38 protein-coding genes (3 of these 38 only partly in view) are annotated in these 57,671 nt (G+C 52.9%); 6 read left to right on the top strand and 32 right to left on the bottom strand.

Features of this window, described 5'->3' with window-relative positions; all coding sequences use genetic code 11:
- A protein-coding gene (locus tag L6H70_RS28915; RefSeq protein ID WP_423802795.1) for a cyclic lactone autoinducer peptide crosses the window boundary here: on the bottom strand, nt 1-18 show its beginning. 153 nt of this gene lie to the left of the window's left edge; only the first 18 of its 171 coding nucleotides appear in the window; the start codon lies at nt 16-18; the stop codon falls past the left edge of the window.
- On the bottom strand, nt 1-628 hold the 5' portion of the coding sequence (locus L6H70_RS11680) for an accessory gene regulator B family protein (RefSeq protein ID WP_236332930.1). Its footprint begins 11 nt before the window's first position; 628 of the gene's 639 nt are visible here — the first part of the coding sequence; it begins with the start codon at nt 626-628; its stop codon lies beyond the left edge, outside the window. The genes L6H70_RS28915 and L6H70_RS11680 overlap by 29 nt, the downstream gene beginning before the upstream one ends.
- Nucleotides 629-869: 241 nt before the next feature.
- Complete coding sequence (locus L6H70_RS11685; RefSeq protein ID WP_236332932.1) at nt 870-1,544, bottom strand: 4'-phosphopantetheinyl transferase family protein; 675 nt, start codon at nt 1,542-1,544, stop codon at nt 870-872.
- A 12-nt stretch (nt 1,545-1,556) separates the two neighbouring features.
- Nucleotides 1,557-2,210, bottom strand: a complete 654-nt coding sequence (locus L6H70_RS11690) for a hypothetical protein (RefSeq protein ID WP_236332934.1) — start codon at nt 2,208-2,210, stop codon at nt 1,557-1,559.
- Nucleotides 2,191-3,798 carry a non-ribosomal peptide synthetase gene (locus L6H70_RS11695; RefSeq protein WP_236332936.1) on the bottom strand — a complete coding sequence of 536 codons (1,608 nt, stop codon included), beginning with the start codon at nt 3,796-3,798 and terminating at the stop codon, nt 2,191-2,193. Before L6H70_RS11695 ends, L6H70_RS11690 begins: the two co-directional genes overlap by 20 nt.
- Nucleotides 3,795-4,538: a thioesterase II family protein gene (locus tag L6H70_RS11700; protein WP_236332938.1), complete on the bottom strand. Its 744-nt coding sequence runs from the start codon at nt 4,536-4,538 to the stop codon at nt 3,795-3,797. Before L6H70_RS11700 ends, L6H70_RS11695 begins: the two co-directional genes overlap by 4 nt.
- Nucleotides 4,535-5,770 carry a beta-ketoacyl synthase N-terminal-like domain-containing protein gene (locus L6H70_RS11705; protein WP_236332939.1) on the bottom strand — a complete coding sequence of 412 codons (1,236 nt, stop codon included), beginning with the start codon at nt 5,768-5,770 and terminating at the stop codon, nt 4,535-4,537. Before L6H70_RS11705 ends, L6H70_RS11700 begins: the two co-directional genes overlap by 4 nt.
- Entirely contained in the window at nt 5,763-10,256 is a 4,494-nt protein-coding gene (locus L6H70_RS11710; RefSeq protein WP_236332941.1) for a beta-ketoacyl synthase N-terminal-like domain-containing protein, read from the bottom strand. Before L6H70_RS11710 ends, L6H70_RS11705 begins: the two co-directional genes overlap by 8 nt.
- A gap of 38 nt (nt 10,257-10,294) precedes the next feature.
- Nucleotides 10,295-14,041 (bottom strand): SDR family NAD(P)-dependent oxidoreductase, encoded by a 3,747-nt coding sequence (locus L6H70_RS11715; RefSeq protein WP_236332943.1) that lies wholly within the window; start codon nt 14,039-14,041, stop codon nt 10,295-10,297.
- Between the two features lie 42 nt (nt 14,042-14,083).
- A complete protein-coding gene (locus L6H70_RS11720) occupies nt 14,084-15,244 on the bottom strand; it encodes an ACP S-malonyltransferase (protein WP_236332945.1) in 1,161 nt (386 codons plus the stop codon).
- Nucleotides 15,245-16,735, bottom strand: coding sequence for a condensation domain-containing protein (locus tag L6H70_RS11725; RefSeq protein WP_236332947.1), 1,491 nt, complete (start codon nt 16,733-16,735; stop codon nt 15,245-15,247). It lies immediately after the preceding gene.
- Entirely contained in the window at nt 16,719-18,299 is a 1,581-nt protein-coding gene (locus L6H70_RS11730; RefSeq protein WP_236332949.1) for a non-ribosomal peptide synthetase, read from the bottom strand. The genes L6H70_RS11725 and L6H70_RS11730 overlap by 17 nt, the downstream gene beginning before the upstream one ends.
- A gap of 10 nt (nt 18,300-18,309) precedes the next feature.
- Complete coding sequence (locus tag L6H70_RS11735; RefSeq protein WP_236332951.1) at nt 18,310-19,479, bottom strand: condensation domain-containing protein; 1,170 nt, start codon at nt 19,477-19,479, stop codon at nt 18,310-18,312.
- Nucleotides 19,472-22,069, bottom strand: coding sequence for a condensation domain-containing protein (locus tag L6H70_RS11740; protein WP_236332953.1), 2,598 nt, complete (start codon nt 22,067-22,069; stop codon nt 19,472-19,474). The genes L6H70_RS11735 and L6H70_RS11740 overlap by 8 nt, the downstream gene beginning before the upstream one ends.
- 32 nt (nt 22,070-22,101) lie before the next feature.
- Complete coding sequence (locus L6H70_RS11745; RefSeq protein ID WP_236332954.1) at nt 22,102-23,208, bottom strand: ABC transporter permease; 1,107 nt, start codon at nt 23,206-23,208, stop codon at nt 22,102-22,104.
- A 1-nt stretch (nt 23,209) separates the two neighbouring features.
- On the bottom strand, nt 23,210-24,361 hold the full coding sequence (locus tag L6H70_RS11750; RefSeq protein WP_279306745.1) for an ABC transporter permease: 1,152 nt from the start codon (nt 24,359-24,361) through the stop codon (nt 23,210-23,212).
- 2 nt (nt 24,362-24,363) lie between these two features.
- Nucleotides 24,364-25,281, bottom strand: coding sequence for an ABC transporter ATP-binding protein (locus tag L6H70_RS11755; RefSeq protein WP_236332958.1), 918 nt, complete (start codon nt 25,279-25,281; stop codon nt 24,364-24,366).
- Between the two features lie 233 nt (nt 25,282-25,514).
- Nucleotides 25,515-26,264 (bottom strand): BofC C-terminal domain-containing protein, encoded by a 750-nt coding sequence (locus L6H70_RS11760; protein WP_236332960.1) that lies wholly within the window; start codon nt 26,262-26,264, stop codon nt 25,515-25,517.
- A 101-nt stretch (nt 26,265-26,365) separates the two neighbouring features.
- Nucleotides 26,366-27,607 (bottom strand): serpin family protein, encoded by a 1,242-nt coding sequence (locus tag L6H70_RS11765; protein WP_236332962.1) that lies wholly within the window; start codon nt 27,605-27,607, stop codon nt 26,366-26,368.
- Between the two features lie 1,217 nt (nt 27,608-28,824).
- Between L6H70_RS11765 and L6H70_RS11770 the strand changes: the two genes are divergently transcribed.
- Nucleotides 28,825-29,070: a hypothetical protein gene (locus tag L6H70_RS11770; RefSeq protein WP_236332964.1), complete on the top strand. Its 246-nt coding sequence runs from the start codon at nt 28,825-28,827 to the stop codon at nt 29,068-29,070.
- 37 nt (nt 29,071-29,107) lie between these two features.
- Nucleotides 29,108-29,317 carry a hypothetical protein gene (locus L6H70_RS11775; RefSeq protein WP_236332966.1) on the top strand — a complete coding sequence of 70 codons (210 nt, stop codon included), beginning with the start codon at nt 29,108-29,110 and terminating at the stop codon, nt 29,315-29,317.
- Between the two features lie 564 nt (nt 29,318-29,881).
- On the opposite strand, the gene L6H70_RS11780 is transcribed toward L6H70_RS11775, so the two are convergent.
- The 3 genes from L6H70_RS11780 to L6H70_RS11790 all read right to left on the bottom strand — a co-directional run bounded on the left by L6H70_RS11780 (nt 29,882) and on the right by L6H70_RS11790 (nt 34,238).
- Nucleotides 29,882-32,008: a CocE/NonD family hydrolase gene (locus L6H70_RS11780; protein WP_236332968.1), complete on the bottom strand. Its 2,127-nt coding sequence runs from the start codon at nt 32,006-32,008 to the stop codon at nt 29,882-29,884.
- Between the two features lie 14 nt (nt 32,009-32,022).
- On the bottom strand, nt 32,023-33,183 hold the full coding sequence (locus tag L6H70_RS11785) for a dipeptidase (RefSeq protein WP_236332971.1): 1,161 nt from the start codon (nt 33,181-33,183) through the stop codon (nt 32,023-32,025).
- An 80-nt stretch (nt 33,184-33,263) separates the two neighbouring features.
- A complete protein-coding gene (locus L6H70_RS11790) occupies nt 33,264-34,238 on the bottom strand; it encodes an ornithine cyclodeaminase family protein (RefSeq protein ID WP_236332973.1) in 975 nt (324 codons plus the stop codon).
- A gap of 179 nt (nt 34,239-34,417) precedes the next feature.
- On the opposite strand from L6H70_RS11790, the gene fabV reads away from it, so the two are divergent.
- The 3 genes from fabV (at nt 34,418) to L6H70_RS11805 (ending at nt 37,913) form a co-directional block, all read left to right on the top strand.
- Entirely contained in the window at nt 34,418-35,608 is a 1,191-nt protein-coding gene (gene fabV, locus L6H70_RS11795; protein ID WP_236332975.1) for an enoyl-ACP reductase FabV, read from the top strand.
- Nucleotides 35,609-35,819: 211 nt separating this feature from the next.
- A complete protein-coding gene (locus L6H70_RS11800; RefSeq protein ID WP_236332977.1) occupies nt 35,820-36,956 on the top strand; it encodes a glycoside hydrolase family 88 protein in 1,137 nt (378 codons plus the stop codon).
- Between the two features lie 96 nt (nt 36,957-37,052).
- Complete coding sequence (locus tag L6H70_RS11805) at nt 37,053-37,913, top strand: AraC family transcriptional regulator (protein ID WP_236332979.1); 861 nt, start codon at nt 37,053-37,055, stop codon at nt 37,911-37,913.
- 91 nt (nt 37,914-38,004) lie between these two features.
- Here L6H70_RS11805 and L6H70_RS11810 read toward each other — a convergent pair whose 3' ends face one another.
- From L6H70_RS11810 to L6H70_RS11850, 9 genes are all read right to left on the bottom strand, one after another.
- Complete coding sequence (locus L6H70_RS11810) at nt 38,005-40,398, bottom strand: GH36-type glycosyl hydrolase domain-containing protein (RefSeq protein WP_236332982.1); 2,394 nt, start codon at nt 40,396-40,398, stop codon at nt 38,005-38,007.
- A 33-nt stretch (nt 40,399-40,431) separates the two neighbouring features.
- Nucleotides 40,432-44,544, bottom strand: a complete 4,113-nt coding sequence (locus tag L6H70_RS11815; RefSeq protein ID WP_236332984.1) for a glycoside hydrolase family 2 protein — start codon at nt 44,542-44,544, stop codon at nt 40,432-40,434.
- A complete protein-coding gene (locus L6H70_RS11820; RefSeq protein WP_236332986.1) occupies nt 44,537-45,217 on the bottom strand; it encodes a hypothetical protein in 681 nt (226 codons plus the stop codon). The genes L6H70_RS11815 and L6H70_RS11820 overlap by 8 nt, the downstream gene beginning before the upstream one ends.
- A 203-nt stretch (nt 45,218-45,420) precedes the next feature.
- Nucleotides 45,421-49,203, bottom strand: coding sequence for an Ig-like domain-containing protein (locus tag L6H70_RS11825; RefSeq protein WP_236332988.1), 3,783 nt, complete (start codon nt 49,201-49,203; stop codon nt 45,421-45,423).
- Nucleotides 49,204-49,541: 338 nt separating this feature from the next.
- Nucleotides 49,542-51,095 carry an ABC transporter substrate-binding protein gene (locus L6H70_RS11830; protein ID WP_236332990.1) on the bottom strand — a complete coding sequence of 518 codons (1,554 nt, stop codon included), beginning with the start codon at nt 51,093-51,095 and terminating at the stop codon, nt 49,542-49,544.
- Nucleotides 51,096-51,131: 36 nt separating this feature from the next.
- Complete coding sequence (locus L6H70_RS11835; protein WP_236333270.1) at nt 51,132-52,016, bottom strand: carbohydrate ABC transporter permease; 885 nt, start codon at nt 52,014-52,016, stop codon at nt 51,132-51,134.
- A 15-nt stretch (nt 52,017-52,031) separates the two neighbouring features.
- Nucleotides 52,032-53,018 (bottom strand): ABC transporter permease, encoded by a 987-nt coding sequence (locus tag L6H70_RS11840; RefSeq protein ID WP_236332992.1) that lies wholly within the window; start codon nt 53,016-53,018, stop codon nt 52,032-52,034.
- A gap of 243 nt (nt 53,019-53,261) precedes the next feature.
- Nucleotides 53,262-55,571, bottom strand: a complete 2,310-nt coding sequence (locus L6H70_RS11845; RefSeq protein WP_236332995.1) for a helix-turn-helix domain-containing protein — start codon at nt 55,569-55,571, stop codon at nt 53,262-53,264.
- A 101-nt stretch (nt 55,572-55,672) separates the two neighbouring features.
- On the bottom strand, nt 55,673-56,395 hold the full coding sequence (locus tag L6H70_RS11850) for a GDSL-type esterase/lipase family protein (protein WP_236332997.1): 723 nt from the start codon (nt 56,393-56,395) through the stop codon (nt 55,673-55,675).
- Nucleotides 56,396-56,526: 131 nt separating this feature from the next.
- Between L6H70_RS11850 and L6H70_RS11855 the strand changes: the two genes are divergently transcribed.
- The gene (locus tag L6H70_RS11855) at nt 56,527-57,417 is read left to right on the top strand and encodes a helix-turn-helix domain-containing protein (protein ID WP_236332999.1); all 891 of its coding nucleotides are present in this window, start codon (nt 56,527-56,529) and stop codon (nt 57,415-57,417) included.
- Here the strand turns inward: L6H70_RS11855 and L6H70_RS11860 are convergent.
- Nucleotides 57,407-57,671, bottom strand: partial view of an AraC family transcriptional regulator gene (locus L6H70_RS11860; protein WP_236333001.1) — the 3' portion only. Its footprint extends 644 nt past the window's final position; the window shows 265 of its 909 coding nt (coding positions 645-909); its start codon lies off the right edge, out of view — the gene reads right to left on this strand; the stop codon is at nt 57,407-57,409. The two genes, L6H70_RS11855 and L6H70_RS11860, sit on opposite strands and share 11 nt — an antisense overlap.

Consider the following 57,671-nt stretch of genomic DNA (forward strand, 5'->3'; position numbering starts at 1 on the left):
TTGCGTCATAGTTTTCATAATTATTGTAGCTCCTTTTCAATAGTTTATAGGTTATTGGCAAGATCATAAGTACTTGAAGCAGGATTCCCGTCAGCACCAGAGCCTTAATGGTCGGACTAGGAATAGCTAGGGCGATAAGCACAATCAGCAGACTGGACTTTGTTGTTGTCTTTCTTAATTTCTCTCTTCTTTCCTTGCCCAGCAGCGGAAATTTATCTGTATCCGCCGGTGCATACCGGTAAAGCAGTAATGTAGCTAGTAAACCAATGATTCCTACCTGTATGTTGTTGAACCTTATGTATTGTTCGCATAGATACGGTATACCTACGAACATAGCAGTACTTGATATACTGCAAATCATGCTGCTGCTCGCATGGAGGCCAAATGCTGTTTTGCGGATTGCGAAGTAGGCACCGTGCATGATTAATGTCTGCCAGAGCAGATGGAACAGGATGGCCGCTCCGTAAACCAGAACGAGCTTATTCAGATTAATCAGCAGCATTTCAAATCCCAGCTTCATTTTCAGATAATCAATGTATTCTCCCTCACGCTCCTTGTTCAGTCTTCGGGCCATTCTGCAGGCCAGCGATTCGGTAAATCCCATCTTTACTGCTTCTTCAGCTTCCATCTTATTTGGTCACCTCTCTTGTCCTTAATATTAAACATTTTTCTGAGAGATTTACGGTTCATACCCAGGATGAGACTTAGATGTACCAAATGCTGGCATAAATGCAGCGGCATGTCCTAAATGTACCGAAATTATACGTACCTGTGAAAACGAATACAGCGCTCTCTATGAAAAACGCCGCCGTACATCCAGAGAGTCCGGATGCGCGGCGGCGAATTGGCGGGTGGAACATATAATCTGCTCAAGTGTCAATCAGAACCTTCAGTACCTCTTGTACCTCAATCTTTTGCGGAACGACCAGGCTGCAGATTTCCTGCTCGCTTTTCATGAAGGAATAGCCGACCAGAAACGGGAAATGTTTGAACTGAATCCGGAATACTTCCGTGCCGAACATACTCTCCGGTCTGATGGAGGAGATTTCATAAATGGCATAGTCGGCAAGCAGCCCCATTTTGAATGCCTTACCCAGTGCTTCCTTGCAGCTGAAGAACATATAGGCGAAGCGGGCGGGGGATTCATATCCGGACATGAGCTCTTTTTCGCTGCCGCTCAGCATCTCTTCAATCGGCACATCCAGCCGGATGGTTTCCATATCGATGCCCACAATATTATCCTTGGAGTAGACGACCGAGAGCACATACCGCTTGGAATGGCTGAGCCCCACCTCAACCAGCTGGTCTTTAATAATCGGGAAGCGCAGGCTGCCATACTCCACCGTTATTCCGCTAAGCTCACCTTTGAAGGAATCCGACTGGTCCGCCAGGTTTTTTTTGATCGCATAACGCCCGTACAGAAATTCCTTGCGCCGGCTCTCATTGCAGATATTGCAGTACATCACGTACTCGGTGGAGCTTAATATTTTGTGAACCTCGAAGGTGTGCTGCTCCTTCATATCGATCAAGTGCGGACTAATCATGGCCTCATCCCCTTATCGTTCGCCGGCCTTAGATTTGCGGTGCCAATAATGAAACAAGAGCAGGTCCGCAACAAATCCGGCATTGATCAGCAGTATAAAGCTTAAGTAGATGCTCTGTGTAATGGAATGGACCGGATATTTGAGCAGGATGCCTGCGGTAATCAGCAGACTTGCCAGTGCGCTCAGCGGGACAACGCCCGAACTCCGGTAGTGGATCTTGCGGTACAGCCCGAGCATCAGCATCAGAATTCCCGGCAGAATCAGCGTTTCCCGCAGCTCGCCGACATTTGGCATCGCCTCCCCGAAGGTGTACACCGGAAAACGGATGCAGAGCAGAAGACCTGAAATGATCAGCAGTGAATCAATCCATTTGCGGTGTCTGCTGAGGGCGATGGCGTACCAGGCGCCAAAAACATTCAAATAAGAAAGACTAATCAGAACCAGCACGGCCGCTACACTCAGAACGAACCAATACGTGTCATCCGGAATGAATTGGTCCTCACCCACAAAGCGCAGGAACAAGAAGAAATAGATCCCGACCACCAGCAGCTTGAGTCCCCAATAGGTCTTCATTCCCGCTGTAAACTTTCTGCGAAAGGCGGTGTTGCCGCCCTGGAGATTAAAGCCGTATTTTCGGTATAGAAAATCATAGATAGTTCGCTGCATAATGTTCCTCTCCCAGCATATTGGATAGTTGTTCAATGGACGGGTGTTCAAAGACGTCGAAGAAGCTGATATCTGCATTAAACTGCTGGTTAATCTCCCGGGCAATCTCCCAGACGGTGACGGAATCCACGCCCTGCTCAAAAATGTTGGTCTGCTCATTTAAGGCCGCACCGGGCAAATACTGCTGCAGGATCAGCGAGAGCTTTTTATTTTTGCTGAGGAAATGGTTCTCGTATAAGGTCTTGGTGTCCGTCTTCCCGTTCGCGGTCAGCGGAATTTCATGGACATAGACGATCTTGGACGGAATCATGTAGATCGGCAGCAGCTGCTTCAGCACCTGGGCGATGTTCTCGGAACGGGTCGTGACCGCCAGATAGATTTTTTTGTCCCGGACAAAAGCATGGCAGTTCTGAATCCCCTGGGCACGGACGGTATATTCGATCTCCTGCAGATCTATCCGGTATCCGTTGATTTTGACCTGGGTATCCTTGCGGCCGAGATAGACAATTTTGCCCTCCGCATTCACCCGGACGAGATCGCCTGTCTTATAAACCTCCTGGCCCTGCCACTGGATAAAAGCTTCCTTCGTCTTCTCCGAATTGCCGAGATAACCAAGCGCGACCCCGAGTCCGCTGGCATAAAGCTCCCCTTCTGCGGCGCTCTGCCCTTGCTCATCCACAATATGAGTCAACGTTCCATGAATCGCTGTACCGATGGCAATCTCCTGCATTACACTTCCCTGCTCCATGACATCCAGGGTAGTAAACACGGTGTTCTCTGTGGGGCCATAGCCGTTTACTACAGTGGTATGCTTAAGCACTTCATTGACATGGGATAAGCTGAGCTGCTCTCCGCCGACAATTACACGGGAGAGACTCTTGAACATTTCCGGCTTCTTGTCCACCCAGAAGTTGAACAGGGAGCAGGTAATCCACATCACGTCAATGCCCTGGCTGATCCGTTTTTCCACATGATAGATATTCAGAATCTCCGTCTTCGATAATAAGGAAATGGTCATACCGGACAGCAGTCCGCCCCAGATCTCAATAATCGATGCGTCGAATTCCAGCGGACTGATATGGGAAATGATCTTGTCCGGGGCAAGGCCCAGGCGCTCATCCCCCAGCAGGCGGAGGACACCGCGGTCCGGAATGCCGACCGCTTTGGGCGTGGAGGTTGTGCCTGAGGTGAAGACAATGTAGCAGAGCTGCTCCGGAGTACGTGCGGGAAAGTCCCATACCTCTCTCAGACCGGGAACCGGCTGCAACACTTCATTAATTGTAGCTTTAACCTGGATCGTTTCGCGCATGGACTGCTTGCGGCCTTCCGGATAGTCCTTGTTGATCACGGTATAAGCGGCTCCCGCCTTCAATACCGCCACCATAGCGGCAATCGCCTCAATGCTGCGCTCCAGCTCGATCGCTACCACATCATGAGCCTGAACGCCCTTCACCTGCAGCTGCTGCAGATAGATATTAGACAACGCGTTTAAGTCTCCATAGGTGATGGAGCGGCTGCTCTCCGCAATCGCCACCTTGTCCCTATATTTCCGCATGTTCTCCCCTAAAATGCCGAGAATATTGTTCATTGTCCGCTTCCTCCTTTGAATGGGCTTGTCTGGCCGGATGTGATGAAACCGATGATATGGTGATATACCTGCTGCTGGAATTCGTAGTAAAAGAAATGCCCGCCCGGGTAGGTATGATACGGAATCTCCCGTTCCGACAGGTCGCTCCAGTCCTGCATGGCGGTGACGGAGTGATCCTCAAGCCCCTGAAACACAGCAATCTGGATAGCGGGATCGAATCTGCGGCAGCGGTACTGATTATCCAGGTTGTAACGGTTAACCGCTGTAATATCACTGCGGAGAGCCGGCAGAAACAGCTGGCGCATCTGCTGGGAGGCAAACTGCCCTTCCTTGATCAGGCCATAGATGCGGCAGCGTTCCAGCAGCGTATCATCGTCCGGCTCCTCTTCATCCACCGCTTCAATCCGGTGGGGCGGGGTGGCCGCCATGAACAGCAGCTTGATTACCGGGTACCCGGACTCTAGTAAGGCATGCGCCAGTTCATAAGCAATCAGGGAACCCATGCTGTAGCCCAGCAGAATCAGTTCTTCCTGCGGGTCCAGAGATTTCTTCAGCAGGGAGAACAGATCTGCAGTGATGTCCCGGATCGAGCTGGAGGGCTTCTCGGAGAACCTTCTGCCGTGACCGGGATATTCCAGGGACTGGACAGCAAGCTCCGGGCAACTGGCGTGAAGCTGCTTCTGCAGTTCCGCGAATACATTGACATGGGCACCGGCGTAAGGCAGGAGAATCAGCTTCACTGGCCGGCACCTCCCCGGGAGTTCACGCTCTCTGCATCCAGCTGCAGCAGCAGATTGTAGCAGTTGCCGTGCATCGAATACGATACGGCCGAGTACAGCCTGTAGTCTCCAGGACTGATACTCCACTGCTCTGCGCTGATTCTGCCGATAAAAGCATTCGGGCGGACGACTTCCCGGCCCTGCAGTAAAGTCTGCATGCGCTGCGAATCCAGCAAGCGGCAGGCGCCGGTCAAGCCATAGTAGCCTACGATATAATGGACTCCCTCCTTCAGGAATCCGCCTTTGAGGTTCCTGTAGGATTTCTGGAGCGTCTTCAGGCAGGAGAATTCTGCCGTGTCATCGATCTCATTGCCCCGGCCGTACAGCTCCAGAAAAACATCTGCTTCCGGATCAACTCCGGCATTCTCCAGGGAGCGGCTTACCAACTTCTTGATTGCGGTGCGGTTGACAACGGGGTTGCCCATCGTTCCGGCAGTGATATCCTTAATTTCTGCAAGAATGGTATCGCCGTCACTAAGCGCGAGCTCCCGCTCCTTCAGCAGGAAGGCAGCCCCGCCTTCCGAGAAGTACCGGCCTGAGGCCCCGTCCTCAAAAGGTTCGGTGTAGCGTTCAGCGCCTATTCCGAACTGGGACAGCTCATACGGGACCGGAAAGGTAACCGCGCTTGATCCGCCGGTAAGGGCGATGTCGAACTCCCCTTTTCGGATTTTGGTATAGGCGCTGTACATCGAGCTGATCCCCGAAGTAGAGGCTTCACTGATGAGCTCAACGGCAGGAGGACGGCCCAACTGGAGCAGCTTAAGATAGCCAAGCGGATCAATAAGCTTCACCGCATCTCGAAATGCCTCGCCCTCCACTCGCATTAATGCGAATTTGGAGAGGCTGTCTGTCTGGGCGGTTCCTACCGAGACAAGCAGATTGTTCTTTGGACCCAGCACATTCCGGTCCGCAAGCGTCTGCAGCAGGGAGAGTGTGATCCGTTCGCTGGACAGCAGGAATCTGCTGTCCGGCCCGGAGATATGCTCCAGCATGAAGTGCTCCTCTACGGAGGGATAGAACACCCCGTCGAAGGAGGCGGCCTCACCCGGCTCCTGATTATAGGTTCGTTCAAGCTCATGCACACGGCTCTGCCAGGTCGCATTCTTTCGGCGCATCAGTTCTTCCGCACTGTCCGATTCCCGGCCCGGGTAATCATAGATTGCATCAACGATAACTACTCGGCGTTCATTCATTGGCTTCCTCCAGCAGATCTCTGACGTATTGGCTGAGCTGCGTGATGGTCGGGTAGATGAACACATCCGCCACTTCCATATCAATCTTGAACTGTTCTGCCACCGGACCATAGATGCCGAAGGCCTTGAGCGAATCGCCGCCCAAATCTGTGAAGCTCTTATTCACATCAATGTCATTGCGGTCCAGCACCGAAGCAAACACAACCGTGACGAACTTCTCTACTTCATCCTGGCTGTCGCAGCCTGTAATCGTTAAGGCGGAGTACTCCTTAATCTGAATCTTGGCAGCCTCCTCCGCCATAGCATCCGGAGCTGCAGCTGCGGCGCTGCTGCCTGCATACTGCTGCGGCAGGCGGATATATTCGGCTAAGAATTCCGCCGTCTTGGCTTTGTTGAACTCACCGGCGATAACCCTGCCGAGCTTCTTATCCAGCGAGAGTCTGATATATTCCCTTCCGACCGGCGAAGAGAGTGACTTCATCAATAAATGCTCGTCTGCTGCGGCCAGATCGCCGAATTGCAGCGCCATACCGGTATCTTTCCAGCCCGGCCACAATACTGTGGTTGCCGCTTCATCCCAGAAGCCTTCAAGGAAGGCATTAGCGAAGGTGTACGAGAATTGGCCTGCCGATCCGGCAATCGTGGTCATGGAGGAGCTGGCAAGGAAGAACTTCAATGGCTGGCCTTGCAGATATTTGCGCAGCAGCAGGGTCCCTGTTACTTTTGGAGCTACAATATTTAAGAATTCCTGTTCAGACTTCGTGAAGAGCATGCCCTCTTCCGGAACCCCTGCCAGATGAACAACCCCTGCTATGCTTCCTGCTCCGGCCAGGCTGCCTACAACCTGCTTGACCTGTTCTTCGTCTGATACATCGCAGCTGTGGAAGGACACGTTAGCGCCTTTGCCCAGCACCTGGTTCATCCGGTTCAGCCTGCTGCTTTCTTCGGCTGTCAGCGATGACTTGGCCTGCAAGGCGGAATAGGAATCCTTGCGTCCAAGGATGGCAATGTGCAGCTTCGGCTGGCGTTCCAGCAGAACATCGATGTATTCCATCCCGATGCCGCCGTAGCCTCCGGTTACAATCACACAGTCTTCTTCATTCAGCTGAAGGTTTGCATCCGCCGGGGTCTTCGCCTCGACCAGCGCTTCCTCATACAACTGGTTATGATCAACCAGCATTTTCTTGCCATCCAGCTCTTCTATCTCCGCGATACTGAGGATCTTTCCAAGATCGAATTCCGCCAGGTTCAGCATTTGCGTCTTGAAGCCGGTATTCTCCAGGCCCAGAATTCTTCCTGAGCTCAGCAGGGAATAGTTCAGCGGATTAAGCGTGGTGTCAGCCGTATCCAGAGCGAAGCCGTTATCAGCCAGGATCAGCACTTTGCCCTTGCGCTTGACCAGCGAATTGGCCTGCTTGGCAAAGTCAAAGTAATGCAGCATTTCCTGCTGGGTGACGCTGGTATCCGGCAGGGACTCCCCAAACCAGGGAGCATAGATCACGAAATCGTATTTCTCTGCAGGCTTGAAGGCTTTGAGCGTTCTGTAATCCTGCAGGTCTACACCTTCACGCTGTTCAGCGGCGGCAAGCTCAAGCGCCTGCCCGTTGCCGACGACCAGAACGGTCTTCCCGGCAGCTGCAGAAGCCGCTGTCTCCGGTACACGGTAAGCCGAAGGCATCCAGGTCACTTCATGCAGGTAAGGCTTGAAATAGGCGTTGGCAAAAGCCTTCATAACGTATTTGTCCAGGTAAGCTATGGACTCGCCAAGCTCGTTGTAGACGGAGATATTGGCCGTAATGACATCATGATCTCCGGCCGGGTCGTAGAGCAGCTCTGTCCTGGAATATATCCGGCCGGTGAACGCTTTGCCGGTAAAGGTGAATTTACCGTAGGACAGCGGAAGGTAGCTTTTGCCGCGGGCTTGGGCACGCTCATACACCATCGCGCCAAGAATGCCGTCAAGCAGGGAAGGATGCAGGTAGAATTTCTGCAAGTCACCGGCAAATTGCTCATGAAGCGTCAGGGACAGCAGGATCTCGGAGGCGGCTGGACGGGCCAGGCGGAAATTCTGCTTGGCGAAATCCCAGCGGCCTTTAAAGAAGTTATTCTCTTCGGAGCCGAAGTCCGCGGTTAGCAGCTGCTGTTCGAACATGCTGTTCACGTCTACAGCCTGCTGCGCAGCCTCAAGCTCCGCCTGTCTGATGGTAAAGGAGGCATGCGTCACATAGTTGTTCATGTCCTGATTTTCGTAGGAGAAGACTTCGATCTCCAGCTGCTTAGCGGAACTCTTGCCGACGTGGATCTGGAACTCTCTGCGTTTCTCCTCCAGCTGAATCAGATTTTTGAAATAGAGCTTCTCCAGCTGGAACGCCGGGGTTCCGAAATATAGGGCAGCCAGCTCAGCGGCGAGCTGTGTATAGGTGGTTCCGGAGAAGGTCCGCTGGCCGCCGATCCGGTGATCGTCGACAAACCAGTCATCCGGTGACAGCTGAACGGTGTAGACATCGGAATGCGCAGTTTTCAGCGTCTGTTTGCGGATCAGTGTGGATTGCACGGGCAGGCTGGGCCCGGAATTCTCGTAGGTGTTGTGCTTTTTAACATTGGCCCACAGCACCTGCCGTTTGAATTCATAAGTCGGCAAGGAGAGCGTAACTGCATCCTGATAAGGATACATTTCCAGTGCCAGGTCATAACCTTCCAGATATAACTGGATCAGTTCGCCTGTCATGTACTGGTCGTAGCCGGTTTTGAGCCGGTGCTGCATCAGCTTCCTCATATCACCGGTTATCTCCTGAATTTCGCCTTGAACGATTCCTTCCGCAGGCTGTCCGCTGGCCAGAACACCAATGGCTGCACGCAGCTTGCCGGTGAATTCTGCGAAGGATGTTGCTTCGAACCCGATACCATTCTTAAAATGATTCCGTTTGTGAATCAGCGTATAGGAGATGTTGTGCAGGCTGAAGGCTTCCAGTCTGCCTGCCTGGCGCACGAATTTATTCAGGACTGCAATCAGCTGCTCTGCGGTTTGGGCTGAGAAAACGAAGGGATAAGGTGCTGATGACTTCACCGGCTCGCGGCGTGTCTCATATTCCTCCAGTACAATATGGGCATTGGTTCCGCTGAATCCGAAAGAGCTGATCCCTCCGCGGCGGGGATATTTGCCTCTTTCCCATTTCCGGACTTTTGTGGGGATATAGAAAGGGCTGTCGACAAACTTGATATACTCATTGGGTGATTCAAAGGACTGGTTGGGGAAAATCTCCTGGTTCCGCAAGGCCAGCGACATCTTGATCAGTCCGCCTACACCGGCTGCACCTACGGTGTGCCCGATATTCTCCTTAAGGCTGGTAAGGGCGCAGAAGCCCTTTTTGTCCGCATGCTGCTTGTAGGCGTCAGTAAGTCCTCTGACTTCAATCGGGTCGCCCAGCTTGGTGCCGGTGCCATGGGCATCAATGTATTCTACAGTTTCGGGAGAGATGGAGCTGCGTTCATAAGTCTCCAGCAGCAGGTCTTTCTGGGCATGCGGATTGGGAGCGGTCAGCCCGTTCGATTTGCCGTCGCTGTTGATCATGCTTCCCCGGATAATGGAATAGATATTGTCGTTGTCTTCGATTGCATTCTTCAGCCGCTTGAGGATGACAATCCCCACCCCTTCGCCGAAGATCGTCCCCTGCGACTCCGCATCGAACACCTTCAGGAATGAACGGGAGGTCTCTACATTGCTGTACTGGTCCAGCACACTACCCTGGCGGGGGAACAGGCCAAGCGCGATACCGCCGACAATCGCTGTATCAATTTCCTTGTCACGCAGCGTCTTCACCGCCAGATGGGCAGCCACCAGCGAGGAAGAGCAGGCGGTATCAATGACAAAGGAGCCGCCCGACATGTTGTAGATATAATTGAGGCGGCTGGCCAGTATGCCCTCCCAGCAGCCGGAGTTTACATAGTTTGAATCCTCCTCGATCTCTGAGCGGTAATTAGCGGTAATGGACTTGTCCTTCCCGATATAAATCGCTGTTTTGCTGTCCTTGATGGCGTTCAGCTTGATTCCCGCATCTTCAAGTGCCAGGTAGGAATGCTTCATCACTAGACGGTGGGTCGGGTCAATATATTTGGCCTCCTCCGGGGAAATACCGAAGAACTCCGGATCAAAGGTATCAATATCCTCTAGGTAAGCGCCCTTCTCCCGGCAGAGCCGCTGCAGGAACTCCTCCGGGGTCGTCTTCAGGTGGTCAGCACCCTTCTGCAGATAGTCATGATCCTTCGGAATGTACTGAATCCGGTTCTCCGGGAACTCCTTAAAGCCCCTCATCCCGTGCTTGACCGCCTGATAGAACTCAAAGGTATCCTTCACATTGCTGTATTCGCAGGAGATGCCCACGATCGCGATATCATCGGGAATAATCTCCTCCAGCAGGGCCTTGCCGGCCGCCGAATCCAAATTTCCTTTTTTGACCTGATCAAATATATATTCGCCTGCTCTCATTGCGTTCGCCTCTTTCAATGTTTTTGGACTTCTATCGCTTATGCCTTCTGGAATCTCAAGAAATCCAGCAGGTCGGCGGCATCCGGTGCAGCTTCAGACATCATCTGCTGCACCGGCACATGTATGGCCTGTTCCATGAGCTCTGCCTGCCCGTTGATGGTCGGAATGGAGAACAGGGTGGTCACATCAAAGCTTCCCGGGAAAGTACGGTTAAGTTCATCACATAGCTGCACGATTGTTATGGAGTCTCCCCCCTGCTCAAAAAAACTGAGCTGCGGGTCGTAGCAATCCTCGCCCAGCGTCCGCTTCCAGGCTTCGGTGACACCTTGCACGGCTGTGGATGTGGCGGCTGACAGAGTGGCTTGCGGCTGCGGGCTGCGGATACCGGAGACCTGCTCCGCTCTGCCGAACAGCGAGGAGTAGTCCTCGGCTGCAGTCTTCAGCTTCAGCATGGAAGCTTGACGAACTCCCGAATGGACGAACAGATCGATCAGCTTCACGCCATCCCCGCTATGCAGCTTCTCAAAGTAGTAATCCGCCTTGCCGGCTGACATGCCGACATCCTCCCAACCGGTCAGATTCAGGGTCCGGATATTGCCGCCGTCCACTGCCAGCCCGGACTGGTACGCGTTCGCCGCGCAATATTCCGTCTGCCCCATGGCACCGATCAGACCGGCGACGGAAGCAAAGTGGATGATCTCCCGGGCATGGGGGAAGTATTTGCCGAGGAGGAAGGAGCCGTTGATTTTGCTGCGTGTCCGCCCGCAGAACTCCGCTTTGGACTTATTGGCGAACAGTCCTCTTGCCGGTTCTCCGGCAAAATTGAGCACATAATCCACATGCTGTCCTTCCCCCGCGGCCAAAGCCTGCACCTGATGCTCATCGCTAACATCGAAAGCGAGATAGCTTAGATTAGCAGGGTGAGATTCACCCTTCCATTCCGGGCTGCGTCCAGCGGCAATAATGCGTGTGTCAGGATAGGCGGCAGCCACATACTTGGCGTATTCTCTTCCGATGCCTGAAGCTCCGCCGATGATCAGGAGTGTCCGGCCGGCCAGCTTGCCGGGTTCGTCTGCCTTCAGCTTAAGGCTCTTGAAGCGGAGCGTCCGGAAAGCACCGGCTCTATGCACAATCAAATCCTCGTCATGATAGGTATAGCGGCTGAGCTCCATGGATTCTTGGCCAAGGGGGCTGTCGATCAGTCTGATCTTGAAATTCAGCTCCAAGCGGAGAGCGTAGATCCCCATAGCGACACTGCGGCTCAAGGCGTTCATTTCATCCCGGCCGAACAGCCCGGTGCTGATGTAATGAAACTGCTTCAGACGGTTCCCGCGGTTAAGCTCCACAAGCCAGCACCCGAGATCATAGGTCTCTTCTGCTACGGAGGACTCGTCCCTGTAGGGCTTATCCCACATAAAAATGCTCTGGGCTGCTTCCGCAGCCGGCAGCAGCAGCTGCAGTTCAGAAATTTCCCCGAAGTAATGAACCGGCTCCTCAGGCTGCAATACTCCCTGCCAGGACTGATGCATAATCAGCAGCGGCGTCTGCGGCTCTTCCCGCTCCTTGAATACCGTTTCGATATAATGCTCCTGCTTGAAGTAATCCCCGCGGGGCTCCCCGCCGGTCGTCAGCGCATTTTTGACCTTGTAGTTTCTAACCGTAAGAACCGCTCTGCCTAAACCGTCGTACAAATTAATGTCCAAAGATAATATAATATTTCCGATGTTATCCGAGGTTTTCTCCCGTATCCTCAGATCTGAATAGAAGTCACTTCCGGAAAGCTCGCCGCTGCCGAAATCAATTTCACTCCAGAGCCAAGGGAACAGAATATCATTCGGCTCCGCGATCCGGTTCAGGGCATTGAACGCCGGGTCCAACAGGGACGGATAGAAGCTGTACAATCCAAATTCCCGCTCATATCCGGCAGGTGCCTTCAGCTTCACCAAGGCGCGGCCTTGGTCACTGCTCACCCAGAGCTTGTCCACTGTAGCCCATCTGCCGGAGACCTGCAGACCGCTGCCCCCGCCATCTCCCACCTGGCTGGTGACGGCAATTTCCTGCAGCTCCGTATCCTGGTCCAGCTCCATAGCGGCAAGCCCGCCTTCGCACTTGTGCACCAGCTCGAACTGAAGCCAGTTCCGGTGTTCTCCTGTAATAGAATAAGAAACCGTACCGCGAAGGGTTATTTTATCCAGGATAAGGGTGATCGTAAATGGCTCCTGACGTACCGAGAGAGGGGCCAGAATATGCAGATTCCGGATATTGAACTGTGCCAGTTCATAGGCGGTAGAGCGCAGGCCCTGGGTAAGGATTTCGAAAATTGCAGTGCCTACCATTAGATGACTGCCGCCAAAGGTGTGCTCCCTGATCTCCCAGCACTGCTGCAGACTCAGCGGAAATTGAACGATCAGCGTATGCTCCGTATCCAGCCGTTGAAGGGGATTGCTGACCGAGAAGGAGTTTCTGTCCAGCGGGAACCAATAGGGCTGCAGCTGCAGTTCCAATGCGTTCCCCTTGCCTACTCTATTGCCTTCGTAGCCTTCCAGGATGACATGGGCATTCGTCCCTGTCATGCCGAAAGAGCTGACCCCGGCCAATGAACGCGGAGGGAGCGGACTGCTTTTGTCCGGGACATAGAATACCGAATGTTCGAACTCAATTTCTCCATTGGGAATTCTGAAATCGGGATGCGGCAGCAGGACACTGCGCTGCAGGCTCATCACGGATTTAATCAGTGAAAATAATCCGGAGGCCACATCCAAATGGCCGAAATTCGATTTGCAGGCCGTAAGAGCAACCGATTGCCTGCTCACGCCATGCTCCAGGAAAAAGGGATTCAGGCTTTCGAATTCGATGCTGTCCCCAATCGCCGTGCCTGTTCCGTGGGCTTCGATGAAGGCCAGCCGGTCCAGTCGGTCTGCCAAGGGGCTCCATGCTTCTTCAATCAGACTCTCCTGGGCCAGCGGGTTCGGGGAGGACATGTTGACGGTATGCCCGTCATTATTCACGGCATAGCCTTTAATCAGGCCATAGATAGCGTCGCCGTCACGCTCGGCATCCTCACGTCTTTTGAGTATGACAGCGCCTACCCCTTCTCCGATGGAGGTGCCGGTGCTCCGCTCATCAAAGGCTTTGGTCGTGGCATCGGCTGCCAGAATATCTACCAGCTTATCAGCCTTCTCTCCGGGCTTAATATACAGGTTGGAGCTGACAACTACTGCATAATCAATATCTCCGCGGCGCAGCTCGTTCAAGGCCTGAATCACGGATACCAGTGAGGAGGAGCAGGCTGTATCCGTCATGACCGCCGGCCCTTTCAGATCAAATATATAATTGATCCGGCTGGCGATGGTCGAATTCAGCATACCCAGCAGGTCCGGGGTCAAACCTAGCGCCTGCAGCTGCAGCTGATACTGGTATTGCTGTGTGGTATTCACGCTGCCGTAGACGCCTGTCCGTGTACCCCGGATGTCTTCCAGATAACCGCTGTCATTCAGCGCCCGTGTTGCGGAGAGCAAGGTCAGCCGCTGGTTGGGATCCATATACTCCGCACTTTTCCGGGCAATATGATAAAATTTATGATCAAATTCATCGATGGCTGTAAAATAGGAGCCTTCCATGTAAAGTTCTTCATCCTCAGACAGCCCGCTCCGGTTCAGCCGCTGCGCAGGGAACTTCCCCTTCGATACCTGTTTGCCGCTTAAAAAGCGCCAGACTTCTTCCTGATCCCGGCAGCCTGGCATGGACAGATCCAGACCTATAATGGCAATATCCTCCTTACTCAAGCTCCCTCACCTCCCTCTTCTTCAATGCTACATTCACCGTTGTTATCCGATCTTCCAGGCTAGACGGTTGCAATATTCGGCAATTTCGTCAGCCGGAACCTCTTTGGTGCTCAGGATCAATTCCAGCAGAGACAGTGTCTGCCTGATATCCTCCGGCGAAGCCTCCTTGCCGATTTGCGACTTGATGCGGTTATAGCCGCTCATGACGATATTGTCATAGGCTTCGGCATCCGTGCCGTTATTTTTGGTGGAGACAATAATGCCGAGCGCTCGGGAGAACACATCATAATGCCGGTTGACTTCAATATCATCCTTCAGCTCTGTACGCAGCAGGCTGATGGTCTCTTCACTATGGAAGGCAAATACCCCGTCCAGGGATTTGAACATCTTGACGAACATCCCGTTTGGCGACAGATCTACGAAGAGCTGCACGCCCTTGCTGAGCGCATAATCCACCGACGGCTTCCAGCGGACCGGACTGACCATTTGTGCGGCAATTTCTCCACGGATATTTGTGAAATCATACAGCTCTGCGCTCTTATTGCTGATCACCTGTGTCTGTAGTCTGGTGCTGAAGGACAGCCCGTCAAGCTGCTCATAGACCTGTTCTGCCGCTTCCTTCATATAAGGAGTATGGAAGGCTCCGTTCACGCCGAGCATCACGCCTTCGAGCTGGTGGTGTTTGACGAATTCCTGAATGGCCTGCCTGGTACCGGAAATTACAGTCTGCAGCTCTGAGTTCAGATTGGCCGCATAGACTTCATCCCAGCCGGCTGCCAGCGCCTCGACCTGCTCAGGTGCGGCGAATACCGCCATCATTCCGAGGCTCTCCTGCTGCTCGATCGCCGCTTTCATTGCCTTCCCGCGGATATCCACCAGCTGCAGCCCTTCTTCGTAGCTCACAGCCCCGGCAATGGTCAGCGCGGTAAGCTCTCCCAGACTGTGGCCAAGCACATAGCTGGGATACAATCCAATCTGCTGTTTGTATAACTGATACATGCACATGGAGCCGACATAAGTGGCGAGCTGCGCTTTATGTGTGTCTTTGCTCAGATCGGAGGTCAGCCATTCCGAAACCGGATAGCCCAGCTGCCGTTCTGCCGTTTCAATAAGGCCGCGGGCTTCCGGGGATTCCAGCCAGAGCTCTTTTACCTGTTCCGTAAACCTTGTTCCCTGTCCGGGCAACAGTAATGCAATATTCATTTATTTAGCCTCCTTTAGATGGTCCATAATTTTTCCGGCCAGCAGTTCCGCCGTATGATAGTTGAAGAAATCCGAGATTTTGAGATTGATATTGAAGGATTCCCTGATTCTTTTCTTGAACTTCACCAGCAGGAGCGAGTCCATGCCGAGATCGAAAAAGCTTACATTTGCCTGCACTCCCGCCTCCCCCAGCAGGGTGGATACGATTCCGGCGACCTCGTCGTAAATCCTTCCGCCCGGTGTTTCCGGGGCAGATTCACCGCCATGCTCCTCTTCCTTCGCAGTGAGCGATACTAAATCGTCAACCCGTAATCCGCCGCCGGCATTCGCATACAGCTTCTGAAGAATGGAGTGGAACAGATCCAGCAGTGCCTGCAGATCCGTAAGTCCGTATTCGCTGGAGATGATGCTGATCTCCCAGTCATCTCCCGTCTTGTATACGGAGAAATGGAGACCATATTTCTCGTCGCGGTAGCCGTGGGCCTCCTCCAGCTGAATGCCGTGGGCCTCATTTAAGGTTTTGGCGATCAGGCTGCCGGATTTATAATCAAAAATAATATCTCTGAAAATATTCATGCTGCTCATCCCCTCCGTGCGGATCAGCTCATCGTAATAATCACGTCCGGCGAAGCTTGCGAAAATCCGGCTCTGAATGCCGGCAATGAGCTGATCCGTCTCTGTCCCGAGCTCTTCCTCCAGCTCTATTCCAAACGGAATCAGCTGGACGAAATTGCCGAGCGCCTTGTAATTCCGGGGGTCTCTGCCCAGGTAGGGATAGGCCAGATATACGGTGCCGCTATGCAGAAAGTGGGCCAGACTGAGCGAGAAGGCGGTCAGTGCCACCGCGAAATCCGAATGGCGTTTGGCCGGGCTGCCGTCCAGTCTGAAGCGCTCGTTCAGGTAATGAATTTCACTGTTCTGTCTGCCCAGCAGTTTGCTCTTGAACGGGGCATACTTCCCGAAGCTGAGGGTCGGGCCCCCGCTGCCTTCTACCTGCAGGCTTCCCTGCGGAGCCTCCTCCAGCAGCGGCGGATACAGCTGCGAGACGGCCGGTTCCCCGGACAGATAGGCCTGGGTAAGCTCCTGCAGAAACAGATTCATACTGAATCCGTCGAGAAGAACATGGTGGGCATTGATAAACAGATAATCACCGGGCTCATCCAGAACCCTGCAGATCACGAATCGTACCAGCGCACGGTCTCTGATCGTAATCAAATGCTCGCTGATGAGACGATCCTTGTCCAGATGCTCAAAGGTTCTAACCTCAATCGTCGGCGGTTCATTCCGGGTTCTTTTATGAATCTCCGAGTGTATTTCATATGAGGTCCGGAACAGCTCGAAATCCTCCATATAGCGGGTCAGCAGATTATACATTCTGGGAATGTTGAGCCCTTCGGCGAACCTCACAAACAGCGGAATATTATAGGCCGTCGGACTAAGCAGGCAGCTGCTTACGATCCTCTTCTCAGTACTGCTAACCATTGCTGACATTGTCCGCGATCTCTCCTATAGTTCTGCTGAACAGCGTGTCGAGATCCAGCTGATACCCCTTGCTTCCCAGCTGCCAGATGATTTCCATCGCCTTGATGGAATCCCCGCCCACATCCAGGAACGTCTGCTCTGCGGTTAATTCGCTGCTCAGCACACTCGTCATCACCTTCATAATTTCATTCCGGCTATCATTGGCCTTACAATTGCCACTTATGATCTCCTGGATGTCCGTCTTGCCGTTCGTATTCATAGGAATAATATCCACCACCTTTACTGTAGGAACCATATATTCAGGCAGCCGGCTTCTGAGATGGCCCCGCAGCTGCTCCAGATTGACCTGATCCTTCACGTAGAGCGTCAGCCGTTTACCGTCATAATGCGCCAGACAATCCTTTTGCAGGCCGAAGTCATAGGCACATTTCTCCACTTCCCCCAGCTCAATGCGGTAGCCGGAGATTTTGACCTGCCTGTCCTTACGTTCGACGTAGACAATCTCACCAGCATCATTTAGGTACACGGCATCACCGGTACGGTAAAAGCGTTCTCCATCCTGCTGAAGCAGGACGCTGCGGCTGGCCTCCTCATCTCCGAGATAGCCGCGCATCACACCGGAATCCGCAATCAGAAGCTCTCCTTGCTGCCCTTGCGGCACCTGAAGGTTATTGTCGTCCGCAATCATGAACGTTCCCTGGTCAAACAGTCTGCCGATCGGCATATCTTGTTCAGCACCCGTGACTTTGTGGAAGGTGGCAAAAACGGTCGTCTCCGTAGGTCCGTATACATGCAGTACGGTGCAGTGCCGGGCCGCTTCCTGCAGATGATGCACCGAGCAACGCTCACCGCCGGTGAGAACCAGCGACACCTTCCTGAACAGCTCCGGGGCCTCATCGACATACAGATTGAACAGCCGTGTAGTCAGAAACAGGGTGTCGATACCGCTGAACCTTTCAGGTACATTGTCGCAATCCAGGCTGTCATCTTTACTGATCAGCTTCAGCGTCATACCGTTCAGCAGCCCGCCAAAAATCTCATACACCGAGGCATCGAATTCCAGCGGAGCCAGCTGGCCCATTATATTGCCGCTGTAGAAGCTGGGTTCATTCACAATTTTGCCGATGGAGTGATCTTCAATGGCTACTGCCTTCGGCTCTCCCGTTGAGCCTGAGGTGAAGATAATGTATAGCAGGCTGTCCGGGTTTCTTACCGCTTCCGGAAGCTCGTCTGCATTGCCGCCGTCTGCCCAGTCTACCTGATGCACACTAAGCTTGGCCTGAACCAGCGCCTTCATCTTCTCCTTGCGGTAATCCGGATAAGCTTCAGGGATGACACAATATGCGGCTCCCGCCCGGATGGTGCCGATCATGAGCGTAATAGCTTCGATTCTGCTGACGCATTCGATGGCGACCACATCCCCTTCACCGACCCCCTGCCTGCGCAGACCGGCGGCAATCCCGCGGGTTAGCTCGTCCAGCTGCTGATAGGTAAGGGTGCGGGTATCGTCCAGAATCGCCTCTTTACTCTGGTATATATTAAATTTTTTGTTAAATATTTCTGATAAATTCATATTGAGCCCCCTATTCTGCTAAATGATCAAGCCTGGTGCCGAATTCGCTGATGATTGCAGAAATCTGTTCTTCCGTATATTTAGCCTTGCTGTATTCTGCTTCAATCCCATTCTCCTGGCGGTAACAATACACCCGGATGTAGAGCTGGAACTTGCACATCCTGTCCGCCGGGATATACCGGAAATGCCTGAACATATCCTCTTCATAAGAGTACATCACCGGATATTCGGTCATTCCCGGCAGCTCATTGCTGCGGTTCATCAGCGTCTGAAGATTATCCCGGTGGATCGTTCTGATCCTGTCCTCCGTTGTCCCGGTTGCTTGCATCCGCTTCGGCATCAGCCGTACGTAACAGCCTGCCTCCGTGAAATTCCCCAGGCTCATGCGCCAGTTGCCAATGGTGCCATAGGTATCTCCGCTGCAGCAGCGGCTCAGCACTTCCTCCAGCACGCCTTGAAAAACGGCGTTTTTGGTTACGTTCAGCTGCTTGGCCAGCCGCTGAACGGCCTCCTGCCGGTTATTATCCAGCGGAACCGTAAGCCTTCCGACACCTGGGACCGGCTTGTCCTGCAGCTCAGGCAGCTTCAGCAGTCTGCCCGATGCTTCCGGTGCGCTGAAGTTATCCCGCTGCAGTTCGCAGATTCTGCGGTAGCTGGACAATGGAAGCGAAGCCTGCGGCGGAACCTCCTGCCCTTCCAGCAGCCTGCCGGTAAAATCCTGTTCAAACCGGCGGATCCCCAGCCCGTCAATCACGATATGGTGAAACTCTACCCAGAGATACCGCTCATCCCGCCATTCCAGAAAGGCCAGACGCCATGGATAATCCGCGCTCAGATCAATGCCTGCCAGCAGGCTCCGGATATAATCGTCAGGCGGTTCATTGATCCTGACAGACTCCACAATAAACTCTTCCGCCTGCAGCGGAGTATAACGCTGATAAAATTTCCGCAGCTGCGGCTCATACGTATATTTCACCTGCAGCGTCTTGTGCGCCTTGAACGCCGCATATAAGGCTTCCTTCACAGCTGCATAGCTGATTCCGGGTTCCAGCGGGTATAGCAGCGGCAGACGGTAGATCGGCAGCTTGTTGCAGATGAACATTTTCCGCTGAATGGAGGTCAGCTCACTGCTCTCCTCCCAGGCTTCCTGGCGGTCAGCCAAGGGTGCATAATCAAGCATGCTCCGCTTCACCTGCCTTCCCAGTCAGCTCTTGTACTGCGGCGTGCACATCACGGACAATCTGTGCCTCTTCCGCCGGATTATAAATCTGATCATCGATATACAGGCTTAACCGGCATTCTGCGGCGGACAGCTCCAGGTTCATCAGAATCTGGAACTTGGACATCCCTGCGAACTCCAGCGTCCGGTCAAATAATGTACCTTCGCTGCTGCCTGCAACCAGCGTCTGAAACACGATTGAAGGGAATTCAAGGGTAAATCCGGCGCTGTTCAAATCGTAAATCGATGCCGCCTGATACCGGTGTGCCGTAGCCAGGCTCTCCCGGAGGACTTCCTCGTCTGCCACGTTGAAGAAGACTGGCAGCACCCTGGCAAAGGAATGGATGACTTTCGTCGCGCCTGGTATCACCCTGCCGTGGTATACCGCACCTACATAACCTTGTGTATGATTGAAAGCCAGCGCCAAACGGTTTGTTATGTATGTAAGCAATCTGTGTTCCGTCTCGGAATAGGGGGCCTTTTCCACTTGAAAAGCAAACTCATGAACATGATAGCTTCCCTTGGTCAGCATCGGCTTGCCCTGGCTTGGATAGGCGTTGTAACGGAGGAGCGGTTGCCAGCCCTGTACGGCATCGCCGATTGCCGCTTCATAGCTTCCGGCAATTTGCGCGTACTGGACATAATCTACAGGCCGGCCATTGAAGCTGTCCTCGATCTGGCGAAGTAGCACGGCAAGCCCTACCTGATCGATCAGTATGTGATGCATATTAAGATACAGGTAGGTCTCTTGCGTGGAGAGCACCGTGAGCAGCCGGATGTCCCACAGCCTTGCACCGCCCTGCAGGCGGAATCCGCTGCTAATAGTGTTCAGCTGTTCCAGATCAGCCACTGTGAGTTGCTCGATTTCAACATGCCGGTCGGCTTTAACCTTTCCCGACACCTCACCGCCAGCATAGGAATATTCGGTGAAGAATACATCGTTGCATGCAATGACATGCTCGATTACCGCCTGGAGGGCAATTAATTCTGCTGTACCCTGCTCCGAAATCCGGTACGCATATTTCACATCGTACATATTCGAATCTGTAAACCGGAAGCTGTCAATGAACAGCACCTTCATAAAGTTCGGACATACATATTCATCCGGTTCCCGTCCACCCATGTGCAGCGGAACCGCAGTGCCAACCTTGCCGAGAATCAGCTGCTTCAGCTCCCGGAGTGTTCCCGATGCATAAATATCCTGATAGCTGAGCTGGACACCAAGATGCTCATAAATATCTGTGATCATCCTGGCAATATCCATGGAAGAGATGGAGGAGTTGAACAGGTTCTCATCCTCATCCACATCAGGGAACCAGTGGCTGCTCCTTTTGGGCTCAGCACTCCACTCGGTTGCCGCAGCAGTCTCCATAATCACCAGCGGTGTGATCTGCGCCTTACCAGCCGGCTGGGACAGATCCAGCTGATCCAGCACCAGCAGCATTTCTTCCAGACCTTCACACAGGTGCTGCATGAAAGGCTGTTCATAACACACCTCATAATCCAGCTGCGTCTCGTATTCATTGAACTGCAGGTGGTTATTGTACTTGTGGAGATATTCGCCCAGTGCGAGCTGGGAGAACACCGCCGATTTCCGGTCCAGATCCGGCATCTTTGTATAGGATAAGACGTAATCATACCCGCGGTACCCGAGCAGCTCCATGTATTCCTCGTAGGATAGTGCGGCGGATCCGCTGATCGCATGAAACAATTCCTTGAAAATGCTCTGCGCATTGCCGGCGTAACTTAAGCTTTCGTCAATTTGCAGGAGCACTGGAGCAATGTCCGTAAAGTTCCCGATAACACCGGCCTGCTGGCGGTGATCCCGGCGGGACACCACCACGCCGACGAGGTTCTTCCGCTGCGGCGACAGCAGGGCCAGAGCCAGCAGAATCACGCCGAAGCGGGTGACTTTCAGTTTGCCGGATAATGCGGCAGCTGCCTTAAATGCATCGGCAGAGAGCCGGTCCCGGCCATACACCGGTTCGGCATAGGGGCGGCAATCCTTATCCGTTCGGAGGAACTGCCTGATCTTGTCCGTGTATCCGTCGGCTACAGGTAGCGCCTTCCCCTGGCCTGCGGCCTCCCGGAAATAACTTCCCTCCTGAAACACCGGAGAATCCTTGGTCAGCAGCTCCCGTTCCAGACAATCCAGGAACAGATAAAGGGAGTCTCCGTCCATAATCAGATGATGCATCAGAAATTCAATGCAGCGCTCATCCTCTCTCAGGTAAAAGGCGGCTAACTGCTGCCCTTCAAAGATGGAGATTCTTTGGCCGCGGAGCGAAGTCCCGCTTCTATAATCCTTGAAGCCGCGGTCCACAGCAAAGAGGTACTGCCCTTCCTGTCTGACGATCCTGCCGCTAAAGGCCTCGGCTTCATTCATCACCCGCTGAACGGCCTGCTCCAGATCTGCCCTGCTCCACCGCTTGTCATAGTGAACCGAGAAATAAATTCCGTAATCCTTGTTATGCTTCTCTGCATAAAGAATTTTCTGCTGCAGGGGTGTAAGCTCATAGTACCGTGTGCCGTTATCTGGCTCCACTATCATAATGGTCCCCTCCTCCTTTCACGGAAGCTGCTCTAAATATCCTGAGTCTTTACCCGGGTAAGCAGCAGGAAGATCACTGCCGCACAGCCCAGCAGGCTGATGAAATGGGTGGTTACGGCGCCGCTGCTTCCCGAGAACCCGCTGAACAATTCTGTATTCAGCTCCGTGATCCACCGGGTAGGCAGAATTCTGGCGAAGCGCTGCATCCCTTCGGGCATAATGGAGCTGGGCCAGAGTGTTCCTCCGAGCATCGCCAGAGGCAGGGAGACTACCGTTACCAGCAGGCGGCCGGTGGATTGCTTGGTGGTACGGCTGACCAGCAGCAGGCCAATCCCTGCAGCGATCACATTCAGCAGGCCGTAAGCCAGGACCAGCAGCAGCAGATGGGAGGCAGACAGCTCCAGGTCAATTCCGAAAGCTCCGCTCATGAGCGCAATCATCAGCAGGAACTGGACGACACCGATTGCTGCGAATACGGAGACAGTCTGGAGATAATAGCTGAGCTTATTTTTTGCCGTCAGCAGGACCCGTTCTGTGGTCGAATGAACCTTATCGCCAAGGAACAGCAGCGTATTGGTCATTGTCAGGAACAGCATGATGAAGACAATCATGTTGAACGTACTCGTCAGGACCACTGCGTGCGGATTGCCGAGAATACTCGGCTCCACCTTGATCGGTGCCGGGGAATCCTCCATAAGCTTCATATTCTGCTTGAAAGCTTCTGCATCCGGGGCATTTTTGGCCAGCGTCTGCAGGGAAGAGAAGACACTGTTCAGCTTCACTTCGAGTGATTTTGAATTGAAATTGGTTTCTTTGGCATAGCTCTCAATCTTCATTCCATCCGGGCTGGCATATAATTCATCGGCCGTCTGGGAGAAGACAATTCCAAGATTGGCACTGCTCTTAATGGCACTGTCTGCGTCCTTCACATGAATCAGGGTCACATCCTGCTTTTCCAGCATGGCAGAGACATAAGAGTCAACCGCCGCATCCGGTGCATACAGGGCTAAGGTAACTTTGGTGGCATCGTTATATTGCGTGACTACCATAAAGGTAAAGAGGACCGGCAGCAGCACCATGAAAATAAGCGTCAGCCTTCTTTTCACGATCCGTTTTAAATAGAGTTCAAAGATTCTCATCTTATCTGACTCCTTTCCGTGTCAATGAGAAGATGGAGATAATCACAAAGCCTAAGGACAACGCCAGCGCATTATAGACAGGCATCAGATGAATTACACCCTGCTGGATATAATCGAACAACGGCTGCTGAAACACCTCGTTGATACTGAGCTTGCTGAGTGAGCCGAAATCAAGCTTGATGAATCCGCCTCCGATAAACGTCATAACAGGAATCAGCAGCGAGACAATACCGTCCAGCGCCTTCATGCGGCGTCCAAGCACTCCGAGAAACAACCCCAGCGCATTGAAGAAAACCGCTCCCACGATGATGATTAACAGGACCACCAGATTGCTTGCGCCATAGGATACATTGAAGAACAGCTTGGCACAGAAGACGATGATCAGCCCCTGAATAATGGAGATCGAGCATCCGGTCAGCCATTGGCTGACTACCAGTGACATTTTGGAAAGCGGAGAAATGAGATAGCGGTCGCCAAGTGCCTCATTGTACTCCTCCTGAATAAAATTCATTGTGTTAGCCAGGCCGTAAAAGAGAATCAGCACCAGCATCGTCACTCCGTAATAGCTCAGCCCTGACATATTGCCCGCATCACTCTGCTTCTCGGACGTATTTCCTGCTGTCAGCAGATTGCTGTAAACATGCTGATACACGATAGGCTGGTTGTTCTGTCCGGACACATCCATTGCCTGATAGCCGTCCCCGAAGGCGGAGAGGGTCAAGGCTGTGATGTCCACCTTATCGATGTTCTGATCCTTGCCGTAGATGGTTACTGCGCTCTCCTGCTTGGCATTAACCCCTTCCGTTAAACCGGCCGGCAGATAAATATATTGGTCATATTCATCAGCCTCCAGAGACTTCCGGGCCTCCTCCGCGTTCTCCGCGACAGTTACCTTGTACAGCTCCTGGTTCTCCTTGCCTGTCAGGAAGGACACAATATCCTTACCGAGCTGTCCCTTGTCCTCATTGACCACAACCGTACGGGTCTGAGTGATGTTGATGGCTCCCGCTGTCTCCTCCGGCTCAGAATGAAACATGGTGGATAAGGCATTGCCGAGGATTACAATCAGCAGCAGCGGCAACAGAATGTAGTTGACGAATACGACCGGACTTTTTATTTTCCGTTTCATGCTTGTCAGATAAATGGTCCACATGGCTAATCCCTCAAATTCTTCTTGGTTAATTTGAAGAAAACCTGTTCCAGATTCGGCGAGATGTATTGAAAGCTTTTGACCTCATCACCGAATCTTGCTTTAATTTCACTGAGAATGCTGACGTTATTCTTCGGGACAGAGAGCTCGACCGTGTTCTCGTCGGTTGCGATCACCGTGTATTCGGCCAGCCGCTCGGCATAAGCCGCTCCCTTTTGCTGGAACTCAAGCTTAAGGATTGCCTGATCGGTGTTTGCCTCCAGAACATCACTCAGCTTGCCTTCACAGAGCAGCGTGCCTTTGTCGATAATGCCGACATGAGAGCAGATTTTCTCTACCTCCTCCATGTAGTGCGAGATGTAGACGATGGTTGTGCCAAGCTGGTTCAGCTCAAGAATGGCATCCAGGATCCGGTTGCGCGACTGGGGATCAACCCCTACGGTCGGCTCATCCAGAATGATGACATCCGGATTATGCACAATGCCGCATGCGATGTTCAGCCGCCGCTTCATCCCGCCCGAGAATTTCTTAGGCTTCTGCTTACGCTCATCCCACAGCCCGACGAATTCGAGTGCGTAGCGGACCTGATTTTTCAGCCGTTCCCCCTTCAGGTTATAGAGCTTGCCGAAGAATTCCACATTCTCATACGCCGACAGATCGTAGATCAGCGCCAGATCCTGCGGTACATATCCCACCCGGCTTTTCGTGCTCTGGTTCGGGTACTCGTTGAACCACTGCAATTTACCCTTCTGCGGGTTCTCCAGCCCCAGCATCACCTTGGTCAAGGTTGACTTCCCGGCTCCGTTAGGGCCTAGCAGTCCATAAATTTGTTTGTCTGTGATAGAGATCGTTAACCCGTCCAGAACGGGTTCCTTTTTGTTGTAGCTGAAATCTATAGCCTCGCCTGAAAAAATTGTCCGCATTGCTGATGTACCTCCTAAAAATGTTGTGAGCTTCTGCTCCTGTGAAATCCTCCGAACGAATTCTCTTAGGAATTCATTGCGAGGCCTGTTTCCTACATTCACAGTGTAGCATCGGTGCAAAAGGATATACTTTTATGTCATAACAGGCGGATTTAAGATAATAACTGCATGATTTTGCGCACAAAAAAACGGCCATGCCGCCTATCAAGGCGCATAACCGTTTAGTGCCTACCCTATTCCGATTGCATTACCTGCTCTGCTGAATCCCTGGCATAATCGCTGAAGGTCGAGAGCACGCTGTTGTACTCCTCGATATCCTGCACGCGTATGCCTTCGTGAAGCTGCTTCCAGATTTCTTCGGGGAGTGAGGATTTCATCGACCCCATGTCCATTTGGAAAAAGGTTTTGAGCACTTCTTCACCTGCCGGAGGCCCTTTGAACAAAGTCAGATTCCCTTGCTCATCCACCCCGATGTAGGCATCCTTTTTAGTCATCGGCGATAAGTCATTTACCCGCTGCTCCAGCCACAGATCGCCTTCCTTGCTGATCCAGCCGTTCCAGCCGGGATGCTCCACAATCAGTGCTTTCAGCTGGGCGGGACTCTTCGCACCGGGCAGTGTCTGCACTTCCTCACCTGCTACATAAGTGGTCTGTAGATGAACTGTTCTGCTGATGCCTCCGCGGCTCACCGCTTCCAGCAGTTGTGCGCGGTCCATTGCGGTGCTGCTGTCTTCCCTGTTATTCCCGGTATGATAAACGGCTGCCAGAGCCGCTACACTGTCCCCCTGATTCCCGTTCTGCAGCGGATTATACCATTCACCCGCCGCTGCGGGTATCCTCCATTCGGAAGTACTTAGCAATCCGCTGATCTCTTCCGGAACCTGCATGCCGCGCCAGGCCAGCACCGTTAATGCAATACAAGCCGCTCCAACCCAAGGGGCTTTTTTCCACCGTCTCCATCGCCGCCACAGTTGTTTTTTCAAGCGAAAAGCGTTCACTGTAATCCCTTCATTCTGGTTTTTTCCTATTGTGACCTGTGAAGGATGCAATTATGCGCTTTGGTGGAAATATTATGTTCCCGTTACTACTCCGCAAGCAGCGGGTTCTCAATTGCGCCCATGAACAGCCAGACTCCGGTTTGTATGTCTTGAATAATATAGATAAACGGCCGGTTCACGGTCATTTCAAAAGGCTCTTCAGCTGGAGGGGCAGCTCCCGCGTCCATTCCAACCAGTGTTGAAGCGGCGGCTTCCGTCCCGGACTCATTCACTTCGATATATGTTTTATGAATAATACTGCTGATGAAGATGGGAGTCCCCGTATCCGCTAGCCCTGAGAAATCCCCTTTGTTCGGGTCAAAAGCGAGCTTCACTCCCAGAGCCTGCACAGCTTTCTTCAAGTCTGTACCATAGTTTGCTGTGAACCGGGGCAAAGAAAGCGATCCCTCTTTACCCGAAAATAGATCATCAGAAGGTAAACCGTCTTTTTCCAGATGATCAATAACCGAATCCAGTGAAGAATCCTTGGCGGGGAGGATTACAATCATGTGCATCTGGCCCTCTCCGTACGGAAGACGCACGGCCTGCCAGTCCTTATCTTCTGCATACAGGAAGTGTCCAAACTGCTTCATCAAAGGAACCTCAACAGCCGGGCCAGAGGCGGGATAGAATTCACCCGGATGCGTATTTCCCTCCAGAAACACTTTCTTCCATCCACCCTTGAAATAAAGTGCGTTCACAAGTACGGCAACACTTTGCGCTCCGGGTGGCTGCTCCAGCATCCTGTCAATCTTCCCGGATGTGTGGTCAGAGACCCACTCGTTAATCGCTTTTACCGATTTCTCTCCCGTCAAATCTGTTTTGCGGATCTGAGCATCATAGAAGTTTTCACTTGTCAAATATCCTTTGCGCAGCGGTATATCTTGATTAGCCCATATGGAGTTAGCCAGCTCAAGCTGAATGCCGGGCCCGGCATCGTTCAGCAGCGGCAGCAGAGCGCCTTCACTAGTATTAAGCTGATCCAGTTCATCAGGATCATAGCCCAGCAGCTTGCCTAGCTCCTCTGCCGTTTCCCCCTTACTGCCGTTGTAGGCCAGCGCCAGCGCAGCGGAAATGCTGTAAGGCGAAATCGTCAGATTCCCGCCTCCAACGCTCTGCCCTCTTAATTGGCTCAACAGCTTAAGCCCAAGCTCATTGCTCTGCCGGGCGAGCCTGGAGTCCAGCTTCTTTGCCGCATCTGCTCTTTCGCTGAAGCTCATCGGGGAACCCGCGGAACTACAGCTGGTCAGCAGCAGCAACGACAGAAGCAATGCCAGTATCTTGTTCATGGCCCTTCTCCCCTTCACAATCAATGGCTGAATGTATGTACCGAACATCCACGTACCATCTCTGACGCGAGGAAATGGAAAAAGTTTCAAGAGTGGCAGCATCACATTAGGAATAATCGGCTTCTGGATATGGCATAGATATATGGTATTATTTAACAAAAGAGAATTGAGGTGACATTCAGGATGTTCAAACGGTCTGATAAGATATTTATTTTTATCCTCCTGGGGTTAGCGGTTCTTTTCATCGTCGCTTTCTTTGTAATCAGATATATCGTTCTCCATATTTCATTCGCTCCTTAACGGGGCTTGCCAGTCCATAATTTATTAATTGTGATCATGGATGTATACCAAATTAATAAAGGAGATAGTTAACTTGCATAAAAAGAAATACTTCACCCTTTTACCGCCATTCCTCATTCTAGGGATCATCTTGGCCTTCACTCTTCCATCCACTACAAGATCATTTGCATTATTTGCAACCGTGATGGTATTTTGGATTACTTACTATGTTTGGATATATATTGAGAAGCTGATACGGAAGAATAAAGAATAGTATTTGTTCTGCATGAGTATCTCGTACTGTGCAACAATCAGTATTCATTCAATCAATTCCCATAAATTAGTATGAGGTGAGAATATATTGAATACACAGCTAGTAATGAGGAGCTTATATGCATAAAAAGAAGTATCGTACGCTCTTAACACTGTTCCTGATTCTGGATTTCATCCTGGCCGCTACATTACCCTTCGAAAAAAGATATCTACCTTTCACGCTATCTTTGCTTTTTGGGTTACCTATTACACTTTGATTTTTATTGAGAAGAAAAAGAAACACAAAGAGTAGGCTTTATTACGCTATTTGCGTCAACTGTCCGGTATCTTCGTACTGCGTAGTATTATATAGCCATGTTGTGTTAATCTAAATTTATACTTTTTTGGTAATTTTGCTCGAGAGGAATGGATAAGTTGAAAATATCTGCCCGAACATTCTTTATCACTATGTCTTTAGTATTTGTAATAACCATCATAACAAAGAGCTTTCGAGTAATTTTTTCATCTTCTGTGCTTGATAAATCACTAAACGTTGTAATGATTATTCTTCTTTCTGGTCTCGTTGGCGCCTTTATAAGAGAATTACTTCTGCCAAAAGAGAAATAGGCTACTAGAAGGCATGTTAAAGTGGAAATAAATACGTTAATTAAGAGAGGATGTAAAAAGTGACAAACAATATTTATAAGATATTAGGAACAATTTTCTTAATTATTAGTGCTGTTATTTATACATCTGAAAGAGTAATCGAAAAAATTTCAGTTTCATTAGTAAATGCTGGATTTGCTTCACATGGTACAAGTGTCAATAATGAACCGAATTACCCAGGTTTTTTTGGGAATTTCTTTGTTTGGTTTTTCTTCTTTTTAGGATTTTTATTACTTGCATATGGCTTCCCGAACAACAAAAAGTAATATCTGATCACGCTTCGGCCTACGAGGAGGACTCAATATGAAACTGCAGAGAGCTGATGAAATGAATCAATTTCAAAATGATAAATCTGCTAAAAACTCTTACATATTTTTCACTTTAGCGTTGTTGGTTTGGTCATTAATCAACTTGTTTTCAAAAGGTAAAACGGGCTGGGAGTTTACTATATTGCTGGTAGGAAATGTAGTTTTCTTTTGGTCAAGAATCTTCTACAGAAGAAAAATGAAATAAACAAGTAGATGGATGATTACTAATCTAATAGCAAACGATAGCTCAATAAACCAACAGTAGTCTAGGACTTTATTTTGATTTTAGACAGCTGTTGGTTTTTATATTGGAACCCTCAAAACGAGTTCCTATGGAATTCGCTAGTGAGCATTATGCGTCTACCGCTCAGTGTCGTGGATATTTTCTATTCCATTAGCACAGAACCGATTACTGGATAGTCTTAAGTTAGACTGCACTAAGAAACCAGAGAATCGCGCTCCACATCAGCGTTTTCTTGCTTGGATTTAATATTTTCATTATGGATAAATGCGGATTTTGAGCAAATAGGCAAAAAACCGACTTGCGTAAATAGCGGAAGCGCTAGCCTCTGAGACCACGGCATGGGAGAGCGTAGCGGCTCCCCCATCGATTATTATGGTCAATCGCTCGGAAATGGGGGTACACTTTTGGTCGTAACCCATTCAGCGATTGTTTCCTTCCTGATACAGTCAAAGACTAAATGGTCGCATTTACGATACATATAAAACACTGACGAAGCGGATGGTAAAAAATTAACAAAATCACGCTTTAAGCGTTAGGAATAACCGGCAGCAGGATATGGCTTGGATAGCTTCTATCGTGGCAGATTGTCTGCTTAACGATTATGGCGTCAGTATCCTCATATGGATTATTTCCTGTATTGGTATTCGGGAACGCGACAAATTTACTCGACGAAGTAATGGTAAAGCGGATGCGGTGTCCCTCAGCAAAGGTATGCGCGATATTTTGCAGGAAAATATCATACTTCTCCACCTGTCCCGGAACCAGAAGCTGCGGCTGCTCCAGCCCGTGCCGGTACTTCGCTCTAACAATGTAGTTGGAGAGCCGGATGGAATCACCGTTCTCATGCACATCACTGAGTGTAACGACCCAATCGGTATCGGCTCCCGTGCTTGCAGCATAGATAACCGCAGACAGCTCTCCGGCTATAGTCAGCTTATCAGCTAACGGTTCGCTCGTGTACACGACAATATCGCTGCGCAGCTCATGCTTGCGCATATTCTCCGGCTCCCGCTCCCCGCTGTCCGCAACAGGATCAGCCGGATTGTAGATATAAGTGTCTGGAATGGAGTTCTCTTCCGGCTGAGATACCAGCCTGCCGTCGCCGAGCGACGAATTCGCCCGCCCGCGGCTTGCCAGGTAGAACGGGGTAACTACCGCTTCAGCAGGCGTCCAGTCCTCCGACGTTCTCCATTTATTTTCTCCTACCACGTAATAAGAAGCTCTGGGCTCCTCATCGATGCCATTCGGGATCTCCTTCAGGAACCGGTCAAACCAGCGCAGCACCGATACATCATAGTCGTATACAACCGCGTCATTGCCAAAACTGGCCCCCATCAGATCCCGGGCCCGGTTCGGTCCATGCTCCCAGGCGCCAAGACGGATTTTGCGGTTTGGCACATCATGCTCGGTCAGCATCCGCCACGTCTCCGATACACCGGGACTGTCCCCGTCGTACCAGCCGGAGATCACGTACATTGGAACCTTTACCTGATCACCGCGTTCGGTGAACGTGCAGTTTTTCCAGAAGTCATCGTATTCCGGATGCTGGCTCCACAACTCCCACGGTCCTGAGGTCCTGCCGATCATCTGCTGCGGAATATCTCTGATGGGCCTTGCGTCTACAGCCGCTTCCGGATTTACCGTTATTCCGCCAAAAATATCAAAATCCGTCCGTGTGCCCACCGATTGCGCCAACGTCCAGGACAGCAGCGGCCAGGAGCAGAGCGTTCCCCCCTTACGCGCAGTATCGATGAACGGTGAACCCACATTGACTTCGTCCACAACCGCTTTGAGGTTCGGATGCCCGCTCGTTGCCGCAGCTACCACGACATAGCCCAGATAGGACGCGCCCCACATACCGACTTTGCCGTCAGACCAGTCCTGCGCAATAATCCAGTCAATCGTGTCATAGCCGTCATCGCGCTCATTATAGAAAGGAACCAGTTCGCCTTCCGAATCCGCACGGCCCCGCACATCCTGGGATACTACGGCATAACCTTTATTCGCCCAGCGCATGAAAATCTCTTTTTTCCCGTTCCGGTCATAACAGGTTCTCACCAGAATCGCCGGCAGCCTGGTCCCCGGCTTGATGCCCTCCGGCAGGAATACATCGGTAGCGAGCTTAATGCCGTCCCGCATCGGAATCAGAAACGTCCCCAGATCGTTGACACCATACTCTGGCTTGGACAGCAGCGGCTCATCATATACGGTAAGCGGAGTCAGCCCCTCATAGCCTGCTTTGACGATCATTTCAATGCCGTAGCGGTTAGGCGTAACAAAAGCAATCACTTCCCCGTCCAGTGTAACCACATCCAGCGCCGTATCCCCCCGCAAAGCCCATACCTGTGAGGCCTGCATTTGCCCGGAGATTTCCGCTTCATAGCGGATATGCTTCTGATACACCTCGCCGGTGTCCAGTACTACCTCTTCCCCTGACCATTCTGCCGTTTCGTAAGACCGAAGCTGCCGGGCTATTTTAGCAAAAGGAATCACATATTTCGCTCCCGGATCAAGAACGTTATCCTGCATTTGCGTGCGCCGGCGGACATCCACCTTGGCATGCATGATCCCTTGTTCCGTGAAATGAATTTTTCCGCTATAGATGCCCGAACAGTAGAAGTTAAAGCTTGTTGTATGTAAATATGTAGTCATCTGTGTAAAATCCCCTATCCGCAAATTTGTTCGAACACGCGCAGCCAGTTCCCGCCCATCATCTTCGCAATCTCTTCATCCGTATAGCCGCGTGCGACCAACCCCCGGGTGAAATTGATAAAATAGCTGTATTTCTCGAGTCCGGCTACCGTTTCCGTAGAAGGTCCGTCCCCTTTGGCAAAACCCAGCTTCGGGGCAATATGCTCTTTGAAATAAACCAGAGACCAGTCCAGATCGCTCATCGGCCAGTCCGTACCAATTCCCACATGGTCTACACCAACAAGCCGGATAACGTATTCCATATGATCCAGCACATGGTCAATGGTCGTATGGTCAGGGTCCTCATGCACAAACCATGGCATGGCAAAAATCCCGATCACGCCGCCTGTATCCGCAATAGCGATGATTTCTTCGTCACTTTTACAGCGCATATGGTGATAAACCGCCTCAGCGCCAGTGTGTGAGGCAATTACGGGTGTGCGGGAAACTTTACAGGCATCAAGGGTGGTTTGTTTACCGCAGTGTCCGGTATCGACGATGATACCCAGCTTGTTCATGCGCTCTACGAACCGGACACCGAAATTCGACAGCCCGCCATTCGCCTGCTCCGCACAGCCGGAGCCGATCAGATTCTGCTTATTGTAGGTTAATTGCAAAATACGCAGTCCAAAGTGATGCAGTACCTCCAGCAGCTCCAGATTGGTGCCCAGCGCGTCCGTTTCCTGCGCCGTCACGATGCCAGCTACACGCCCTTCCCGCTTGGCCCTGCGGATATCCTCGGCGTTCAGTGCTTTTACCAGCCAGCCTGCGGAATCAAACTGTAGCTGCACTTCGCCCATGCTCGTAATCATGCTCTCTATATCATTCAGATGCAGCTCACGATTGCCGGCGGTAATCCCTGACTTGTACCATTCCTCTTTGTACTGGGGAATTTCCCCGCTGGCCGACAGCTTGGTTACCCACTTGGCCGGCATAGCGCTATAGACCATGGGCTCTTCCTTGTAAGGCTCACTGAGTTCTTTGATCGCCTCAGAGACAACAGCAGGAATCGCGCTGGGAGACAGCGGCCCCTGGAACAGCAGGTCGATGTTAATGTTCTGCTCATGCAGGCGCCGCGCGCGCTGCTCCTGTTCCTCTGATAAATTGAAATCATACATTCCTGGTTGTAAGCTCACGTTTAAGTCCTCCTGTACGCCCGAACCCTGACCCATGAACAGAGCGGCGTTTCTTCATGATGAATAATAAACTTGCGGAATTACCAGGCAATCTCAATACCCTTTTGTAACCGGACAGCCTGGTTATAGATATAGTCCGCTGCAGCCAAATCTTCAATGGCCAGCCCCAGACCTTTGAACAGCGTGATCTCCGCCGGATGTGCCCTGCCCTCAATCCGGCCATGGAGCAGTTCACCGAGCTCACCGATGATATGCCCCTCCCGGATGACCCCCTCACCCAGCGGAATGAGATAATCTCCCGCTTCATGAACAGCGGACTCCAGCCGGTCCACATAAAGCCTGGACATGGCCGCAAGCGCTGAATCCAGCTCACGGTCATTCGGCCTGCATGCGCCTACCGCGTTGATATGCGCGCCTTTTTTCACCCATTCACCGGACAGCACCGGCACGGTGGAAGCGGTCACCGTACAGATAATATCCGCGTCCTGAACCGCCTCTCGGACAGTGGCTGCCGCTGTAATCTTCACATTCCATTTGGCGCTCATATCTGCCGCAAACTTCTGCGCTTTGGACCCTGTTCTGCCCCATACCCGGACCTCCCGGATGTTACGGACCAGCAGCATGGCCTCCAGATGGCTTACCGCCTGTTCCCCCGTTCCCAGAATCGCCAGCACGCCAGCGTCCTCCCTTGCCAGCAGCCTTGTAGCAACAGCACTTACAGCCGCTGTACGGATAGCCGTAATCTCCCGCCCGTCCACTACCGCTTTCAGCATACCAGTTGCCGTGTCAAACAAAACGACCGCCCCCTGATGGGAAGGCAGGCCTGCACCGTGATTATGCGGAAACACACTGATAATCTTGGCTCCGGCTGCCGCTTCCTGACGCAGCTGCCCTGGCATAAGCCCAAGCAGATTACCTTCGCCAAGCGGCAGCACCTGCCGGAGACTCTGCACCGCTTCCCCTGCGGAGAGTGCGGCCAGCACCTCCTGCATTACACCGATACAAGCCTTCATTGATAACAATCCGGCTACCTCATCTCTGTTAATAACCAGCATTCCGCTTAGCCCTCCGGTTCTGTTTTGTGCATTCTCTTCTTTTATCATAGCGTCATCTACGCCTTTTGAGAAATACCGGAAGTAAAATAACTGCAAAGCTTATCTTTCTAAGCTATCATTTGCTATACTCTATATTAGTGGTTAAAAAGTTAAAAACTAAAACAAAGGGGATTTCCTATATGATCATTCAGCCTAAAACACGCGGCTTTATCTGCACCACCGCCCATCCCGAAGGCTGCGCCAAGCAGGTTCAGCAGCAGATTGACTATGTAAAAGCACACAAGAAGCTGAGCGGGCCTGTTAATGTTCTCGTGGTCGGCGCTTCTACCGGGTACGGACTCGCTTCGCGGATTACAGCCGCTTTTGGTGCCGGTGCGAATACCATTGGCGTATTCTTCGACAAGCCTGCTGAGGGTGCACGGACGGCTTCCGCCGGCTGGTATAATTCCGCCGCTCTGGAACAAGCCGCTGCCGAGCAGGGGCTGAAATCCTTCAGCATCGTCGGCGATGCCTTCTCTGACAGCATCAAGACCAAGACGATTGACCTGATCAAAAAAGAATTCGGCACGGTTGATCTGGTAGTTTACAGCGTAGCTTCTCCGCGCCGTACACATCCAGTTACAGGCGAAACCTTCTCCTCCGTCATCAAGCCTGTCGGCAGCGCATATACGAACAAAACGATGAACTTCCACTCCGGTGAAGTGTCCACCGTGACGATTGAGCCGGCTACAGAGGATGAGGTCCGTCAGACCATTGCCGTCATGGGCGGAGAAGACTGGGGCATGTGGATTGACCAGCTTCAGGAAGCGGGAGCGCTTGCGGATGGAGCAACTACGGTGGCTTATTCCTATATCGGACCGGAAGTAACCCATCCTATTTATAAAGACGGAACAATCGGCCAAGCCAAAAATGATCTGGAGAAAACAGCCATCGCGCTGAATGAGAAGCTGAATGTCACGGGCGGACGGGCTTTTGTATCCGTGAATAAAGCACTTGTTACCCAATCCAGCTCGGCGATTCCGGTAGTACCGCTATATATCTCTGCCCTGTACCGGGTCATGAAGGAGAAGGAACTGCACGAAAATTGCATCCAGCAAATGTACCGTCTATTCTCAGAGCATCTGTATAACGGAGGAGTGGCGGCAGCAGACGGAAGCCACCTGATCCGGATTGATGACTGGGAAATGCGCGAGGACGTGCAGACCGAGGTGATGAAACGCTGGAGCAATATTGAAACCGCCAATGTACCTGAGCTGGCCGATCTTGCTGGCTATCAGGATGATTTCTTCAACCTGTTCGGCTTCCGCACAGAAGGTGTAGATTACGAAGCTGACAGTGAGCCAGCAGTGGATATTCCGAATCTGGTTTAGCACGGGTTTATTACAGGTTTAATATACATCGTGAACAGCAAAGAAGCCGCTCCCGTCAGGGGGCGGCTTCTTTGCTGCCGATTCGCATGAATCCGGGCTCAGACGCCCCCGGTATAAACCGCAATTGAACTAACAATATGCACAACAAATCAATACAACGCCAGGATTATAATGAACATAATAACAATGAAGCGATACTATGGAGGTTATTATGAACTGGAAAACAGCAATTGAACACACGCTCGTAACCACCCGCCTCAACATCAAACGCTTTGGAGGCTCTTTTCCGATTGTAAGCCTGGGGGACGGCAAATATCATTTGACTGACCATACCAGCTGGACAGAAGGATTCTGGTCCGGAATTTTGTGGCTGAGCTATGAATACAGCAGGGACCCGGAGATCCACGCCGCAGCGATCCGAACGGTTGATTCTTTCAGGAAACGCCTGGACGCGGAGCAGTCACTCGATCATCATGATATCGGCTTTCTGTACTCCCTCTCCGCCAAGGCCCGCTGGATTGTTGATACGGATGAAGATTCCCGTCTGCTGGCGCTGCAGGCAGCCGATATGCTAATGAAGCGCTGGCGCTCTGTTCCCCAGCTGTTTCAGGCCTGGGGGCCGGAAGGCGATGTGAACGACGGGGGCCGGATTATTATTGACTGCCTGATGAATCTTCCGCTGCTCTATTGGGCAACGGAACAGACCGGCGACCGCAGGTATGCAGACTGTGCCAGCATTCAGGCCGAGAAAAGCCGCCGGTTCCTGGTGAGGGGAGATGATTCCTCCTACCATACTTTTTATTTTGACCAGCTGACGGGAAATGCCCTTCGCGGAGGGACCGGACAAGGCTTTCAGGACGGCTCCACCTGGACGCGGGGGCAGGCCTGGGGTGTTTACGGCTTTGCCTTAGCTTACCGTTATCTCAAAGAACCGCGTTTTCTGGAAACCTCCAAAAGACTGGCCCGCTATTTTCTGGAGCAGCTTTCCGGTGATGGTATAGCCTATTGGGATTTCGATGTTCCGCAGGAGTCTTCCACTCCCCGCGACAGTTCGGCTTCGGCCATCTTGGTGTGCGGCATCCTTGAGCTGCTGGAGCACTTGCCGGATGGTGATCCGGACCGGGAAGGGCTTGCCGGAGCGGTGGAGAAAACTATGGGTTCCTTACTGGACCGCTACTTTACTGCTGGCAGTCCAGCGGAAGAAGGGTTCCTGCGGCATGGCTCCTATTCTGTCAGAGGGAACTCTTCGCCTGATGATTTCATGATCTGGGGGGACTATTTCTTTCTGGAAGCGCTGCTGCGTCTGCAGCAAGGCGTTCCGGGATACTGGTATGAACGTGAACGCTAACGGATGTACATCAGGCATTCCCTTGTCCTCCCGATGGCCGATAGAAAAGGGATGATCTATACTGTAAATAATAACGGATCATAAGGGAGCTTTTTTATGGACAGGAACGATCATTCATTCCAAAGGCTTGAACCTGGTTTACTTCAATTCAATTATAAATATGAAGATGAGGAAGCCCACTGGTTTCACGCGCACAGGGGAATTGAGCTGCTGTATATTTACAAGGGCCGCGGCGAAATTATGGCAGAGAATCAGACCTACCCTATCCGGGATCATACGCTGGTCTGGTTCCAGCCCTATCAGCTGCACTGTGTGATGGTCCCTCCGGCACAAGGCTGTTCTTATATCCGGACCAATCTGACCTTTGACCCCAGTTTTGTGGAGCATTATCTTTCCGCTTTTCCTTATCTGGAGAAGTTTTTCCGCAGGATGTGGAAGGGCGGCCTCCAGAAGCCGGTTTTCTATGAGATGCAGGACACGCTGATTCCGGATTTGCTGGAGGAAATAGATCATTCTATAAATAACTCCGCCGCAGACAAAGAAGAAACGATCGGAATTCTGATGCTTCAGCTGATCCGGCAGCTTCAAAAACAAATGTCTGATGTCATGACCGGAGTGAGCCCGCTGCATTCGCGTGCAGGATCACATGTAGAGCAGATCACCGAATGGCTGGATGAACATTACAAAGAGCCCTTCAGCCTCGACGCACTGGCTAATAGGATGCATCTGTCACCCTATCATATATCGCATGTATTCAAGCAATTTGCCGGCATCACGCTGTCCGAATATTTGATGCAGCGGCGCGTAAGTGAAGCTTGTATCCTGCTTGCCAATACCGCTAAATCCGTTCAGGAGATCGCGAGGGAGGTGGGCAGTTTTTCCCCGTCCTATTTCAGTCAGATGTTCAAAAAAAACAAAGGAATTTCACCGGAGAAATACAGGAAGAGCATCCGCTGAAGTCAAACTAAGGATAATAACGCAAAAGACCGCCCTATTATAAAATGGATGTGATGAGCAGCCATTTTACAATAGGGCGGTTTGCTGTGCACTATAAAATGACCTCAACCTTGACGGATGAGCGTCCGGGATAAGCAGGCAGAATGTTGCCCTCTACCGGTTCACCGTCGACAGTGATTTCCCGGACACCTTTGGAGACCCTGCTGGCATTCGTAACGGTGATATCATACACACAGCCCCGGAAGCGCCGCTTCACCGTAAAACCTTCCCATCCAGCGGGAATACAGGGGTCGATGGACAGGCCTTCGAGCACCGGCTTTACACCCAGGATATATTGGGTAACAGCAACATACATCCAGGCAGCCGTACCGGTTAACCAGGAGACATTGGCGAGACCGAATTTGTCAGACTCCGGCCCGAACAGGTTGGAGGCATAGACGTATGGCTCTGCTTTGTAGCGCCACAAGCCCGCCTTATCCATGGCCACATTCGGCAGCAGCTGGCGGTAATATTTGTAGGCCAGATCTCCCCGGCCAAGCATGCATTCCGCGATAATGGCCCAGGTGTTGGCATGGCAGAATACCGCCCCGTTCTCCCCTGTGCCCTTGTTGTAATTGGTCAAAGGGTCGGCAGGGTCGGGAAAGCTGGTGATGGAGGGGTGAATTTTTTTGATGCCAAGCTCCGTGTCCAGCATTTCATGCACGCTGTCCATGGCCTGCAGCCCCTTCTCTGGGTCCGCCATACCTGACATGGTCGCCCAGGTCTGGGCGTTGAGCCAGATTTTGGCCTCGTCATGTTCGTCACTGCCGAGGAACCGTCCGTCATCCATGATGGCCCGCCGGAACCAGCGTCCATCCCAGCCGATGCTGTTGACGAGCTTACGCTGACTCTCATACATGGCTTCATACCGGGCGGAATCCTCCGGATGGCCGCCAGCTGCGGCAAGATCAACCATCCGCAGCAGTACCGTTCCAAGCTGCATCGACGTCCAGATACTTTCTCCCCGCCCTTCCCGGCATACCCGGAACAGCTGATCGTTCCAGTCCGAGCGCAGCATCAGCGGGAAGCCGCGTGAGCCGAGCTGGGACGCGGTGAAATCAACCGCAGCCTTCAAATGCTCATATACCGTCCCCTCGCCGCCGTCATAGTAAGGTACAAGGGTCTTCAAAAAAGCAGCATCCCCGGTTTCTGCCAGCAAATCCCATGCCGCCAGTGCAGTCCACAAATGATCATCAGAATGGATGCTCGTTACCGGCTCCCAGCCTTCGTTCGGAAAGAAGTAATGGTTCACATGCCCGTCCTTATACTGCTGTCCGAGCAGGAGCTTCAGCTTGTCAAAGGCGAGTTCCGTGTCAAAGGGCACCACCGCCAAAATATCCTGTGCCGTGTCCCGGTAGCCGACCCCGCGGAACGTGCCGGTGGCATAAAATGAAATGTTGCGTGAGAACAGAAAGTTGCGGTGCGCCTGATACGGATTCCAGATGTTGATCATCCGCTCGGCATCTTTATCCGGCAGCCGGCTCTCCCAGGCGCCAAGGTAGCTGGACCAGTTCTCTTTAAGCGCCAGGTAAGAGGATTCTACGAATCCCGGCTCCCTGGAGCGGGCTATTGCCCGCGCAACCTCATCCTCGTCCGCTGCAGTGCCAAGAAATACATTGATCGTGCGGCTCTCGCCCGGCTGCAGTGTAAGGTTGAACTGCAGCGCACCGCACGGGTCGCCGCCCATTAGTGTCGATCCGGTGCAGCCGCCGTTCTCAATCGCCGACGGATTAGATTCACTGCGGTAGCTGCCGATAAATTCCTCGCGGTCACCGTCATAGCCGGCTAGCGGCGTATCCGATGCCAGATAAACAAGCGGCGTCTCCTCCGGCTTCGGCTGATTTTCGACCCCGTATCGGTACACCAGTCCCTCCGCTTCATGATATTGCACCGAAACCTGATGTTTGTTGTAGCACTGCCACTGCAGCTCACGCATAAATTCCATCATGCCAAACTCGGCGTAAGCGTAGACCTTCAGTTCTTGCGGTGCACTGCCCTGATTGGTCAGGGTCAGATTCCAGATCAGCGAATTCTCATAGGGCCCGATAAAATACACCGTTTGCGCCGCTATATCGCCCTGACTTGCCTCGAAGCGTGTATAACCCATGCCGTGCGCACTCTTCCACACTTCCGGTTTCTCTAAAGCGGGTTCGCTGGTCGGGCACCAGTAACGGCCTGTATCCGCATTCTGCACATAAATATACGGGCCTGAGCGGTCCATGGGCAGATGGAAGAAACGGTAGCGCGTAATCCGCCAGATCTGGGGCGACTTGTAAAAAGCTACACCGCCGCCCGCATGCGACATCATGGTGTGGAAGGTACCGTTCGACAGGTAATTCATCCACGGTGTCGGCATATCATGCCGTTTAAATTCCACCTCCTTCTCTTCGTCCCTGAAGGTATAGTAATCTTTCGGATCGGTATATTTGATCAGTTCGCCTTTCACTGGGCTTCAGCTCCTTTGTAAGATGGTAAAGGCTTATTTCGGCTCGACCTCATCCAGGGTTAGACGGTATTCCAGACCCTTCATATAGGTACCGTCTTCGTTCAGAAAGGTCAGTCCGAACGTCAGGTCTCCGCCTGTTCCGTGTACAATGGCAATCAGCCGGTTGAGACCGGTCTGCAGGGTAAGCTCCCGTTCCGGTTCTGCCACAAGGGCACCGTTCAGATAAATCTCATAGGCAACTTCTGTGCTGATGCGCAGGCGCCCCCGGTGAAGCTGCCCGGCAGCCCCCTCTTCATCCGGAGCCTGGACGAAGCAGCTCAGAAACCAGGGGACACAGCCTGCATCCGCAATACGTAATGTCCCCTCGCCGGAACGCCGCTCTTTCTTCTGCATCCAGCCGTACAGGCCTTCCCCCAGATTATTCAAAGAAAATGCCGGATCGGTATAATAAGCCTTCATCTCACCATAATCGACATGGGACGGACAAGGCAGCGCCATCATCGTTTCTACGGCCCACTCCCCGTCCCCTTTCTCGCTGTCCAATAGACCGTCATCAAACGACGCACCCAGATTGGCCAGCAAGCGGGTATACAGGCGAAGCGCCTTCTCACTCTCCGGGTCTGTTAACAGCTGGGAGCAGAACACCGAACCTGCGCCGGTCTTCGCTTCGGCCAGAAAGACTCCAGAGGGGCGGGCGTTTCTGCGGTTCAGCTCCACCAGTGCCAGACGGCTGTATTCTGCCGTGTAGCCATGGACGAAATAATCCTTCCAGGCCGTCCCTTCAATACTCGTACAGAGCACATCTGCGCCTTGGATCTCCAAGCTGTCCGCTGCCAGCACGTGGTTCTTAACCTCCCGCGGCGACAGAAACACCTTGTCGAACCCGAACAGGTCGACAGGGCTGAAGCCCTGCACGGCGGCGTGGTCATAGTCCGCCGCCAAGTGATACGTCTCGTGCGGTACCACGCGCACGGGACGGTCCAGCAGGCGGGCAAGCGCCGCCTGCTGGCGTTCCTCCGCCGGCAGGAGCAGCACCTGCCCGCCGGCTTCGGCATGACGCCGGAGCGCCTTCGCGGCTCCCGGCGTCTCCAGCATGCAGGCTTCGGCCACGATCAGGCCGAAGTCCTGCAGCCCGGCGCGCGCGGCAATGCCCGGCGCGCTGGTCAAATCCGGCGCTGCTGGATCCAGCGCCGTGTACCGCAGCCGCAGCTCCGCAAGGAAAGCTGCGGCCTGCCCGCCGCGGCGCACCAGCGCTGCCGCGGGCCGGGCCTTAGCCCCGGCGTGCTCCGCACCGCCGGCGTAGGCCAGCAGGTTCCGCAGCAGCAGGCAGGCCTGCGGAACCTGCTCCAGACTGGCCATCAGCTCCAGCTGATTGGCCAGGAACATGCCCTCTCCGCTGCGGTACTCCAGCAGCGGAGACCACAGATCGCCGCCGTCTCCGAAATCGCCGGAGCTGCACTCCAGCAGCAGGTTGAAATCACCTGCCGCCGGCTTCTCGAAAGCGGCATGGATGATCGGCTCCGGCCCCTCTTCATGCAGCTTCTCCTGCCAGAACATCAGGTCCCTGTCGCCAAGCCCCTCCAGTACCGGATGCCGGTAGCTGCCGGCATGGGCGCGGAGGAAGGGCCGCCGCGAGAGCGTCAGCTTGCCCAGCGACAGCTGGTTCTGCTCCAGCAGCAGCAGCCGGCCCCCCCGCGCCACAAATGCCTTCAGCAGCGCCTCCAGTGTGCCGTCACCATCCTCCGCCCGGCTGCCGACAATGAGCAGAACATCGGTTGCCAGTTCAGCTATCCGGGTACGGTCTATCCTTTCACAGCCTGGAACAAGCCGGCGGATCAGTACGAAATCGCGGTCAGCTCCCCAATAGGCCGACCGCTGCTGTACGTTCACTGGCCGGTTCAGCAGACTTGCCGGTATAAGCCTGTAGTCCAGGCGCAGCTCATGCACCTGCCGCCCGCTGTGGAATAGCTGCGCTGTCAGCACCGCCTGCCCGCTGTCAGCCGCGGAGGCCGGCATCCATTCCAGTTGAATAATCTGATGCTTGGCAGGAGGTTGAATGAATTCGAAGCTTTGCCTGTGCACGGTCTTTCCGCCCTGCCGGATAACGAATTCTGCCCTGACTTGCTGCACAGACAGCGTGTCGTTATATACGTCGAAACTGCGGGCAACCGGCTTATCGTCATAGAAGCAGCTGTTGTATTCGGCAGCGATGATCGTTGCCGGCTTGAACGCCTCTGCCATTATGGCAAAGGCCGGATTAGGGGAGTACAGCGGATACTCCTCCGGCAGCATTCCGTTGTTGATCGACAGCGAATAAGACGGAATGACCCTCGGCTTCACTCCGGCGGTGTCCGTGTCCAAAGGCGGCAGGACAATGTCCCGCTCCGGCATCGCCTGCATGAAATAATGGGCGAAATTAAAGGTGGAAATGCCGGATACCCCCTGCCGCCTGGCGTGTTCCACAAACAGCCGCTCCTTCAGCGCCAGCCCTGCTGTGCTTTCATCCGTACCGCGGTAAACCTGCAGCCCGGTGTACATGCTACTGTTCTGCGGACAAATATACCACCAGCCGCCGTGTTCCCCGAACGTCAGCGGAACCGTACGGTCCCACTGGCTGATCGTACCGTCGATATTATAATGGCGGCTTTCCACTTCGGTATGTTCCTTCGGCAGCAGACGGTTGTCCCCTTCGGCAATAATCGCGCGGGTAGGATCAAGCCTGCGGATCTCGGCCATCAGGCCGGGCATATGCACTTTGAAGCCGTCCCGTCCGTCCACCCAGCGCATTTCGTTCTGCAGGCTCCAGAGAATGACAGACGGATGGTTTTTGTCGCGCTGCACCAGCCGCCGCACATGCTGCCGGCAGTTCTCCACATAAGCGGGATGGTCGGCCGACATCGATTTGCCTGAGCCGTAAATCGCTGTTTCATCGATTAGGAGCATACCTTCTTCATCAGCGATGCGCAGATAATCGGCAGGGTAGGGCTCGGCATGCAGCCGGATACTGTTGATACCAACCGCGCGGCAGATGCGGTACCAGTTGCGGATGTAGGCCTCCGTCATCTGCAGTCCGCCCTGAAAATGCCAGGAGTCACCGCGCAGATTAACCGGGATGCCGTTCAATATGAACTGCGGGCCATCACACCAGAATTCGCGGAAGCCGAATACTACAGCACGCCGGTCGATAACCTCCCCGTCTTCCAGCAGCTCCAGCACCGCACTGTACAGAAACGGTTCATCCGGGCTCCACAGCCTGGCGCTGCTCCAATCCAAATGGAAGGAAGCCCCGTATACTTCCCCGCCCTTGGTGTTCTCACACAGTCTAAGCTTCTCCGCTGCAGAAGCATCGAGGTGTTCGGCTGCGCACTCCGCAGACAGTACCGGACTGGATTCAGCATCTACTCTATGATGTTCCGCCCCTGGCCCCTCCACAGACTGCTCAAGCACGCCTTTTTCCCATATGCTCAGCTTTACCGTAAGCGGGCCGCGGACTGCTACTGTGTCTGTCCCGGCAGCAACCGCCTGTACCCCGATCCGCCCTTCCCTGACGGAGGTCCGGATCGTTACGTCCTCCAGCGCCAGCAGGGGGTAACCCTCCAGATACACGTCCTGCCAGATCCCCCGGCTGATTCTGCCATACCAGGAGCCCATCAGCCCGGTGATTTTGGACATGCCGTCCGGAAGGACTACAGTGTCAAATCCTCCGCAAATCACGTGGAGCTGATGCTCCTGCCCCTGCTTGACTATGGATGTAATGTCGAGTCTTAGCGGCAGATACCCGTCCTCCCAGACGCCAACCTCCTGCCGGTCCACATAAATGACGGCCTTCTGCATAATACCGTCCAGCCGCAGCACAATCCGCTGCCCGGCCATACTCTCCGGGACACGGAAGCTCCGGTGCAGAACACCCGCTTCAGCGGCATCCCACTCCTGCGGATAACCGTGCAGGTCAAACGGAGCATACGCATACTCGGGGATTTTGCCGAAGCTTTTGCCATTCGGCAGCGGATAGGTTCTCCTCCAGCTGGAGGGGACCTGTACCTTGCGGGCTTCATATATTATTCTTTCGGGTAGCCTCCGGCACTCTGGCTGATCATACAGGGGCATGAAATCCCATTCCCCGTTTAGACATAACAAATTACGCATCTCTTGTTCCCAGCTTTCCGGCAAAGGAGCGGACTTCAAGAACCAGCATAAGCGGTTGCCACAACTCCTGGCCCGCAGGCGCTCCCTCCCATTTGATAAAATGCGGCTCCATCACTTCAGCCCAGTTGTCCGGACGCAGTGATGTCTTTAGTTTTCCTTCATAGGGGGCAGGCTCCCGGGTAGCCGGCTGCTCCGCATAAAAAAACAGCACATTCTCATGCAGGCCGATGATGCCGTATTTATCGCCGTCCCCGGGCCGTTCCTCCTGGTATTGATAGTGGTAGTAAACGTAGCTGGCAGCCTCTTCCGGCTTCAGGATCGCAAGCCGTCCGTAAGGTTTGCCTTCAGGACTGCGGCGCTCCCAGTGCTGCGCAGAAACAGGATGCTGATAATGAAAAATATCTGTCAGCGGCGCCCAGCGGCGTCCCCTTTCCCCTCCGGGCCAAACCGTAAGCTGCTCCGAGGCTCCAGGCAGTAAAGTTTCCGGCGGAACCGGTGATTCCGCACATTCATAATAAAGAAACAGCTGGCCGCTGCAGGCAAACAGGCTCAAATGGTCTACATTCAGCCGCTCCATGGCTTCAGTGAGCGGAACTGAGATCTCCCGGCTCCGGAAAAAAGCAGCCGCTTTCCGGCCTTCCGGCCACTCTGCCCTGTATAAACAGCGCTTCATGCCGCACCTCCTTATTGTGTGGTTTACTCTCATGTTACCGCATACAATCTGCCCCTGCCTTGACGATGGTGACCTTGTTTAGCATGATAACGACATGCGCCTGCAACTCATTTTTGCCAGGCTATTCCTTAACTTCTTTCGGGGCATCCCCACGCCGTAAACCGCAAAAGCGCCCTCCCCGCAGGAAGAGCGCTCACGAAGATTTAAGGCATGACCGTGAAAGTAATGTCATCGAACAGCATATAGGCGAAGCCGCTGGTGTAGAAGCCGACTTTACCGGAAGGTCGGTGGCCCGGATCGCTGCCGGACAGCCTTGGTGAACCGTCCACAAATACGGAGATATCGCCATTCTTGGCCGTTACCTTTACCGCATACTCCGTGTCCGGCTGCAGGTCATGTCCCGGGAGGACAGTTTCGGTAAGCTTTTGCCAGGCTGTGTTATACAGGATCCAGGCCGAAGTTCCGTCTGCCCGGGTACGGTAACCGATCCGGGTGGAACCGGTGCTGTCCTGGCGGTCGAAGATGTACAGGATGCCATTATCAGGCATCACAGACGGTGTCTTTAGCACGAAATCCAGCTGATAAGACGTAAAGCTGCGGTCGAGTAAAGCAGTCGCCCCGTTCAGAAGCTTATAGCGGCGGTTCCCGTCCGGATCTGCCGCGATGCTGCGGTTCGGGTCTACCGGCCAGCCGTTCCCCCCGTTCTCAAAGTCCGTCTCATGCATGATATTGGAGACCGTTATTGCAATGTCAGCTTTAATTAACGGATTTACCGTTGACACGGCAGAAATGACGGTCTGCCCTTCGTATACGGCGCTAACTACACCCGTACTGTCCACCGTGGCCACTGCCGGGTTGGCCGACTGCCAGGTAACGCCCGTATCCGGTGTATCCGACGGATCGAAGGCCAGCTGCAATTGCCGCTGTTCCCCGGCGGCGAGACGCACGCTGCTCTCTGCCGGGATGATCCCGGCAAGCCCGTTAGTCAGTGCCTTGAACTGAATGTCATCGAACAGCATATGGCTGACATTGCTCACGTAGAAGCCGACTTTACCTTCCGCATTGTGTCCCGGATCATTGCCCTTCAGGCGAAAAGCTCCGTCCAGATAGACGCTGATATCACCGCCCTTAACGAGCATTTTGACCGCATATTCCGTATTTGGCTGCAGGTCGTGATGAGGGAGCTTCACTTCTTTCAGTACGGCCCACGCTGAATTGTAGAGCAGCCAGGCCGAGGTTCCGTCTGCCCGTGTCTTGTAGCCAATCCGGCTGGAGCCGCTGCCGGCCTGGCGGTCAAAAATATACAGGGTCACATTGTCCCCCATCGTTTCCGGGGTCTTCAGCTTGAAGCTCAGCTCATATTCGGAGAAGCCTTTAGGGCTAAGCGCCGAGGCTCCATTCAACACCTTGTACCAGCGGTTGCCGTCAAGCTTCACAATGCTGCGGTTCCCGTCCTGGACCCAGCCATTTGCTCCAGATTCGAAATCCGTGAAATCCATCACGCCGTCGCCTGCTTCTACCGTGACATTAACCGAAGCAGTCAGCAGCGGGTTTTCCGCCGATGCCACGGTGATAACCGTGTTGCCGACCGTTTGGCCGGTGACTATACCTGCTCCATCCACAACCGCGATGGCGGGATCAGCTGAGGTGAAGGTCAGCGCGGGATTATCTGCGTTCCACGGAAGCACTGCCGTCTGCAGCTTTACCGTTTTCCAGCGGTCCACGGTAATTTCACTGTCATAAGCAACCACCCCTTGAATAGGGTAGCTGGCTGGTCCTGCCGTCGTGCCTGCTTTACCGGTTAGGCCGATTTCCGCGAATGGAATGTCAGGGAACCCAGGTATGGCATCGAATACTTCCGCATCCGGCCGGAGCGACAGGTCGCCACCCGCCAGGTTGGTGAAGCCCGGATCCTCCGTGGTCACCCAGTTATCTGCATACTGAACCAGCCCGAATTTGTCGTATGCCCCATATACATTGGTCGTTACACTGCGCGGAAGCGACGGATTATAGACAACATTCCCCTGAAACGTATTGGTGTCGGGATAATAGCGGTTCTCCGTGAAGAAATTCGCCAGCTCAGGGTATTTGGTCATATAAGGTGTTCCTGTGAAATTGTTGTTAGCCGCGAACAGCGCCTGCCACTTCGGCATGTAATTCAGCGGCACCTGATCATCCGGCTCGTCGCCGAGAAACATATCCGCGTAGTCATAGGGAACCTTGCTGTCGATAAAAATATTGTTGCGGGTCAGAATATGTGCACCGCCGTTGTTTTTAATAGCCGAATTGCCCATTTTGTAAAAGATGTTTTCGTCTATGGTAAGTCCCATTGTGAAATTGTCGGGATATACCCCTTCCACTCCGGCTTTGGTTTCGCCGATGTTGTGAAAGTAGTTACGCCTGATGACCGTTCCCCGCTCCTGAGGCTGCTCACCCGCATTCATGTAGATGGCACCAAGGTCAGAGAAGGTTGTACATACATCGTAGATTTCGTTATACTCCACGACATGGTCGTTGCCGAAGATCAACACGCCGGGATGAGGCGCATCATGCAGCTCATTATGCGACATCCGGTTGCCGACACCTGACAGCAGAACTCCGGGGTTATAGGCTTTGTGATAGTAGGCAAAATCATGGATATGCGAATTTTCCACGGAATTATTCCCCGGCTGCAGCGTTGTTTTGTTGCCCCCCGCCAGCGTTACGGCAGTGCCGCCGATATGATGGATGTGGGTGCTGACGATGGCGTGGTCCGTACCCGGTGCCCCGTCGAAAATATTGTAATAAAACCGGCTCTGCGTATTGATCAGCACACCGCTGTTGGTGAAGTTACGGATTTCGCTGTTCAGGATCCGCATGTGACTTCCGCCCATGAATACGGCTGCCGAATCGCGGCCGTTCTCCAGCACCAGCTCAGAGAAATCGATGTATGATGCATCCAGCGCGTTGATCATCGGTGTCTTCAGCATCGTCACTTCAATATCCGGGTCCGCTGCCGCGAACTCGGCGTTCGGCAGGAAATACAGCTTGCCGGCCTGGCGGTCGATGTAATATTCGCCGGGCATATCAATTTCCTCGAGTAGATTTTGCGCAAAATGAAAATCCGGATACCAGTTTTTGAAGAGGCCGCTCATTTCCCCGTAACGGAGCGTGATGCTTTTGGCGGCTGTATCGATAGAGGCAATTTTGTTATAAGACCACTCCCAGCTATAGCCAAAAATGCCGTCCAGCCAGATGTCGTCCGCCTGCGTCCAGTACTGCGGCCGGTCATACGTATAGGTGAAGGTGCCTCCGCGCGTATGCACTTCCCCGTTCGGATCCTTCCGCGTCGGCCCCGGATCGAGAATTTCATCCATCTGCACCGTGCTTTCGTTGGGCCAGCGGGCCAGTGTCATGCCCTGTCCGGCCACATACAATTCCATCGGTGGAACCTGGCTCAAATCATTGGCCAGATAATATCCATGGCGGCTGAGCTGGCCGTAATCGGTGATCCCGAGTGCTGCCAGATCTGCCGTCAGTACCTTTGTTCGCGCCTCAGTACTGATGATACGGCTGAGTACAGCCGGGTCAGTAACCGGAACAAACGCAGACTTGGCAAGCTGCTCCGCACCTGACAACGTCACAGACTCACCCGGATAAGCGGTGTAAGTGATCGGCTTGCCCGCTTCCCCTGAATCCTGCTGCCGCAATTCGAAGCTGGCCGTCCGTTCATACCTGCCTTCCCGCAAATATACTGTGACGCCGCCTTTCGGCAACCCTTTCTGCGCTTTCAAAGACCGGATAGCGTCACGCGCCTTCTCAAGCGTCAGAAACGGGGCACTCTTTGTCCCACTATTGAAATCGCTTCCATTTTTAGCTACGTAAAACGTTTTCCCAGTGGTCTTCTCCTCCGCAGATGCAGATGATGCAGAAGATGTGAAGGGTGGACAGGGAGTCATCATGAACAGCAGACTGGCCATAAGCGCTGCAAGCAACCTTTTTTTCACCAAAGCTCCTCTTCCTTTCCATGTGGGAATATGGACGGCCGCGCAGCTAGTTAGCCTTAGCGCAGCCGCCTTTGAGCAGCAGGTTCTTCCGAGTTCCTCCAGCGGTGCAAGTTTATCTATATATAGTTTGAACTTGTGATTTTACTATTTTGGATTGGCCGTGACTCCAGAGATATTTGGACTTCCGGCCGCTGTTGTCTGCAGATTTCTTGATTATATACCGCTGTTCGCGGTGGAAATCCGCAGACAAAGGCGGACGCTATCGCTCCTACAGTTCCAAACTTCCCCTCCGTCACTTTTTCCCAATTTGTTATTTCAAGTACAATCTATATAATCTCTTACTTCTTCAAGCCTTTATCTTTAAGGAACTGTTCGAATTGTTTGGTCACTTCCGCCACGTATTTCTCTTCGCCCGCTTCCTTCAGCTTGCCGTACAGGACAGGCCAGGTTTCTTCAAAATCCAGTGTTCCGGTAACAAGACCACGCTTGTATTCCCCCCACACGGCATTCAGGTTGGCGATCTCTGTATTCACCGGCTCGGAATTGAACTTGAAGGCACCGACAGGATTGACCTCGGAATCGGAATTGATTTTTTTGGTTTCCTCCCAGACATTCTCCGGCTGGCCTTCCTTCAGATACGAATTAAATACGCTGCCAAACACCCAGTCCATATTCGGCAGATACCGGGAATCCGGCAGCGCCTTGATGTAATCCCCTGTCGTCTTCTCGTAGTGAACACCGGCAATACCATTGCAGAGCAGATTGTACAGCTCCTTGTCGGTATTCACCAGATTCAGCAGCATCATGGCCCGTTCCGGATTAGGAGCGGTACGGCTGATCGACTGGTTGGTCGTCGCCGAGTAGCCGTTGGAGAACCAGTCGCTGAGCGGAACCGTGATGACCTCGTTGCCGCCGTTTTTCGCTTTAACTTCCGCTTCTACCCCCGGCTTCAGCGTAACGTTGAAATCTACAGCAATCTGGCCTTTCGCCAAATAATCGTTCATCTTTTCGGTAGCTGCGTCCTTGTAAATGTAACCTTCTTTATACCATTTGCTGGCCAGCCGGAAATTGTCCAGTTCTTCTTCCGGATAGCGGTACAGCGTATAAGTCGGATCATCTGTTTTGATGTAGAAATGATCATCCAGTCCCGGAACTACCCAGTACTTGTCGTCATGCGACTGAGGATTGATAAAAGAAGTGCCGAATACGCCAAACGGAATAATATCCGGCTCATTCTGCTTGATTTGGGCCAGGAAAGGTTCAATATCAGCAATCTTTTTGATGGAAGCGGTATCAAGATTGTACTTGTCAGCAAACCGCTTCTGAATGATAAATCCGTAACGGGAGCCGTTGATCTGCTGGTTCGGAATACCGTATATTTCACCGTCTACGGAAAGACCGTCCCACATCACCTGCGGCACATCTGCTTTCAACTCCGGCGCGTATTCATCCAGGAGAGCATCCATCGGCTGAATGGCTCCTTTGCGTACCAGCTCCTCCGGCTTCAGCATGTAACCGGTCCAGAGAATGTCGAACTTCTCACCCGCAGCAAGCACGGTGTTCATCTTCTGCACATAGTCCCCGATCGCAACAGGCATCAGCTTGACTGTAGCGTTGATCTTTTCCTTCACAATCTTGTTAACTTCCTCCTGGACCTTGGCCTGGTCGGCCTGAAGCTGCGACAGCGGATAATACCAGGTCAGTTCAACCGGCTTCAGCTCCCCGGCATCTCCCGAATCGGGTGCTGCGCTTTGCACACCTGCTGTGGCGCTGCCTTCCGTAGCGCTCGCCCCGTTACCGTTACCGTTGCCGTTATTGTTGCCGCCGCAGCCGGCTAGAACCGACCCCGCGAGCAAGACAAACGCCAAAACCCCAAACAGTCTTTTTTTCATTTGAGTGACCTCCTGTACTTTGTACATGATTGTATGTTAACCCTTTAGGGAGCCAACCGTAAGCCCTTTGACAAAAAACCGTTGAAAGAACGGGAAGATAACCACCATCGGTCCGCCCGCCAGCACGGCAATGGCCATCCGCGCCGAACTGTTGGGGAAACTCGCCAGATCAATACCGAGCTGTCCTGTAAACTCCGAATTCGTGGTGAGAAACTCGATACTGTTGAGTGTCCGCACCAGCAGCAGCTGCAGCGGCACTTTATTGGGATCATCGATGTAGAGCATGGCGTTGAACCATTCATTCCAATACGTAAAGGAAATCAGGAGACCCAGAGTAGCAAGCGCCGGTGTGGATAAGGGCAGGATAATCCGGAAGAAAATACGGAATTCCCGCGCCCCGTCGATTTTGGCCGATTCAATGATCTCATGCGGGATTTTGGACATGAACCCTTTCATGACCATGATATTGAACGGTGATAGCAGGATCGGTAGAATAAGCGCCCACAGGCTGTCTTTCAGATGCAGGTATTGCGTAATGAGGATATAGGAAGGAACGAGCCCCCCGCTGAACAGCATCGTGAAAAATACATAAAATGTCGTTACCCGGTTGTACCGGTAATCCTGTCTCGAAATGACGTAGGCGGTCATCGCAGTCAGCAGCAGGCCGGCCAGCGATCCAACTACGGTCACCGTTAGGGTCACCCCGTAAGCCCGGAACAGAATGTCAGGAGCATCCAGCAGATAGCGGTAGGCATCCAGACTGAACGACTTAGGGATAAACTGATAGCCGTTTTGGGTCAGCGCCTTTTCATCCGTCAGCGATACCGCTATGACAAGCAGAAACGGCAGGATGACCACAAGTGAGAGCACCGTAAACAGCAGGTTAATGAACAGCTTGGAAAATTCGAATTTTTTGGCCACTGCCATGGCACCTCCTTACCACAAAGAGTTATCGGGATTGATTTTGCGCACAATTGCGTTGGCCGACAGCACCAGTACCAGACCGACAACCGACTGGTAAAAGCCAGTAGCCGCCGACATGCTTACATTGCCGACTTCACGCAGCGCACGGTAGACATAGGTATCAATAATATCTGTTGAGCCGTAGAGAAAGCCTGAGTTGTTCGGTATAAAGTAATGCAGCCCGAAGTCGCCGCGGAACATGTTGCCGATGGATAGGATCAGCATAATAATAATGATGGGTGCCATCAGCGGAATCGTAATTTTGAACGCCATCTGCCGCTTAGTCGCACCGTCAATCCGCGCCGCCTCGTAATATTCGCTGTTGATGCCGATAATGCCGGCAAAATAAATCAGCGTGTTGAACCCGATCACTTTCCACAATTGAACCAGAATGAGGATCACCGGCCACGGTGCGGCATTCTGGTACCAGCTCACCGGCTCGAGACCGAAGGACTCCAGGGTGCGGTTGATAAAGCCGTCGGAATGGTTCAAAAAGGCATACGCCACATAACCCACCAGCACCCACGATAAAAAATGGGGCAGGAACAAGGCCGTCTGGTAGAACTTGCTCCACTTGGCCTTGATTTCGTTCATCAGAATGGCCAGCAGCAGCGCTGCTGAGGTGCCTATCAGAATGTAAGCGGTGTTATAAAGGACCGTATTACGGGTAATTCTCCACGCCGTATCCGTGGTGAACAAATAACGGAAGTTATCAAGCCCTACCCACTTGCTGCCGAATATGCCCAGATCGTAGCGGTAATTTTTAAAGGCGATAATCAGGCCAATCATTGGAATATAGGCAAAAATTAATTTGTACAGTATTCCCGGCAGCGAGAGCAGGAACAGCTCCCGGTTGTTCTTGAAATGGTGAAGCTCTCTTCCGATCCACGTCTTACTGCGTTTTCCCGGCGGTGCACCCGCATGTGCCCCTTGCTGCGAGAGTGATACATTCTTCAACATAGCCAAAGCCCCTTCCTTTCCTTCCTTAGCGGCTGCCTGTGTTCCAGGCTTTGCACGACTAACAATAGCGTGGAATATGGCTTTGGCGGTACTGTACAATTGCAGGATTGCTGTACAGAGGGGCTGTATTGTTACCGGATTCCTGTTCCGGCGCGGCTGAACGCAGCAGCAGTACAGCAAAAGGCCCGCACAATGAAAAGCATTCATCTGCGGGCCCGGACTAGATATGGATTAAGATCTGTTTTATTTGCTGCGGTCTATAGCTGATTTCAGGCGGTACTCCTTAGGCGTCGTCCCGTAACGGCGTTTGAACAAGCGGTAGAAATAACTCTCATTGCCAAACCCGACCTTTTCCATTATCTCCGTCACGGTTAAGTCCTTCTGCTCCAGATACTCTCTGGCATAGGCCAGGCGTGCTGCGTTGATCTGATCGACTACGGTCGTTCCTTCCTGCGTCTTGAACACCTGTCCCAAATAAACGGAGCTCATTTTCAGCATGTCGGCGATCCGCTGCACATTGAGGTCTGGATCAGCGTAATGCTTGTCGATAATTTCCTTCACCGTTTCAGCCAGCAGCCGGTTCTTATCCTCGCGCCCGCTCCGCCGCTGCTCCGCAACCTCGTGCACAACCTCCAGCAGTACTGCCTCAATCTCATCCAGTGTCTCTTTTTCAAGAATACGCCGGTTAATGGCCTGCAGGTTGACCGACACCGGATTGATGTTGTGATTGTTCATTTCACTAAGCGTATTGCTTAGTGTAACCGCCAGATGAAGCACCGCAGAGTACATATTTTCGAAGCTGAACCCTCCGATCAGCTCTCTCCAGCTGCGGATCGCCTGCTCTGTCTCCGCCAGATCCCCGCCTTTAAGTCCTTCCGTCAGCTGGCGTTCCAGCTCCTGCGGGATGCGCAGCGATTCATTCCGCTCATTCTCCCTTAGAAGATCAGGTTCAAGTATTGCTCCCTTGCCGAAAATCATCCGGTAGCCCAAATGGCGCACGGCCAGATTATAATGCTGCGAAATGCAGCGGTAGTCCGTGAATATTTCGCTCAGTGTCACCGTAATGGTAATGCGGTAATAGCCAAGGATAGTTTGTTGAAGCTCCCTGAAGCGCTCTCCCAGCTTTTCCAGTGTCCCACTTTCACTGCCGACGATAAAAACAAGATGCCCGCTTTTCATATCCGCCGCTTCACAGGAACCGTCAAGGCGCAACAGCTCCTGGCCGATATTGCCAATGGCAAAGTAGAGCAGCGATTCCATGTGTAGCCCCGGTCCGGCGGCAAGTCCCTGCAGATCATCGATCTGCACCAGCGCCAGGCGGAGCGGGGACGGATAAGCGATATCAATCCCGTACTGCTCCCTGATCTGCAGAAACGCCCGCTCGTCTACGCTGCCGCTGAGCCCGATCAGGCTCCGCAGCTGATATACCTTAGCAATATTGGACTGCGATGCCCGTTCCTGTTCCAGCCCCTTTAGCTTGCCGAGCATCTCGGTCACGTTGGCTGTAATCAGCGACAGCTCATCCTTCACCTGCGGAGCGCCGCGCTCATCCTGCGGCACCAGCGTCAGCAGCTGGCCCACCGGCTTATAGAGCCGCAGCGAAAAGAACACAGACAACATTACAGCTAACAGCACTACAGACAGCGTTACTGCCAGTTCTGTCCACTTCATCTGCCGGACGCTGCCAAGCACGACATCATAATCCTGCATACTGACAATCTGCCAGTTATTCAGGGCTTTACTCAGATAAGTGACCTTATACTTTCTGTCTCCGTAAGTGTAGTTAAAAGAATCGAGCGGCGTGTTCGAGGAAGAGATCCGCGGCAGCAGATCCTGCTTAATATTAAGTCCGGCCGGAAGCTGCCCGTCGGTCGAAATAAGTACCTCACCCTCGCCGTCGGTGACGAAAAGAACATCATTTTCCCGCTCAGCCACATGATTAAGCGCTTTCATATTGTCTAGCATCCATCCCGGCTTTACGGTCAGAATCAGCACATTGTCATTGATTGAACCCAGGGAATCTCCGTCATACATGAAGAAAGCAAACACATCGATCCCTTCGTTCTTGCCGTCAAGGTCCAGGGGAATCAGCTGCAGCTTCGGCAAATCGGCCCGGGAGGCCATATAATCCTCTAAGGCACTATAAAGGAGGCTGTTATCAATGTCATGGTTCAGCGATGAGAAGAACCGGTGCTGCGCACCGTTGTAAAAGACCGCAGCGTGCAGATACGGTGATGAGGCCACCGTATGGTTCAGCCGTTCGATCTTCAGAATGCTTTGCCTGTAATCCGCACCGGACTTCAGTGCAATCAGTTCTTCGTCATTGTACAGGGAAACCGCCAAATCCTTTACAATGCCATTCATGTTCTCAATGTTGTAGTTCATTTGGGTCAGCAGCTTGCGGTCAGCCTCATTTTGCAGGCTAAGCACCTTGCCGCGGGCATTGGTGTTCAAAACAAATGAAGCGATGGCCAGTATGGCGACAACAAGCATAAAGCTGAGCAAAATCCGCTGTAAATATTTGCGCGAGCGGATCGTCTGTAATACATTCATGGGTCCTCTCTCCCTGCTCTTAGGGTGACCTTAATATAATCCCGCGCGATTTTGCTTGTCAATCCTCGTTATCCTGAAACGTCCTCCGGGCGTCTTCCTCGTCAGGCCATGTCCCCCGGCTCTGCGTGAAACAGCTCCCGCAGAAGTGTCTGCGCGATCACCCCGTGACCCGATGCATCCGGATGGATACCATCGCCATAGCGATACGAGCCGTTCAATGAGCGTTCCTGCCGGATATGCTCCAGCAGCGGAGTGCGCAGATCGATGATGCCGTCAGCGGGGCAGATCCCTGATAACAGCCACTCCGCATAACGCTCAAGTACAAGGTCATAATCCCTGTAGGGCGCCAGATAGCTGAAACCGGATGCCTCCGCAGGCAGAAGCTGGCCGTTCATTGATGCGGCGTCAAACGGCGGCGGAGTCATCAGTACGACCTTGGCTCCGGCCTCACGGATCTTTGCACTCAGTCGCAGCATTCCTTCCCTATAGGCTGCGAACCGTGCTTCGGAAAAGGGATGGTAGATCCCGTCATTCATGCCATAGCATGCTACAACCACGCCGGGGACTGCTTCCGCAAGTTCTTTTGTCAGGCGTTCATGCACACAGGGCCGCGGGAACGGATGATCCGCTTCGCTGAGGCCCGAGGCCGTCTCACTGGGAACACCGCGTGCAGCCAGCTCCACGGCCAGATCCGGACGATGCTTCCGCAGCCATTCTCCGGCCAGACGGATATAGAGGCCGTCAGCTGTAATGCTGTCCCCAAGAAACAGAATGAGGGGCCTCATGGAATCTTTTGTTATGTTATCAGTAAATAAATTTAGCATACTTCTCCCTCCTGTTGATCGCACCGGTCCCTGGCCCAGCCGAAATCGGGCGGTACACCCGCAAATTAATGGTAGCGCCGCGTGCCCTTTTCCGCCTTGACGATATCGACCATCTTTAGCATAATATGGCCATGACAACCAAACTGTTTGCGCGGGACATCGGACTTGAACCCGGCTTCACCTTCAGAATCCAGAAGTGTCCGCTGACCCATGATTACTACGTCCATAGCCATGACTTCTCCGAGCTCGTCGTCATTTTGTCGGGAAACGCGGTACATATTATCGAGGGGAGGGAGTATCCGGTTAGCGCCGGCCAGGTTTTTCTAATCCATAGCAATGTTTCCCACGGTTACAAGAATGTCGACGGCATCGAATATGTTAACGTGATGTTCCAGCCCGAGCAGCTGCTGCAGCAGTCCGAGCTTAGGCTGATGCCGGGCTTTCAGGCGCTGTTCTATATCGAGCCTTTCTACCGGAAGGAGATGTACTTCAAAGGCATGCTCACCCTTGACGACGTGCAGCTCCGGGAGGCTACCCGTCTGCTGGACTGTATTCTGGGAGAGCATGAACAACAGCAGGAAGGGTACAGGCTAATGATCCGTACCTATTTCACCGCACTCGTTGGCATGCTGTCACGGTATTATCAGAACAGCAGCGGACGGGAGGATAACAAAGCGCTGCGGATCGGTGAGACGGTTACCTATATCGAAGAGCATTTTCTGCAGCCGATCACTCTGCAGTCCATGGCAGATATGGCCTACATGTCAACCCGCCAGTTCCTGAGGGTCTTCACCCGCAATTATCAGACCACCCCGATGGATTATGTCATCCGCAAGCGCCTGGATTATTCCTGCACGCTGCTGCGGAGCCTGGACCTCACCATATCCCAGGTGGCCATGGACAGCGGCTTCCACGACCAGAACTATTACTCCCGCCAGTTCCGCAAAGTATTTAACTGCACACCAAGCGAATACCGCGAGAGGATACGGGACTCCGGGCAGGCAACCCCAGTCAATCCTTGAACGCCTCCGTACCGGCGGCTGTCTCATCCTTCTGGCGCAGCCGCCGCCGGTACGCTCCGGGGGTTACGCCAAACCTCGCACGGAACAGACGCGTCATGTAATTGGTATCTTGAATGCCTACCCGTTCGGCAATTTCGGAAATACCCAGCACCGTACCGCTAAGCAGTTTTTTGGCTTCTTCCAGACGCAGGTGCAGCACGTACTGCAGCGGCGTTGTGCCGATATGCTGTTTCATGCACCTCGTTATATAATCT

This window comes from Paenibacillus auburnensis, from assembly GCF_927798115.1.
GTDB lineage: Bacteria > Bacillota > Bacilli > Paenibacillales > Paenibacillaceae > Paenibacillus_AQ > Paenibacillus_AQ auburnensis.

Bases quoted from the DNA above. Each gene is read 5' to 3' on its own strand.
- L6H70_RS11685 (WP_236332932.1), bottom strand. From the start codon at position 1,544: ATGATTAGTCCGCACTTGATCGATATGAAGGAGCAGCACACCTTCGAG.
- L6H70_RS11690 (WP_236332934.1), bottom strand. From the start codon at position 2,210: ATGCAGCGAACTATCTATGATTTTCTATACCGAAAATACGGCTTTAAT.
- L6H70_RS11695 (WP_236332936.1), bottom strand. From the start codon at position 3,798: ATGAACAATATTCTCGGCATTTTAGGGGAGAACATGCGGAAATATAGG.
- L6H70_RS11705 (WP_236332939.1), bottom strand. From the start codon at position 5,770: ATGAATGAACGCCGAGTAGTTATCGTTGATGCAATCTATGATTACCCG.
- L6H70_RS11710 (WP_236332941.1), bottom strand. From the start codon at position 10,256: ATGAGAGCAGGCGAATATATATTTGATCAGGTCAAAAAAGGAAATTTG.
- L6H70_RS11720 (WP_236332945.1), bottom strand. From the start codon at position 15,244: ATGAATATTGCATTACTGTTGCCCGGACAGGGAACAAGGTTTACGGAA.
- L6H70_RS11725 (WP_236332947.1), bottom strand. From the start codon at position 16,735: ATGTCAGCAATGGTTAGCAGTACTGAGAAGAGGATCGTAAGCAGCTGC.
- L6H70_RS11730 (WP_236332949.1), bottom strand. From the start codon at position 18,299: ATGAATTTATCAGAAATATTTAACAAAAAATTTAATATATACCAGAGT.
- L6H70_RS11735 (WP_236332951.1), bottom strand. From the start codon at position 19,479: ATGCTTGATTATGCACCCTTGGCTGACCGCCAGGAAGCCTGGGAGGAG.
- L6H70_RS11740 (WP_236332953.1), bottom strand. From the start codon at position 22,069: ATGATAGTGGAGCCAGATAACGGCACACGGTACTATGAGCTTACACCC.
- L6H70_RS11745 (WP_236332954.1), bottom strand. From the start codon at position 23,208: ATGAGAATCTTTGAACTCTATTTAAAACGGATCGTGAAAAGAAGGCTG.
- L6H70_RS11750 (WP_279306745.1), bottom strand. From the start codon at position 24,361: ATGTGGACCATTTATCTGACAAGCATGAAACGGAAAATAAAAAGTCCG.
- L6H70_RS11755 (WP_236332958.1), bottom strand. From the start codon at position 25,281: ATGCGGACAATTTTTTCAGGCGAGGCTATAGATTTCAGCTACAACAAA.
- L6H70_RS11765 (WP_236332962.1), bottom strand. From the start codon at position 27,607: ATGAACAAGATACTGGCATTGCTTCTGTCGTTGCTGCTGCTGACCAGC.
- L6H70_RS11775 (WP_236332966.1), top strand. From the start codon at position 29,108: ATGAAACTGCAGAGAGCTGATGAAATGAATCAATTTCAAAATGATAAA.
- L6H70_RS11780 (WP_236332968.1), bottom strand. From the start codon at position 32,008: ATGACTACATATTTACATACAACAAGCTTTAACTTCTACTGTTCGGGC.
- L6H70_RS11790 (WP_236332973.1), bottom strand. From the start codon at position 34,238: ATGCTGGTTATTAACAGAGATGAGGTAGCCGGATTGTTATCAATGAAG.
- fabV (WP_236332975.1), top strand. From the start codon at position 34,418: ATGATCATTCAGCCTAAAACACGCGGCTTTATCTGCACCACCGCCCAT.
- L6H70_RS11800 (WP_236332977.1), top strand. From the start codon at position 35,820: ATGAACTGGAAAACAGCAATTGAACACACGCTCGTAACCACCCGCCTC.
- L6H70_RS11805 (WP_236332979.1), top strand. From the start codon at position 37,053: ATGGACAGGAACGATCATTCATTCCAAAGGCTTGAACCTGGTTTACTT.
- L6H70_RS11815 (WP_236332984.1), bottom strand. From the start codon at position 44,544: ATGCGTAATTTGTTATGTCTAAACGGGGAATGGGATTTCATGCCCCTG.
- L6H70_RS11820 (WP_236332986.1), bottom strand. From the start codon at position 45,217: ATGAAGCGCTGTTTATACAGGGCAGAGTGGCCGGAAGGCCGGAAAGCG.
- L6H70_RS11830 (WP_236332990.1), bottom strand. From the start codon at position 51,095: ATGAAAAAAAGACTGTTTGGGGTTTTGGCGTTTGTCTTGCTCGCGGGG.
- L6H70_RS11840 (WP_236332992.1), bottom strand. From the start codon at position 53,018: ATGTTGAAGAATGTATCACTCTCGCAGCAAGGGGCACATGCGGGTGCA.
- L6H70_RS11845 (WP_236332995.1), bottom strand. From the start codon at position 55,571: ATGAATGTATTACAGACGATCCGCTCGCGCAAATATTTACAGCGGATT.
- L6H70_RS11850 (WP_236332997.1), bottom strand. From the start codon at position 56,395: ATGCTAAATTTATTTACTGATAACATAACAAAAGATTCCATGAGGCCC.
- L6H70_RS11855 (WP_236332999.1), top strand. From the start codon at position 56,527: ATGACAACCAAACTGTTTGCGCGGGACATCGGACTTGAACCCGGCTTC.